A 55,573-nucleotide genomic window follows, 5' to 3' on the forward strand; every position below is an offset into this window, starting at 1 on the left:
CGGTGACATCGGTGAGTTTCAACTCGCCAAGAAGGTTGAGCAGGGCAGACTGGTCTAGAGCCATCGTGTTGTGTCCTTTGCGTGAGATCTTTAGTCGGTTCTCACTGACCATCGCACGATGGCTCTTCACGTCAACGAAGCAACGCTCACGAGCCCGAAATCACACCACTCCCAGGGACGTCACCCACTCCCGACGGGATGCCCATCGTCTGGGGACTAGCTAACCCGAAGATCGGGGAACGCGAAGCCGCCGAAGCGATGCTCCGCCACGACAAACATCTCATTCGCCCAGGGCAGGTCATCATCGGCGACAAGGGATTCGCCGGGCACAGATTCGAGGAGTTCATCACCGATGAACTACAAGCCCACCTGATCCGCCCAGACCGCAAAGACGAGAAGAAACGCTTCGGACAACTCGGCGGCATCCGCCAATGNAAGCGGAGCACTCGATCAGTGCGCTTAATTTACCGGCGCCGGGGAGTATGCAGCGAAGTGTTGGTACACGCTTAGGCAAGCGAGAGAAAGAGTTTCTCGATCTCTTCGGGCTGGGGCGATCCTTCGGCGTCAGGGTCGACTAGGCACTCTTTCATCGCTCCGGAGATGACGAGGAAACCGGCCCGGTCTAGTGCTTTGGATACAGCGGAGAGCTGATAAATAACATCCGCACAGCCTGCACCGCTTTCTACGCTGGCGACGAGCGCCCCCAGTTGCCCTTGTGCGCGGCGCAACCGGTTCACAATCTTTTTTTGCGCTTCGGAGTCGTTGGCCGGCAACGATAGTGAAACCTCGGAGGCCATTGTTGTCTCTTTTCTGTGGCGGGAGTTGACAGTCTGGATACCCCGTGGGGTATAGTCTTAAGCATACCCCCTAGGGTATTTATTCGTATAGTCAGTCGAACGAAAGCAGAGCTATGTGCAGAGCAGTCACGTGCCGCGTATGCGGTAAAACAACGTGGGCCGGATGCGGCGATCACATCCAGACCATCAAACGCAGCGTGCCAGCATCCAACTGGTGCAACGGCAAACACACTCAGTCCGAGACTGACGCAGCCAAATCCGCTCAGGGCGGCTTCTTTGCTCGCCTTTTCGGTCGTTAGGACATCACATGTGTGCACAAGTCACTTGCCAAGACTGCGGTAAGCCCACTTGGGCTGGCTGCGGAGAACATATCGAGGATTCCCTCGTAAACGTCGCCGAGCGCGACCGTTGCCACTGCTAATTCGCAACCGTAGTTAGCCCCCTCCCCCGAACAGACTTCACCCAAAGGAGTAATAATGCTTCTCGAACGCATCTATGACACCGACCTCGCTCAGGCAAGCTATTTCATTGGCTGTCAGGCCAAGGGCGAAGCGATCGTTGTTGACCCGCGTCGCGATCTCGAGCTGTACCTCGACATTGCCGCCAAGAATGGGATGACCATCACGGCCGTCGCCGAGACACACATTCATGCAGACTATCTTTCGGGCACGCGCGAGCTTGCTGCTCGCACGGGCGCGACGATTCTTGTGTCCGACGAAGGTGGCCCAGACTGGACCTACGGAAGCGCTTTCGATGGTGCAGTGCGGATGAAGGACAATCACACCATCACCCTCGGCAACATCACACTGCAGGCTGTACACACTCCAGGGCACACTCCCGAACACCTCTCCTTTCTGATCACAGACGGCGCACAGGCAGACGCCCCCGGCTTCATGCTCAGCGGAGACTTCGTCTTCGTTGGAGATCTCGGGCGACCCGACCTTCTTGACGAAGCAGCAGGAGGAGTCGATACGCGCTTCGCTGGAGCGAAGGACATCTTTGCGAGTCTGCGTGATCGGTTCCTCACCCTTCCCGACTACGTGCAGGTACTTCCAGCTCACGGAGCGGGAAGCGCCTGCGGAAAAGCCCTCGGCGCCATCCCGACAACCACGGTCGGCTACGAACGTGCGTTTGCGTGGTGGAGCCACTACGTCGCGAACAACGACGAGCAGGGCTTTGTCAACGAACTGCTCGACGGCCAACCCGATGCGCATGCCTACTTCGGGCGGATGAAAATCCAGAACCGACAAGGCCCGCCGGTCATGGGCACGGTAACTGCACTGCACGAGTACACGACCGCGGAAGTTGCTTCGGCCCTCGACGCTGACAGCGCCATCCTCATCGACACGCGCAACAACGCCGAAGTTCACCGCGGCACAGTGCCGCGTTCGCTCAACGTGCCCGGCCCCGACAAGGCAGCCAGCTACGGCGCGTGGGTCTACAACCCTGACGCTGAGACGCGGTCCGTCATCCTGTTGGCAACAGATCTGGAGCACGCTGAAGAGTTGCGCGACCACCTCGTCCGAGTCGGCATAGACACGGTGACAGGCTTCGTCCCCACTCTTGATGGCCTTGACCTCGTTGTGCCCGAGTTGGTATCCCCGGCAGAGCTAGACGATCTCGACCGTGTTTTGCTCCTAGACGTTCGGAACAAGACTGAGTTTACCGAAGGCCACATTCCTAGTGCTGAGCAGTTGAGCGGCGGTCGCGTCATGTGGTCGCTCGATCAACTACCCCACGAGGGGACAATCGTGACGTACTGCCAGAGCGGAGTGCGCAACAGCGTCGCCGCAAGCGCGCTCCGTCGAGCCGGTTACGACGTTGTCGAACTCGACGGCTCGTACCTCGGTTGGCTCGCAATGCCCGGTGCAGTACCCGCGGCGTAACGCGCACTTATGGACCCGAACCTAATTATCGCGCTGTTCCTGGCAGTACTCGTGGGAGTGTCCCTCGGGATGCTCGGCGGTGGCGGCTCAATCCTGACGGTGCCGATCCTGACGTACGTCGTGGGGATGGATCCGCAACAAGCAATTTCAGCGTCCCTCTTTGTCGTCGGAGTCACGAGTGCGGTGAGCGTCTTCCATCATGCTCGAGTAGGTCGAGTGCGGTGGAGAGCTGGTCTAATCTTCGGCGTAGCAGGAATGGCAGGAGCGTTCGCTGGCGGAATCGCTGGCGGATTTATTCCTGGCACCATCCTGATGGTCCTTTTCGCAGCAATGATGGTCGCCACCGCTACAGCGATGATCCGCGGCCGAAAGAAAGTACCAGCGGGCTCAGTCCACGAACCCACGGCGCTCCCCGTCGTTCGAATTATCCGTGACGGCTTCTTGGTAGGAATCGCCGCGGGACTCGTCGGCGCAGGAGGCGGATTCCTGATCGTTCCTGCGCTGACACTTCTCGGTGGGTTGCCTGTTGCCGTTGCAGTGGGAACCTCTCTGCTCATCATCGCGATGCAATCGTCTGCAGGATTGGCCGCACACCTTTTCACTGTCGAGCTGCCCTGGCCAACCATTCTCGCCTTCACCGCCATCGCGGTCGCGGGTTCCTTCGTCGGCGCAGCGCTGGCTGGCCGTATTTCAGAAACTGCGCTGCGCCGCGGGTTCGGAATTTTCGTACTCGTCATTGGTGCTTTCGTACTTGTGCAAGAGGTTCCGCAGTTGATACCACTCCTGACTGGTGCGTGATCGGTAGTGATCGCTGGTCACCTACGCTCGCGCTGGGTGACCTGATTGTCAGAAAACAGCAAGCGAAGCGGGTCGGTGCCCTCGCCAAAACTCCACCACAGTACTGCCCCGGCGACACCTGCCGGGTTTCCGAATAACTTCACGTTCTACTAGGAGAAAAAATGTTCCGACGCTTTGCAGCCCTCGCAGGATCCCTCATCGTGCTGGCCTCGATCGCCGGATGCTCGGCTTCGGTCGAGCCCGTCGAGCTCAGCTCCGACACCATCATCATTGACGTTCGCACGCCAGGAGAGTTCACCGCCGGTCACCTTGACGGCGCAAACCTCCTCGACCTCAACAGCGGACAGTTTGCCAAGACGCTTCCCTCGCTCGACCCTGAAGCTGAGTACGCCGTCTACTGCAAATCGGGCAACCGATCGGGGCAGGCTGTCGCAATGATGAACGAGGCCGGCTTCACGAGCGTCATTGATCTTGGTTCGATTGACAACGCAGCCGCGGTCACGCAGATCGAGGTTGTGCAGTAGCGCAAGTCATCTTCTTCCCTCATAGCCGGAGCTCGCTCTCGCGAGAGCCATCGTTTCGCGCTGCGGCTACGAATCGCTATTGTGAACATGACATCGCGCTCAAGCACGCGCTACAGCGCAAGCAATCCGGTTGATCCTGCCACCCAGGGTTACTCCCGCGTTGTCGTTCCCACAGCCTTGGGCGATGTTGTTGTGCACGCCTCCCCTCGAACTGCCGAGCAATCCGAAACAGCAACTTTGCTCATCCACGGTGCGGCCGGCTCGTGGACCACCTGGCTGCCGCTTATCCGCGCCGCCCACAACACGGGAGAACCACTCCACAACGTCGTAGCGCTCGATTTACCTGGCTGGGGTGACAGCGGAAGCCTCCCCCAGGGCACAACTGTCGACGACATGGTGGATGTCGTGGCCCACGTCGCGAGAAAGCTCGGCTTCGTGAAGTGGCACGCCAGCGGCCATTCGCTTGGCGGACACCTTGCACTCACCCTTGCAGCGAGCTATCCAGAGCGTACGCTCAGCGTGACCGCCATCTCTGCAACCGGACCTGGCGCACTGGCTGTGCTTCGGCATCCAATTCGCAGCTTCAGAATTCTGCCATTGCTGGCCGGGATGCTCGGTGCCATGCGACTCCTCGCAGCGATCGGGCCTGCGGGCGAGGCGCTGATTCGAGTCCTTCACCAACTGCGCCTTCTTGGTCCGCTCAGCTCGCCCCTGTTCGCACAGTTGAACAAGCTCGATGTCTCAGTTATTGACTCACTTGCCTCAGAAATTCGACCTCACGCGTTCGTGCGTGCTGCTGAGGCCGCCGCTCGCTACGACGAAGGACAGTGGTCGAACATCCGCTGCCCCGTAACGCTCATTCGTGGCGAACGAGACGCCTTCGTCAGCCCCCACGATGATGCCTGGTTCACTGAAATATTGCCCCAGGTAGAACAGCATGCCTCCGCGCACGCCGGACATTTCGCCCACGTGGAAAGTGCGGGCCTTCACGCTCCCTCACTCGCAGAAACGCCCGTCGTGGCCTAGAGCTCCGCGCCGAGTACGCTACGTACATGGTTGATGCCACCGCCGATGTACTTTCCGAAGCCCATGCACAAGCCAACAGCAGCGAGAACGACGAGAGCAGTGTCGACGACACCACGAAACGCTCCGCAGCAGAACGAGCCGCCGCCGGTTTCACTCGCTGGGACGTCATTCTCGCGGTCGGACTGCTCGCCGGCACGCTGCTCAGCACAGTATTGACCCGCATATCGGGACTCTTCGATGAGCCTGCTGACCCGCTAGTCACGCTTCTGTGGGCCGCCGCGATCACTCTTCCGCTGATCTTTCGACGCCAGCATCCGCTCCTCGTGGCCATGATCATCTCCGTCGTCTTCGTGGTGGGTACGACAATCGACGTGCCCGAAGTGACCTTCAGCAACATCGCGTTGTTCATCGCGATTTATTCGCTGGGCGTGTGGGAGAAGAAGAGGCGCATCGCCACCATTGCGCGAATCGTCATCATCACGGCCATGTTTATCTGGCTTGCGATCTCCATATTTCGCACCACCACCGACCCTGATGCGCTGACCGGATTCTCCCGGGCTGGGGCCTTCTCTCCCCTGCTCGCGTACCTCCTCATCCAGTTCATGATGAACGTGCTGTATTTCGGCGCCGCTTACTACTTTGGCGAGCGGGCCTACACATCTCGACTCGAGCAAACGGCGTTGCGCGAGCGTTCCGTCGAACTCGTACGTGAACGCGAACTTCTCGCCGCCCAAGCCGTGACGATTGAACGGCTCCGGATTGCACGCGAACTGCATGACGTTGTAGCCCACCACGTCTCGATCATGGGCGTGCAGGCAGCGGCCGCGCGCACCGTGCTCGCCAGCGATCCGGATGCCGCAGCAGAGTCGCTGAAGGCGGTCGAAAACGGATCCCGGCATGCCATCGATGAAATGCACCGACTGCTTGGTGCACTTCGCGATGCGGACTCCCGAGAAACTGACAGCGCTGCGGCCTCGACGTTGGGCATTCACAGTCTTAAAGATCTCGTTGAGTCGAGTCAAGCTGCCGGTCTCCCGACTCGCTTTGAGGAGATTGGCGAGGCCCGACCGGTCAGCGCTTCGACCTCCGTCACGCTCTACCGCATAGCCCAAGAAGCCTTGACGAATGCACGCAAACACGCCGGGCCAACGGGGGCCGCCGACGTGCGGTTGCGTTGGGGTCACAAGAGTGTCGAAATTGAGGTCGGCAATTCGGGCCGCACCCCCAGCAAACGACCAACCACGGGGCTAGGCCTGATCGGGATGACAGAACGTGTGAACGCAGTAGGAGGAACGTTGGAGCTTCGACCTAGGTCTCGGGGCGGCTACCTCGTGCGCGCGGAGCTTCCCGTTCGAACGGAGCTGTTCGCGCAAGCAGAGTCGCCTGGGCAAGCAGAGACTGCGGACTCCCGCGCATGAGCAACGCCCCCATCCGCATCCTGCTCGCTGATGACCACGAACTGGTGCGCACCGGTTTTAGCATTATTTTGGGCGCCCAGTCTGACTTTGAGGTCGTTGGAGAAGCCCGCAACGGTCGCGAAGCGGTAGAGCGTGCCGCCGAACTTCGGCCTGATGTGATCTGCATGGACATCCAAATGCCTGAGGTCGACGGTATTGAAGCAACGCGGATGATCGTGGCTGAGCCAGACAGCACCGCAGCCATTCTTATCCTCACGACCTTCGACAACGAAGAACAACTCTTTGATGCGTTGGATGCCGGTGCGAGCGGCTTCCTCCTCAAAAATTCATCGCCGGATGAGCTCGCCGATGCGGTGCGAACCCTTGCCAGTGGCGACGCGCTATTGTCGCCCGCGGTGACCCGCCGAGTGCTCCAGCGGCTCGCGCGTGACAAGAACGAGCTCCCCCTTCAGACGGAGGCGACAGTTCCGACGGAGCTAACGCCCCGCGAGCACGAAGTGCTGGTACTCGTGTCCGAAGGGCTCTCCAACGCCGAAATTGCTGGTGCGCTCTTTCTGGGCGAAGCGACCGTAAAGACGCACGTGTCTAAGGTTCTGCAGAAGCTGAACTTGCGTGACCGCATCCAAGCCATCGTCTACGCCTATGAGCACGGCGTTGTAGTGCCAAAAGCCCGCACCGACCGCCCGGCCTAGATCTCAGCAACGCCCCAGCAGCGCAGCAGCTCAGCGCAGCACGCTAACGCCCCCATCCCCCGCGCGGTGGATGGCACAACCAACCCCGAGGCTGATCCCGAATGTCTTCGGAGTGCCTAGCGTTGTTCGTAGCTAGTTTTTCGACGAACAAAGGCGGTACTGGTGCTCCAACTCGACAACATCTCCAAGGCGTTCGGTGGGCGAATTGCTCTCGACGGCGTGAGCTTCGATGTGCGTGACGGTCGAATGACCGGATTCGTCGGAGGTAACGGAGCCGGCAAGACCACCACGATGCGCATTCTGCTCGGTGTCCTTGAGGGCGACGCCGGTGAGATCTTTCTCGATGGCGATCCTTTGGGAGCTCAGCAGCGTCGGCACTTTGGATACATGCCCGAGGAACGTGGCTTGTATCCCAAGATGAAGGTGCGGGAGCAACTCGTCTACCTCGCACGGTTGCACGGTCTTTCGAGTGCCGATGCTGGCCGAAGTGCAGACAGTTTGGTCGAAGAATTGGGGTTGGGTGAACGTCGAGACTCCACCCTCGAAAGCCTGTCGCTCGGCAACCAGCAGCGCGCACAAATCGCGGCGGCTCTGGTGCACGACCCGCAGATTCTCGTCCTCGATGAACCGTTCTCCGGTCTCGACCCTCTCGCTGTCGACACCGTCGTTGAGGTGCTCAAGCAGAGGGCGGCATCCGGAGCATCCGTGTTGTTCTCTTCTCATCAGCTCGAGATCGTTGAGCGACTCTGTGACGATCTCGTCATCATTGCCGAGGGCAGCATCCGCGTATCCGGAGAGCGTGAGGCGCTGAGAACCGCCCATTCGTCCCCGCGCTACACGATCACCGCTGGCAGCGACCTCGGTTGGCTTCGTGCTGAACCCGACATTACGGTGGTGGAGTTTGACGGCGGTCACGCCACCTTCGACACCACCGAGTCCGCAGCAGCGCAGCGGGTGTTGAGCCGCGCAGTTCTCGACGGAGACGTCACCACTTTCGCCCCTCAGCGCGCATCCCTTTCCCAGATTTTCCGAGAGGTCATCTAATGAAAACCACTACTGCTCGTCGCCACTCGCCGAGCTTCACACAATCTGTTGTGCTCGTAGCCGAACGCGAAATCACGGCGCGACTTCGCTCGAAGACCTTTCTTGTTACCACCGGGATCCTGCTCGTGCTTGTGCTTGGCGGCGTTATCGCAGGCGGCATCATATCGAACACCTCGTCTACCGTCCCTGTGGCCGTTGTCAGTTCGATGTCGTCTGAGTTGTCGAACGTCAATGGACTGGATCTCACCGTCGTTGACGACCGGGCCGAAGCGGAGGCCCTAGTGAGCGAGGGAACCGTGGATGCAGCAGTCGTGCCCTCTGCGGAGGGTTCTGCCAATCGTGTGACGATTATCGCTGAGAGCGAGGCACCATCCTCACTTGTACGAGCGCTGAGCGTAGCCCCCGAGGTTGAACTACTCAATCCAAGCCAGACGGATGAGACCCTTCGTTATCTGGCGGCGATCGGCTTTGGCCTCATTTTCTTCTTCTCTGGTATGACCTTTGGCCCGATGATTTCGCAAAGTGTTGTTGAGGAGAAGCAAACTCGCATCGTCGAGATTCTGATGTCAGCAGTGCCCGTGTCGGCTTTGATGGCAGGAAAAGTGATCGGCAATTCGTTGCTGGCATTCGCTCAAATCATAGCGATCGCGGTGCTCGCAATCGTGGGGCTGTCAGTGACCGGCCAGGCCGAACTTCTGTCTCTGCTTGGCGCCCCGCTGCTCTGGTTTGTCGGGTTCTTTATCATTGGCTTCGTGCTGCTTGCTGCGCTGTTCGCTGCCGTTGGTGCGATGGTTTCGCGTCAAGAAGATCTCGGTTCGGCGATGGCCCCGGTGACGATGCTCATCATGCTGCCGTACTTCGCCATCGTCTTCCTCAACGATAACCCCGTGGCCCTCACGGTGATGTCGTACATCCCGTTCTCTGCCCCCGTCGGTATGCCGATGCGACTATTCCTGGGCACCGCCGCCTGGTGGGAGCCGCTAGTCGCACTCGCGTTGCTCGTCGTCACCGCTGGGCTGGCTATCCTTCTGGGTGCGCGCATCTACAACAACTCGCTGCTCAAGATCGGCAGCCGGGTGAGCTGGGCTCAAGCTATTAAGGGCTAACCGTTCGTTGAGTCGAATAACGGCGTCGACACTGCATTCGCGGTGTCGACGCCGCTTCAACGTCTAGTCCTCAACGATGGGCTGCGGCGGCAGCTTGCGCACCTTCGCCCGCCGGCGACGTCGTGCGGGAATCATGTCGCGCATCTCTTCAAGCTTGCCGAAGCACAGCAAGCGGTCGTTGGCTTCGAGCACGGTGCGGCGGTTCGGGTTAGGCACAACGCTGGAGCCGCGGTGCAAGGTCAGCACCGTGATGTCTTTCTCCCCGAGGCCAGATTCGCCAAGCTGCTTGCCCACAAATTCCGCATCGCTGTGCACAACGATTTCGGCGACGCCATACCCGGTCGACACGCTGAGGCGCTGGCGAACATCGATCTCGGGGAACGCCACCTGGTTGGCAATGTAGTCAATGATCGCGCCCGCGACATCCAACCCCGTAGCCCGCTCGATACCTTCAAGCCCAGGCGACGAGTTGACCTCCATCACGAGCGGGCCGTCGTTGCCTTCAAGCATGTCGACACCGGCAACCCGCAAACCCATGATCTGAGCGGCGCGAACAGCGGCACGGTGATATTCGGGCGTGAGCTCAACCGCTTCAACGTTGCCACCACGGTGCACGTTCGACCGGAACTCATCCCCCACCGCCACGCGACGCATCGCCGCAACCACACGGTCGCCAACAACGAGGGCCCGGATGTCGCGGCCCTTGCTCTCAGAAATGAAGCTCTGAATGAGCACATTCTGTTTCGTCGAATGCAGCGTCTCGATGATCGCCTTGGCCACTTGCGTATCCGGCGCCAAAATAACGCCGATGCCCTGAGTTCCTTCGAGAAGCTTGATCACCACCGGCGCCCCGCCGACGCGCTCGATAGCCATCTCGACATCCGCCCGGTTGTGCACGAACGTCGTGGCGGGCATGGCGATGTCGTGACGAGAAAGAATTTGGGTTGCGCGCAACTTGTCACGAGAGTTCGTGATTCCGCTCGAGGTGTTCGGCGTGTAGACATCCATTTGTTCAAACTGGCGCACAACAGCCGTACCAAAGTAGGTGATGGAGTTGCCGATGCGGGGCAGGATGGCGTCATAATCTGAGAGCAATTTGCCGCGATACTGCAGGTCAGGTTCGTCGCCCGTGAGATCAATCGCGAAGCGCAGCGTGTTCAGAATTCTGACCTGATGCCCCCGTTCTTGGGCTGCTGCCTGAAGTCGCACAGTGGAATACGCCTGAGGGGCACGCGAGAGAATAGCAAGTTTCATCGGTCGTCCTGCCAAGATAGAGGGGTGATAGAACCTACCCATTCAAACACTATTGTGGGCTGGCGAGAATGGGTCGCGCTCCCCTGCATTGGCGTGCCGTGGATTAAGGCCAAGATCGACAGCGGCGCGCAAAGTTCTGCCCTGCACGCAGATCACATCGAAGAATTCGTTGGGGCTGACGGAAACGAGTGGGTTCGTTTTCAGGTCAAGCCCTGGCAGAACTCTGACGCGGATGCCGCCGTTGTTGAGTGTGCTGTTCACGACCGTCGTGCCGTTCGCAGTTCGTCAGGCCACAGCGAAGACCGCATTGTTGTGCTCATCGATGTAGAGCTGGGCGGCCACACTGTCGCCGCCGAAACGACTCTCACGAACCGTGACGAGATGGGATTCCGGATGCTCGTGGGCCGCGAAGCGCTCAGCCAAGGGTTCCTCGTTGACTCCGCCAAGTCGTTCCTCGGCGGGCGCGCGCCGCGAGACGTTCGCCGGCGCAATCAGGGGCGCGCGTAGGAGGAAACAGTAAAGCCTCACAATTGCCTGATAGCGCTCCCAGAACGGCTGAGTATCGTACGGCCATGAGCATCGACATCCCTGCTAGGGAAGATTTCGTAGAACTGTCCCAGCAACGCAGCGCTGGCAGTGTGAGTCTGTACTTGGGTTCTGGATCGGGCAACGCCAGTCCGCCGATCGGTCGCGACGCGGAGGCTGCTCGGCTCGCGCTTCGGTCTTCAGCCTCCGAGGCAATGGCGGAACTGGACGCAAACGGCATCGAGAAAGTCCAGCGCGATTCCATCAGTGAGTCGTTGGATGCGCTAGAAAACGACCATAGTTTTTGGGGGAACCCCGCACACACGATCGCCGTTTTTGTCTCCCCAGAGTTCACACGCGCATTTCGGTTGAGGAATGAATTGCCGTCGCTCACCGCAGTTGGTGACCGATTCGACCTTGGTCCGCTCTTGCGTGCGACCACGTTCGGTCACAGCGGTTATGTCTTGGCGGTTACAGAAGGGGATGTGCGTCTGCTCGCTCTAAGATCAGACGCGTCAAGCGAGCAATTGGAGCTTCCGACCCTCCCCGACGATGTCGAGGAAACGCTCGAAACAGCAGACAACGGAGGAAAGGCTGATATTCCTCGTGCAGACGGCGCGCTCGGCCCCAAAATCGAGCAACGCCGATACTGCTCAAAGGTGCAGGATGCCGTGCTCGACGTGATTGGCAAGTCCGGTCTTCCCCTAATTTTGGCGGCCGCTTCAGATTTGGAGCCTGCCTACCGCGAGATAAACACCTACGGTGACCTACTTGCGCAGGGCATCGATGCAAACCCCAGTTCATTCGCTTTGGATGAGCTCGAGAAGCGTGGTCGTGCAGTATTGGAGCAACACTCTTTTGGCGAACTTGCGTCGTGGCGGGAGAACTTCGGCACTATGCGCGCCAACGGACTGGCGAGCTCCCAACTGAGTGATATAGCCAAGGCTGCCACCGCTGGACTCGTCGACACGCTTTTGTTCGATCTCGCCTCCACCGAAGAGGGCAGCATCGATGAAAGTGGAGCGATTACAATCGCGGATGAACCCGGGCCTGCCACGTACGGGCTCGTTGACGAGATCGCAGTTCGTGTTCTGCGAACGGGCGGCACAGTAAAGGCCGTCCGCCGTGAGGACCTTCCTGACGATAAAGCGGTTGCCGCCACTTTCCGCGGAGTGCACTAGACGGTTGCCAGGACGGCTCTGACATTCGCTGAAGCCTCAGCGACCTGATCCGGGCCCGTCGGTGACGTTCATGATGACTTCTTCGAGCGTATTAGTGAGGGCGACGAGCGATCTTACCGTGACCCACTCTTCGGCCGCGTGAGCTCCGCCACCATCTACGCCGAACAGCACGGTGGGAATCCCGGCGTCAGAAAGTAGAGCGCAGTCCGTCCAGAACGGCTCCCCCCGCACGCTCGGTGTCGCGCCAAGATTGTTGGTAGCAGCGGCAATAAGCGAGGCTACGACGGGCTCGTTGCTCTCGACGCTGAACGGGTTGCGCTCCAGACCAGCGCTCACGCTGTACTTGAAATCGGCGTCGCCCGAAGCGATCATGTCGAGGATGCCCCGCAGTTCCGCCTCAACGGTGACCGAGTTCTCGCCGGGCAGTGTGCGGCGTTCTAGTGCGATTGTGCACGACGCCGGGTAGCTCGATTGTTCTTCACCTCCGGTGATAACGGAGGCGTGGATGTTGCCGGTGCCGAGCATCGGATGCGAGGTGCGTTGCGAGAGCTCAACATCGTGCTGGCCGAGGGCGGTGAGAAATGCACCCGCTTTCACAATTGCGTCGCTTCCAAGGTCGCGACGCGATCCGTGTGCCGCGCGCCCGTGGATGGTGACCTCGAACCACGCAAATCCACGGTGCGCTGTGACGACATCCAGGCCGCTGGGCTCCACGACGATGGCGCAGTCCGTCGTGTAGTGACGAAGTACTTCTTCGGTGCCAGCGCTGGCAAACTCTTCATCGGCGACAAGGGCGAGCACGAGATCGCCAGCGTGAGGCTGAGCGGTTGCGGCTTCTGCAGCAACCATGATGGCGGCGATGCCGGACTTCATGTCGTACGCGCCACGGCCGTACACGTTGCCATCCCGATGTTCGGGCAAAAGCCCGTCGGTCTCAAAGCTGCCCAGTGACACCGTGTCGAGGTGACCGTTGAGCATAATGCTGCGACCACCACCAGTTCCCCTGCTTATCGCGACTATCGAGGGCCGGCCCGGAGTTTTTTCGAGCCGATGGCAGTCAAAGCCTCGCTCAGACAGCCATGAGGTTACGTAGTCAGCGATCGCCGACTCTCCCGGCGCGCCCGGAACGAGATCAGGGTTCGATGAATCGATGCGGATGAGGTCCTCGAGCAGAGTGACCACGGGATGCTGGGTGGCGGGCATCCGGCTAGAAGCCTTTCGGGTTTGCGGCACGGCCTTCGGTGCTCAGCAGCACAACGACGGCGTCAGCGCTGATGCCGAGAGCTGCACGGCGCGCCGGGTCACTGAGTACGGCACGGGCCCCCGCGAGGGTCGAAGCACCGCACGGCCCAGAATCGACATCCTGGGTTGCTAGGTCGCGCACAGCCCCCAGCGCCTCGGAGTCAGTCACAGTGACGGATGCGTCGAGCCCGGCCTGCAGCACCGGCCAAGCAATTCCTGAGACTGAACCACAATTCAGCCCTGTCATCACAGTGTCTGCGGTCGGCACAGATGAGATCCGGCCGGCCAGCAGCGAGGTTGTTACGGAAGGTGCGGTGTCGGGTTCAACGGCGAGCACGGCGGGCTGATGTTCGGTGGAGCGGTAGTGCGCAACGACTGCTTGGGCGAACGACCCGACCCCGGCGGGAGCGATGACAAGGTCCAGATGCTCGACACCGGCGTCACGAAGTTGCTCATCTATTTCAGCAAACATGGTGTCATAGCCATCCACAATCCACTGGGGAATATCTTCATACCCGCTCCAGGACGTGTCTTGGATGAGCACAACGTTTTCGCCGGTCGCATTTTTGGCATGCCGTACGACGTCGTCGTAGGGCACGCTGAGTTCGACTAGCGTCGCGCCTTCCGCACGAATCGCGTCCATCGCCGCCTGAGATACCTCGGCGGGCACGTAAATCGTGGCCCCCAGCCCCAATAGCTTTGCGACGTGTGCCACGGCACGCCCATGATTTCCGTCTGTTGCCGCGGCCAGAGATAGCTTGCTGTCGACGCCGAGGCGAGACCGGAGCTCGTCGAGCGTGAGGGCAGCGTGCGGCGAGCCTAACCAGGCCGATAACGCGCGCGAGATGGCGTAGGATGCACCAAGAATCTTGAACGCCGGCAACCCCAAACGTTGCGACTCATCCTTGACGAATACCGCCCCGATCTTCAATGATGCGGCTGTCTCCGGTACAGATATGAGTGGAGTTGGGGTGTACCCCTCGAGAGAGTGATGAAACTCGCGAACTGTCGAGCCCACTGGCTCGGTGCGCCACGAGCGTGCGGCCGAGTTCGAGTACCAGCCTGCTGTGGCGTCGGGTGTATTCGTTGTCATCATCTGTCCCTACTTCGGCGCACGTGAAGTTCATTCGCCTGGCGCGAGCCCAGACGCTAACTTCATCGTCTCGTATCCTCACGACAAAGCAAAGACTCTGTTTGCGGGCAACTCCTCACCGGAACCGCCGAAGCCCCCGGTCACCGCTCACCGCTTCCCGCTCACCGCTCAACACTCTCGGCTCACCAGCCAGAGGTACCGGGCCCGCCCTTGAACGGCCCGACAATCTGCGACGTGATCCAGCCGCCGTAGAAGTCGCCTGCTTGGGTGCTCACGTGCTCGCCGCCGATTTCGCAGGAGTCCATTTGGCTCGGGTAGAGGGCGACGCGCGTGCCCAACGCTTCGAAGCCGCGGGTCGGCTCCGGGTAGGTCCACGCGGCACGAGCAGCCACGACTCCCCCGGCAACCACGTCAAAGTAGTGCGCTTCCCCCTTGAACTCACAAAAACTCGTACCGCCTACGGAAACAAGTACTCCGGTTGCGAACGCATCCATTGGCAGGTAGTAAACGGGCGGATGACTCGTCTCAAGCACTCGCACAGCGTCAGTGGTGTCAACGATCACTTCGCCACCGAGCTTCACGACAATACGTTCGGGCCGCTGCTCTACCCGCGGTGGCCGAGGGTAGTCCCATACTGATTCCTGCCCCGCTTGAGGCGTGATCGGCTTAGGGCGTCGAAGCGAACGAGGAAAACGGGGCGCGGGTGTCATGGTCCCATCCTTCTACCGCCCGCTGAGATGCCGCTGCGAACGCTAAAAAATGTTCTGTCATTCGGCGCTACGGAGCTGATGCTTACTCGGGCACACTCCTGTGCGCTCCGGGAATGACACGCGCTGTCCGGTACGTGTCAACGGCGATCACGGTGCCGACGATGACGAGAGAGAGCGCCATTGAGGCCAAGACGTCGGAAGCCCAGTGATAGCCAAGATAGAGACGACTCAGGGCGGTGCCGACCACGAACACCACAGCCACAACGTAGGAGACCGCAGCCCATCCTGCGTTGTTTCGGCGTGAGAACACCAGAAAGGTGAGGATGATAAAGAAATCAGCGACGCCGAGCACATGCCCGGACGGGAATGAGAACGTCCCATCGATGCCGTACAACATCAGGTCCTCTGGTGGGCGGCTTCGCCCAACAACGCGGGTGATGATCTGCACGATGATCACTCCGCTGAGAGTGCCAGCGGCTAGCAGGAATGGCCGCCATGCGTGCTTGGACCGCACACCCCAGGTCACGGTGACCGCCAACACGATGATCGGAAGCGCAATCGGGCCAAAGATCTCCGTGAAGATGATCATGAGTAGGGTCGCCGTTTCTGACTGGTTGCCCTCTAGCCATGTTTGAACAGCGGTGTCCATTGCGGTGAGAATTTCTGGTTGAAGTACCGACCACCAGAGCGTCAGCAGGCTGACAAGTCCGAGGAGGATCAGGCATCCTGCGACTACGTAAAGTCTCACCTTCGTCGCGGCCGGAACAATTCGGTCGTCGACGAAGAGCCGTGAGTAGAGCTTCGAGCGACGAGTGTCGTTCGAAGGTGATGCTGGGTTGCTCATACTCGTATTCATGCGCCGGCGACCCGCTTACGTTCTTTTTTCAGGTCGAATTCCGGTTGTGGCCAGCCCAATTCCAGCTCACGCAGTTTGGTGAGAACAATCTGCTGCACCGCCAGTCGGGCGTACCACTTGTGGTCGGCAGGAACGACATACCAGGGCGCTTCGCTCGTGGATGTTCGTTCCAGAGCAATTTGGTAGGCCTCCTGCAGCCCGCGCCACCGTTCGCGGTCATCGACGTCGCTCGGGTTGTACTTCCACAACTTCGAGTTGCGGTGGAGCCGCGCTACTAACCGCTTCTTTTGTTGTTTCTCGCTGATCTGAAGCATCACCTTGATGATCGTTGTTCCGTTATCCATAGCCTTCTGTTCGAAGGAGTTAATTCTGCCGTACCGTCCTTCGATCGTCGCCGGGTCTGCAAGATTTTGCACCCGGGCCGCGAGCACGTCTTCATAGTGGGATCGATCGAAGATGCTGACCATTCCTGGTTCCGGGAGGCGTTTGCGCACCCGCCACAGGAACCCGTGACGCTTCTCTTCGTCGGTGGGGGCTTTGAAACCGTGCACGACGACGCCGGAAGCGTTCATCCCTGCGAGGGCGTGCTTGACGATCCCTCCTTTGCCGGAGCTGTCCATTCCCTGCAACACGATCAGCATCGAGGCTTTTCCTCCGACCGTACTATCGGCGAAGAGCTTCCCCTGCAGTCTGCGGAGGGTGCGAGCTTGCTTCCGAAGCATCGCCTTGCCCTCTTTTTTCGAGATATCGGTTCCGGGAGTCGCGTTCGGATCGACGTCCGCTAGCTGGAAACCTGAGTCCACGCGGAGGAGCACGCTTGGATCTTTTGACCACAGTGATTTTGGCATAGGAGATAGTAACTCGTTGGGCGGCCCGCGTACACTATCCGTCATGAATGATGCCTCAGTGTCGGGCGCGGCCCGCAGCGCAAAGAACAGCACCCCTCTTCGCGGCTTGGCCCGGTTGGGCTTTGCCGTCAACGGTTTACTACATATCCTCATCGGAATGCTGGCTATCGGCATCGCGACGGATGGTGGAAGCACGGACGCCGATCAATCTGGCGCGTTCACACAATTGGCCTCCACTCCGGGCGGAGTATTCCTCCTGTGGACGGTAGTCATCGGCATGTTTGCCCTCGGTCTGTGGCTACTGATTTCGGGTTTCCTCATGAAGGGCGGGGACTCCAAACGCAAATGGGCGCGGCGCGGCGCCGAAGTCGCCAAGGGCCTCACCTACTTCGCATTGGGCGCAAGCGCGGTCCCGTTTGCGCTGGGCGGCTCGTCAGATTCGACGAGCAGTACCAGCAGTCTCAGCGGCAAGCTAATCTCGGCGCCCGGTGGGGTCTTCGTGTTGATTCTCGTGGGAATCATAGTTCTTGCCGTCGGTGCGTATTTCGTGCATAAGGGCGTGACTCAGAAGTTCACCAAAGACATTTCTCTCCCCTCCGAGCCGATGAGAAAATTCATACTTGGCCTCGGAGTTGCCGGCTACGTCGCGAAAGGAATCGCGATAGGAATTGTGGGCATCCTCGTCGTCGCGGCCGCTCTCACGCAAGACCCGAGCAAATCCACCGGGCTGGATGGGGCGTTGACAGAGTTGGTCGGCCTCCCCTTCGGTGCTGTCATTCTGTTCGTGGTCGCAGCCGGCCTTATTGGCTACGGCCTATATTGCTTCGTCAGGGCTTGGCGCGCTCGCCTCTGAACGTCGTCGACCTCGAGCTGTCGGCCTGCCCTCGATTCGGCGCTCTCCGTCAATTTTCGCGGCCAACGGTGCCGCTACGACGATGGCGATGCCGACAGCGAGCAGCACCGCACCGAATGTATCGCTCAGCCAGTGGGCTCCCAGATACGTGCGGCTGATCATCATCAGCACGGTATAAGCCGCTCCAGCAATCCATACCCACACCCGGGGAAATAGTATGGCGAGCACGAAAGCCATGACCGCCGCATTGGCGACGTGTCCCGACGGGAACGAACCGAAGTCCACGTTCACGATAATGGTGTCAGGCCGCGCACGCCCGAACAGGTGCTTGAGAAGCTGCACTGTGCCACCAGTGACCACAGTGGCAATCAAGAAGTAGAGGGCAGCCCACGGACGCTTGATCAGGAGCAATGCGATGATGATCGTGCCGGGCACGATAAAGCTGGCGACGACGCCTGCGCCCAGAAAGTTCAACACGAGCGCCACAGATTGCCAGACCGGCGTGCGATTCTCACCCAATATCGCCATCCACAGTGTGTCGATGGCGAGTGGCATCCCGTGATCGCGCACAACGATCAATGTTCCCAACCCGAAGACCAGGGCCAGCGCCACCAGTCCGCTTACCAAGGGCCACACTCGTCGGACGCGTTTCGCGCGCGGGGTGGCTGCAACTTCCGGATGCTTGTTCACCATGACGCAATGCTAGAACTTTTTGCAGATGAAGAGAAAACAATCAGAACCCTTGCGTGTTTCAAGAGCTATAGTCATTTCACCGTCGGCTCAGGTCGACGGTGCCCCTGGCAATCGCACTGCCATCCGATGCACAATGCCCAGAAAGTTTGAGGTGGACTGGTGACTGCACCGACCCGCGAGAACACGTCGTCGCCGCAGACCGCGGCCGTGATCTACAACCCGATTAAGGTTGATCTTGATGCGATCAGGTCCGCAGTAGCTGCGGCGGAAGAAGTCGCCGGCTGGAACCCAACGCAGTATTTTTCCACCACTGAAGACGACCCAGGACAGGGTGCTACGCGCGAAGCTTTGGATGCCGGGGCGAATATGATCATCGTCGCGGGTGGCGACGGAACAGTGCGGGCAGTCGCGGAAGTCGTGCATGACAGCGACGCAACGCTGGCTCTGATGCCTTCCGGAACAGGCAATCTTTTCGCGCGCAATCTGGACCTCGCGTTGGACGACATCGAAGATTCGGTGCGTACGGCCTTCACTGGGGTCGATCGGCCCGTCGACATTGGTCTCATCGAGATTCGCGACCAGAACGAAAAACTGACCAAGCACGCCTTCGTGGTGATGGCCGGGCTCGGACTTGACGCGAAAATGTTGGTCAACACCGATGAGGACCTCAAGAAGAAGATCGGGTGGCTGGCCTACGTCAGCGCCATCGCGAAGTCGCTCGCTGATAAGAGTGAGCTGCGCGTCAAATACCGACTCGACTCAGGGCGGGCGCACGCCGCTCGCGCCCACACCATCATCATCGGAAATTGCGGATTCCTTACGGCCAACGTTATTCTGCTTCCCGATGCGGCTCCGGATGACGGCTTCTTTGATGTCGCGGTCATGCGCCCGGAGGGGGTCCTCGGGTGGATGCAGATCATGGGGAAAGTCTTTTGGGAAAATGGTGTTCTTCGCCGCGTCAAGGGCGGCGAGGCGCTAACCACCAAGGATGTGCGCGCCTTGAACTACGTGAAATCGAAGCAAATGACCATGCGCCTACAGACCGCCGAGGAGATCGAACTCGACGGCGACAGCTTCGGAAAAGCCATCGCGCTCAAGGCCCGTATCAAACCGGCCGGACTGCGGATGCGTGTGCCCCAGCCCGAATCAGAGAAAGCCAAAAAATCTAGCGCGAGTTAGTCAGGCCGCTCGGGCTGCTCTGGGTGTTGGGGCAGTTAGGGCTGCTCGGACTGTTCGACCCGGGAGCTCAGCGCGGCCAGGATGCGGGCGATATCCATGGAGATAGCAGCCGAAGCACCCATCGCCGTCGCCGTCGCGGTATCTTTTCTCGCATCAAGCTCGGCAGTCAACGATGCGAGAGCGTCGGTAGCAGCGGCGAGGGGATCCTCTCGTTTTTCAGCTGAGCCCCATTCGCTGAGTACCGTAGACACCGCGGCCAGCGCCTGGCTCAACGTCGGTCGCAACTCGGGGCGCAGTTCAACTTTGATTGGGGTCCCCCACACTGCTCCGGTGAGCACGTCAGTGATGTCGCGCACGTGAAAAGTGACATTCTCGAGGGCGGCAAGGTCTTCATAGTCAGCGCGCAAATCGCGGCGATAGCGGCGTGCTCGCGGATTGGCTTTGCGGCTCTCATCGGCGAGCAGCACAGCTTCGCGAACCTCTCCAGAGACGCTCACGAGAGTGTCTTTCGCCGTGGCCCAACCGTCACGTTCGGGCGGCCAGCTATCGGCCAATGCCTCAGAAATTTCCGCCAGATGGTCAGAGAGCACCCGACGGAAATTCGCAAGTTGTTGATCCACAGCATTCTGGCTCAGCGCGGGAAAGATCAACACGTTGACCAGTAGTCCGACCACAATGCCGAGGCTGACTTGCTCAAGGTATCCAATCGAATACGAGTCGGCATCGGGGCCGCCAATGATGAGCACGAACAGCACGGTGACCGGGATGTATTCACGGTTCGCACCGAACCAGCCAGTGGCGGCGATGAGCGCCCCGGCGCCGACCGCGAGGGACATCGTGAGCACGCTCGGCGAACTGAAGATGATTACTGCTCCGGCGAGCACAATGGCGACGACAAGACTGCCGAGGGTTTGGAGGGCATTCTTCATCGAACCCATGAGCGTCGGGTACATGCTGACGATGGCGCCGAGCGGCGCATAGTACGGATAGTTGTCGGCCACCCCAGGGAGGTAGGGCGCTATAGTCCACGCAATGCCCACAGCGAGGGCTAGTTTGGCTGCCTGCAGAACGCGCGCCCGAGTAATTTCGGACTTTATCCGCCACGCAGTCTTCTTTACCGGTTCAAGCGGATTGCTCGTCAATGCTCGTTTTTTCATGCACGCGCCGCGACTTTTACGCCGCCGGGGGCAGGTTCGGGGTGTTCGATTCTAATGCGGTCCGGACGAAACCCGTGTTCGATGCCCCAGAGCACAGCGTTAGTCCTACTGTTTGCGCCGATGCTTCGATAGCAGGTGCGGATGTACGTCTTGATCGAGTTGATCGAGAGGTGCGTTCGCTCGGCAATCTCCGCATTGGAGAGCCCTTGAGTAATGAGCGCTAAGACTTCGGCTTCGCGCTCCGTGAGGCCCTCCTCGCGGCCGGGCCAGTCGCCCACGACAGCCATCGAGGTGCCCGAGCCTCCGGTGTGGATTCGCTCACCACCGGCGTGGATCGCCTCTAACGCGGCCACCAGCATGGAAGCCGATAACCCCTTAGAGATGTACCCGCCCGCTCCGTTCGCGAGCACCGCTTCGATGTGTGCCGGATCGAGGATCCAGGAGTAAACAACTACTACTACGACCAGTGGGTTCGCGGCAAGATCCCGCACCACAGCACGGTCGCCCTGAGTGGCAGCAAATGTGTCGTACAGGGCGACATCCACATATTCGCTGACTTGCTTATTCAGATCGAGCTCTACCACTCGCACCCTGTTTTGATACGAGCGCAACATACCAACTACACCGCGAGCAACGACTTCATAATCGTTGACCAACGCAACACGGACTGAATTCATGCCTCAACGATATTCCGTCAAACCGGTTCGTGGTGAAAGTTCACCCCTAGGGGTGAGGCAGACAGGAGCTGTCAAGAATATTCTCAGGCTGTGCGTATGGCCATCAGGCTTTGCGCATGTTTCTCCTAGCAACAGTTGTCATCCCTCCCCCACACAAGAAGGAGCTCAATCATGAGTGCATCAGACAAGATCGAGAACGCATCCGAAGACCTCAAGGGCAAGACCAAAGAGGCCACCGGAAAGGCCACCGACAACGAAGAACTCGAAGCCGAAGGCAAAACTGACCAAGCCAAGGCCGACCTGAAAAAGGCTGGCGAGAACGTCAAAGACGCGTTCAAGGAATAGCCCCTATGCAACTAGCTACAGCTCCACAACTTCTCTCGAAAGGCATATCTCTATGAACACTCTGTTAATCGTCGTTGCGGTCATCGCAGTCATCCTTCTGCTCACCGGCGGACTCGTGCAGTCCCTTAACTTCCTGCTCTGGGTTGGAGTTGTGCTGGCCATCCTCGCCGTCATCGCCTTCCTCGTGCGGAAGCTCACTGGCCGCCGCGCCTAACCTCTCGACAACGCTGTGTGGGGGCACCCCCGTTTCTCCCCCTGCCCCCACACATCCGTATCTCAAAACACCCCATCCCCGGCGACCCCGCCAGTAGAAAAGAGCTGAGATGACTATCGACCATAACGGTAGCAATGCGCGTGCCGTAGATTTTGGCGGCATCGAATTGCCACCAACCCAGCCGATCGACATGACGACGTTGCTCACCGGCGAGGTGCCGACTGCAGACGCTCATGGGATGCCTCATCCTGTGGCTGCCAGTTCCCACGCCAACCGCAATTCGGGTGACAACCCCATCGCCGAATGGCTCGGTGCCCTCTCGCCTCAGGCTGATAATCAGCTGCCCGATAGGCCGAACCGCCAATATCGCAATCCAACTCACGACTGATCCTCTCGATCAGCCTGACCGGGATGGACCCGCAGCGGGATGATGCATTCTCACGGCCACCGCTTCAGCTGCAGCGGCCGCCGCTCGCGTCGAACGCTACGCTCCCCGAGTCGCGACATACACCGTATTGGATGACACCCCACCGGTGAGTGCATTGTCGAAATCGACGGCGTGCGCGATCGGGTTCTCGAAGACCTGACCTAGGCGCTCCATGAATTCGTCGTCGGCCGGGTCATCCGACCAGAGCGCGAACACGCCGCCTTCGGCAAGATGAGCACGCACCCGCCCCAAACCGGCAACGGTATAGAGGTCGGCATGGCTGGGGTCGAGTTGGTGTCGCGGCGAGTGGTCGACATCCAGAAGGATCGCATCGAATTGCTGGGTGGGTTCGGCCCGCATCACGGCAAAGAAGTCGGCATGCGTGAGCGTAGTGCGGCTGTCTCCGGTCAGCTCAGCAGATACCGGAAGCAGGCCGCGCTGGTGCCAGTCGATCACGGCCGGAAGGGCGTCGATGACTTCGAGTGAGCCAACACGGGAATCGGCGAGAGCGGCAACGGCGGTGTAGCCGAGCCCTAGTCCCCCATTGACGACCCGAAGGTTGTCGCCGCTGACCGCAGCCAAGCCTAGGTCGGAGAGTGCGATTTCGGCGACGGTGAAGAGGCTCGACATGAGGTACTCGTCGCCGAGCTTCACCTCGTACACGTCAATGCCGAGCGTCGGTTCGCGTCGGCGCCGCAGGTTCAGCTCTCCCATCGGAGTCTCTTGAAAGTCGAGCTCTTCAAAGCGGGAGATAACCATGGGTTGAGCCTACGTGCAGTGGAGGCCGCGCCGGTTTTGTTCAGCGTCCAGCGGAAGGCCGTCGTGCGATCTGCACATTGACGCCATTCTCGCGGAGCCTGGTCACGTGGCGCTGGTCGATCCCCGCATCCACGATGACAACGTCGAAATCAGAGAGCGGAAGCATGGCATGCAAGGCTCGCTTCTCGAACTTTGTGGAGTCGGCGAGGAGCACCCTCACGCTGGCGGCCTCAAACATTGCGCGTTTGACGTCGACGGTTTCTAGGGTCTGATGAAAACAGATGTCATCGACGATGGCCGAGGTGGACATGACGAAAAGGTCCGCACGCAGCTCGGCAATCTCACGCACGGTCATCCGCCCCATGAAGGCGCTGCACCAGTTGTAGTATTCCCCGCCGAGACCGATCATCTCGATGCCGCGCGTGCCGCGAAGCTCGTTCATAATGGTGAGCGTGTTGGTGATGACTTTAAGTGGCGTTGTCGTGCTCAGGTGGGGAATGAGATGCATTGCAGAGGTCGAGTCATCGAGCATAATCGCCTGGTTCGGCTCGATGTACTCCATAGCTGCGAGTGCCATCGCTTCTTTCTCGGCATGCTGACGACCGACACGGTAGGCGTCACTTGATTCCACTAGAGCAGTGGATGTCGCGGTGGCTACACCTCTACTCTTGCGCAACAGTCCTTGGTCTTCGAGCTCGTCGAGGTCGCGGTGAATGGTCATCGCGCTGATGCCGAATTGCTCAGCAAGCTGCTCGATCCGCACTGACCCTTCTGCCATGACAACTTCGCTGATCGCGAGTTGCCGCGAATGTTGCCGGCCAGCTCGCGAGGGCAGATTGGAAGACATACTCGCCATCTAAAGCCTCCTGATTTTCACTACCGTAGCCCAGCGGCTTCGTCGATGATGCTCGCAAATGCTGCGGGATCGTGGGCGAACCTACCCAGGAAGAGCCCGTCGACTCTATTCCCGAGGGCGCTGAGCAGACCGGGCTTCGCGCTGCCACCATAGACTACCGCGGCATCGACAAGACCGATTTCGTCGATATGCTGCCGCAATTTTCGTATCACAGACACCACATGGGCCGACGGCGCTGGCTCGGCTTGGCCTATCGCCCACTCTGGTTCGTAGGCAACGACGAGGTCTCGCAGTCCCGTCGTATTCGCCATGGCGGAATCGAGCTGCGCGATACACAATTGGGCCGCGCTCTCGGCGTCAATCTGCTCAGCCTCGCCGACGCACAGCACCGGAGTTAGCCCGTTGCGAAGGGCAGCGGCAAACTTGAGACGGATCGTGAGGTCGTCTTCGTTAAAGATGCGCCGCCGCTCAACATGCCCGACCTCTACATAGGTGCAGCCCAGACGGGCGAGATCCGCTCCGCTCACTCCTCCGGTGTAGGCACCACGATCTTCCCAAAAAAGGTCCTGCGCTCCGACGGCGATGGGTGAGTCTGCAAGAACGTCAATGACGGCGCTGAGTGCGGGAAGCGAGGGAAGTACGAATAGACGCACGTGCCCTGAGATGACTAAGGGATGCACACGTGCCGTCTCCTTGAGCGCTTCGGCCCATTCGACGCTGGCGTCGACATCCAGATAGAGCTTGAGGCTTGCACCCAACGTCACGGGCGTTTGATGATCAGCCACAGGATCCGGTGCTCTCGTATCTTTCGATCTCCGCGACCTTCTCTGCGGAGGCGGATGATTCATCGAACTCGTAACTCAGCCACTCTCTGGCAAGTCGCCGTGCGAGCTCCACGCCGACGACGCGCTGACCAAACGTCAAGATTTGGGCGTTATTGCTGAGAACACTTCGTTCGACACTAAAGCTGTCGTGCGCGGTTACTGCGCGGATGCCGGGCACCTTGTTAGCGGCAATGGCGACACCGAGCCCAGTTCCGCAGACCAGGAGCGCTCGGTCGGCGCCGCCGTCACGAACGATCTCTGCGGCGGCGATGGCGATGGCGGGATACGCGGTGGAACCTGCGGCGTCAACACCGACATCGATGACCTCTGAAACTCGGGGGTCCTTCTCTAGGTCAGCTTTGAGCGCTTCTTTGTATTGGAATCCTGCTTCGTCTGAACCGACGACTACACGCCATGTGGGGGCCATAATGCTGCTCCTTAGTTTTTGGTGGTTATTGCGAGCACGTGGCCCGCTACGGTCATCGCCCTTGCGAGAGAAATCGCGCCGGGGTCGGGAGTTCCGAGGCTTTTCTCCATGTGCGGGCGGGCTCGTCCCATTCGAGGGAGCATGTCAGTGGTGGCGTCGGCAGCACGCGTCGCTTCACTCGCTGCAACCGTCCAGGCGGCAGAAAGCGATTCTCCCGCTGTGACCTGCGAGACAAGGGTTTCGGCGAATGGCACCAGCGCATCCACCATCGTCTTGTCGCCGACTTCGGCTTTGCCGTAGCTCTTGATGGAGGCGCAAGCTGCGGTGACTGCGTCCGAAACGTCTGATGCGGAGGGGGCACGTTCGTCGCCGATCCGTTCGCCAGCCGCTCGAAGCGCAGCACCCCACAGTGCTCCTGACGTTCCCCCGGCTTTGTCGGCCCAGGCGTCTCCCGCACGGATCAACACGGTTCCGGTGCCTGCGCCGCCGGCGACAGCCAAATCTGCTGCGGCAGCGGCTGCTCGAGTCCCCCGCTGCATGCCGATGCCGTGATCTCCGTCTCCGGCGATCGCATCTAGGCGACCAAGTTCGTCGGCGTCGCGCTCGATCATGTCTCGGATTGCTGCAATCACCGCTTGGGCGATCGGCCCTGCGGCGGCCGACTCTGCAGAGGCTGCCGGAATAGCCTCCGGAAGCTCACTACTGGTCGATTCACGAATGGATTCGGGGGTCTTGCTCGTTGGTGCAACGACGCCCTTGCGGTAGGCGGGCGTGTAACTGGGTGATGACCAAGCTTCTTCGAACTGGTCGTCGAGCCAGAACAGAGTCAATGAGATTCCGGCCATTTCGAAGCTGGTGGCGTATTCGCCGACCTCTGGCTCGACCACGGTGATGCCAGCGTCCGTGAGAAGTTTCTCGACCCCGGCGTAAATGATGAACAGTTCTTCGGACTTGACTGCGCCAAGGCCGTTCACGATGACTGCTGCACGAGCGCCGGCGGGAGAAATGTCGTGGGGAACTTCTTCGAGCAATCCAGCGACGAGACGAGCGGCGATCTCGTTTGCGGTGGGCAGCGGCACAACGTCAATGCCGGGTTCGCCATGAATTCCCATACCGACGGCCATCTGGCCTGCCGGAACAGTGAAGAGCGGTCCGCTCGCGCCCGGGAGCGTGCATCCGGAGAATGCCACACCGAGTGATCGGACTCTCGAGTTAGCACGGCTCGTGAACTCAACGACTTCGTCAAGACTCATCCCTTGTTCTGCAGCCCACGCGGCCGCTCGGAATACCGCTAGGTCTCCGGCGATTCCGCGACGCTTGGTGTGTTCTGCGGGTGACGCGCTGTAAATGTCGTCAGTAACGCGCACTGTGTGGCAAGGAATTCCCTCGTCGTTCAGTCGCTTCTCAGCCTGATCGAAGTTCAGAACGTCACCGGCATAGTTGCCGTAGGTAAAGAGAACTCCGGCGTCGGTGGCGACCGATTTGGCGGCCGAGTAGATCTGCTGGGCACTCGGTGACGCGAACACGTTGCCCATGGCCGCGGCGTGGGCAAGCCCGGCGCCGACCAGGCCGGCAAAAGCGGGGTAGTGTCCCGAGCCGCCGCCGATGACAACGGCGACCTGTCCAGCTGGTGTTGCTGTTGCTCGTGCGACTCCTCCAGTGACACGGCGCACGAGAGTTCTATGGGCGGCGACGAATCCGGCAGCGGACTCATCGGCGAAATCTGCCGGATCGTTCAGAACGTAGCTCATGGTGTCTCTCGTGACTAAAAGTGAGTGGTGTGGATGTGTTGCTGCGAGGTGGGGCGGATGCTCGTGCGAACGCGCATCCGCCCCCTCTGGTCGCCGCGGGGTGACCAAATTGTCAAACGGGATTAGCCGCTGTAGGTGAACGGATCCGTCATCTTGTCGACGTTATCTACGGTGATGAGGATGCAGTCAAACGACTGCTTCTCGGTCTCCGGAGCGTTGCCTGTCTTGATGAATTCGTCGGCCAGCATGACGGCTTCCTTCGCGAAGACTGCTACCGGCTGCAGCACTGTGTAGGCGAGTTCACCGGCGGTGACTGCGTCAACTGCGTCGGGCGAGCCGTCGAAGCCTCCAACAACAACTCCGTCAAGCTTTCCTGCTTCTTTCAGCGCAGCAATCGCACCGAGTGCCATCTCATCGTTACCCGAGATCACTCCGGCAAGACCGGGGTTCGACTGGAGCAATGACTGCATCTTGTCGTGGCCCTTGGTGCGGTCCCAGTCGGCTACCTCGGTGCCTACTTGAACGAGATCGGGGTACTGGCCGATAACCGTCGTGAACCCGTTGGAGCGTGTCTGAGCGTTGTTATCGGAGGGTGCACCGAACAGTTCAACGTAGTCTCCGACCTCACCCATCTGGGCGACCCATTCTTGGGCGCCGATAGCGGCTCCCTGGGCGTTGTTTGAAACGAGTTGTGCTTTCGCAAGCCCCGTTTCGTTGATCTCTGCGTTCACGAGGAACACGGGGATCCCGGCAGCATCAGCCTTCTGCACGGCCGCCACTGACCCGTCGGCGTTGGCCGGGTCAAGGATGATCGCGACTGACTTGTTCGAGATTGCGGTGTCAATCAGGGTGTTTTCTGTGTTGGTGTCGCCCTTATGGGCTCCAACGGTTGCCTCATAGCCGAGCTCCTCTGCTGCGGCTTTTGCGACATCCCCTTCGGTCTTCCAGTAAGGGTTAGCAGGATCGTTAACGATGATCGTGATCAGACCGCCGCTTTCTCCGCCTGCCGTACCGGATGAATCAGGTTCTGCCGCAGAGCATCCTGCGATTGTCAATACGACTGCACCCACGGTGATGAGGGCGGTAATTGCCTTCTTGCGCATCATGAGATGCGTCCTTTCTGTTGGTTATCCCTTGGTGATTCTTCTATTTGTGCAGCGCAGTGAATCCTGTGCTGCACGGCAAATCAGTTCTTGCCGACGGGGGTCGGAGGTTCCTGATTCGACGTCGAGGTGGCTGCCTTGGTTGCGCTCTTGGCCCGGGCTGCGGGGCGACGACGGCGGCCGTACTGCACGCTGTTGAGGAGCACTGCGATGACGATTACTGCGCCGATGAAGACCATCTGCCAGTAGGCGGAGACTCCGACGATCACGAGGCCGTCTGAGAGGAATCCAATGACAAACGCGCCGAGTAGTGTGCCTTTAACACTGCCGCGGCCTCCCATGAGCGACGCTCCTCCGATAACTACTGCCGCAATGGCGGTGAGCTCGTAGGTGTTTCCTGCCGTCGGGCTGGCGCTTGTCAGCGTTGAGGCGAGGATGAGTCCGGCAATTGATGCGCAGATTCCTGAGACGACGTAGACCCAAATTTTCACTCCGCGCACCGGAACTCCGGAGAGTTCAGCTGCACGTTCGTTTCCACCGGAGGCGTAGAGCCAGCGACCGAAGACAGAACGGCTGAGAATCAGGCCGAGCACAATCGCGATGATGCCCATGATGAGTACACCGATGGGGATGTTGAAGATGCGGTTGAAGCCGAGCCACGCGAATCCGGTGTTGCCTAGTTCTGAGTCACCAGACAGCTTGTTAATGGTGAGACCGTTGGTCATCAGCAAAGCGAAACCGCGGACAACGTAGAGCATTCCTAGGGTGGCAACGAACGGCGCAACGTTGAATCGGGAGATAAGGAAGCCGTTAACAAATCCGATCGCAGCGCCGACCCCGCACGAGATAATGACCACGACGGGCACGCTGGGGTAAAGAACTACGCCGAAGATGTTGAGCGGCACTCCTTGCATCAAGAAGCCGGCGATCACCGCGGAGAATCCCAGGGTTGACCCGACCGAGAGGTCGATTCCGCCATTGAGCACCACAAGCAACATCCCCATGCCGAGGATCGCGTAGATCGCCACGTGGGAGGCCATGATCAGCAGGTTTCCCGTGGTCAGATAATTTGGCGAGAGCATCGAGAAGACGATGATGATGAGGATCAGCGCAAGAAACGCTCGCCCCTCAATCAGCAGCTTCGTGATGGATAACTTTTTCTTGTTCTCTGTGATGGTCGTTATTGTCGTCGTCATTGTCGATCCGTCCTGGGGTGCGCTACGCGGCCACGGCTTCGCCCGAGGCGGCCATGATCATCTCTTTGGTTGCATCGGGGCCGAACTCGGCGGAGATCTGTCCGCGGCGGAGCACAATGATGCGATGGGCAATGCTGAGGCACTCGCCGACCTCGGAGGTGGAGTAGACCACCGCGAGGCCTTCGCGAGCTCGCTCGGCGAGCAGGGTAAATACTTCGGCTTTGGCACCGATATCGATTCCGCGGCTGGGTTCGTCAAGCAGCATCACTCGTGGCTCGGTAGCGACCACTTTGCCGATGACGACCTTCTGCTGATTGCCGCCCGACAGCGAACCGATGGGCAGTTCTGGCCCGGGAGTTTTGACTGTCACCGTGCCGATGAGGTCCTCTGCTCGACTCTTTTCGACTCGATGCGAGAGGAGCCCGTTGACGACTGAGTCGCGCAGGCTGGCAAGGGTGAGGTTGGATCCGACGTCGAAGGTCTGCACGAGACCGTCACGCTGGCGGTCCTCAGGGACCAGGCCGACGCCGAGCGCGATACGTTCAGCGATCGACTCTTTACCCAGCGGTCGGCCATCCAACACAATTGCGCCGCTTTCGACTGGTTCGCGGCCAGCAATGGCTTCGAGAAGTTCGGTTCGTCCAGCACCCATCAGCCCGTAGAGGCAGACGATCTCGCCGGCGCGAACATCAAGGTCAAGGTCATTGACCACGACGCGTTCGGCATTTTCCCGGTCCAGAACGCGTAAGCCTTGAACGCTCAGCACGGTGTCGCCGAATTCGTAGCCTGTGGGTGGTGAACCGAGGTCGAAGTTTTCGCCAACCATGTTGCGCACGATCCACTCAAGATCGATATTTGCGCGCTCGTCCTTGGCAGTCATTGCACCATCTCGCAGCACAACGGCGTGGTCGGTAACTTCCAACGCTTCCTCGAGATGGTGGGAGATGTAGACGATGGCAACGCCGCGGGCGGTGAGGTCGTGGATGATTGTGAAGAGGATCTCGACTTCGGCTGCAGCCAGCGCCGAGGTCGGTTCATCCATGATGAGGATTCTGGAGTTGACCGAGAGCGCACGGGCGATCTCGATGATCTGTTGCTGCCCGACTCTGAGGTCAGAAACTAGGGTGTCTGGCTCGATCCGAAACTGCATCTCCTCAAGGAGCACGAGAGTCTGTCGAGTTTCCTCGGCATAGTCCACCCCAAATGGCCCTCTGATTTCCCGACCCATGAAGATGTTGTCGCGCACAGAAAGGTTCGGGGCAAGGCTGAGTTCTTGGTGAATGATCGAGATTCCCCGATCGCGGGCATCCGTCGTGGAAGTGAACACGACTGGCTGGCCGTCGAGAATGATGTTTCCCGAGGTCGGCTGTTCGACACCAGACAGGATCTTCATCAGCGTCGACTTACCTGCACCGTTTTCACCGAACAGGGTGGTGACAGTGCCGGACCGAATCTCGAAGTTAACGCCTTTGAGCGCGTGGGTTCCGCCGTACTGTTTCACGATGTCACGTGCCTCGAGCACGACGTCGTCGAGTACGTCACTCATTGGATCGTCATCTCTACCGGTGTGACCAGCCAGGAGCTGGGGTTGATCAGCGTAAAGGCGCCGGTGATCTCGACCGTTGCGCCGGTGAGGTTAGTCGTGTCCACGTTTGCGAGCACTTGCGTTTTGAGCTCTTCGTTGAGAGCAGCGGCGGCGTTTTGGTAGTCGATCTGGTTAACGAACTGCCCGAATTCGATCTCACCGGTCGCGTCTCGCAGTTCGGTGCCGTTGATTGCCGGGCCGGTCTGGATGCGGATCAAGAGGTCACCAGCGATGCCGTCGACAGCAACCTCGTAGATCCCTGACTTTCCTTCTCCGACTATGCCGGTAAAGGTGGTGCTGTAGACGGCGCCGCCAGAGCTCTGCACGGAGTACTCGGTGGCAGCAGCAGCGGGATCCTCGGCGATTGCGGCAGCGAGAGTTTCGGCGTCGGTTGCTTGATCAGCGATAGCTGATTGCACGCCGGGGAACGTCTCTCCCCCATAGCTTGCGGCATCGAACTTTTGCGTTCCTTGGGCGAGCGGGTCGTCTGCTGGCACGATCTTGGTACCAAGAATCATCCCGATGAGAACAACGACGATTGCTCCTATCCCGATGTACCGTTTGGTCGCCCGAGAGAGCGGGCTCCGTACTGCCTTCGTGGCCGTCGCTGGCGTGGTGGAGGTGCTCACGGAATCAGTACTCTGGATTCGGCGTCGTTGGGGCGAATCTGGAGCTTGCGCCCGGTGCCCGCGCGGAACAGGTCGAGCGCTTGCTGATAGTCATCAAGCGTGAAGGAGTGACTGATCATTGCTGTGGCGTTGACCGCTCCGGCCTCGAACATTTCGACGGCACGACCGAAGGAGTTGAGCACGGCCATGGTGCCGACGATAGAAATCTCATCGCGGTAGATACGGAATGGTGAAAACTTTGCGGTGCCGTCCGCTGGCGCGACGCCGAAGTCCTGGAAGAAGCCGGCCGGTTTCACTCGCGTGAGTCCGTCTTCGATGGCGCGGAGGTTGCCGGTGCAGTCGATGACGACATCCCACTTCTCGCGGTCGGCGTCATCAGCTGAGGTGTAGCGCAGGTCGATTCCGCACTCTTCTGCGACGCCAAGGCGGTCAGGGTTTAAGTCAATGATGGTGACGGATGCCGCACCGGTGCGGGTGGCGAGTTGCGCCATGAGCAGCCCCATGGTTCCAGCACCGTAGACGAGCACGTGGTCGCCGAGCCGGCGAGGCAGAACGTCCCAGCCTCGGATCGCGCAGGCGAGGGGCTCGATGAGGGCGGCCTCGTAGATGTCCGTTTCGGGCTTGAGCTTGTACACATTACTGGCCGGCGCAACGAAGTATTCCTGAGAGGCGCCATCAGAGGCGACAACACCGAGTCCGTTCCAGAAGCGGCACAGATTCTGATGCCCGTTGATGCAAAACTCGCACTCACCACAGGTGGTGCTGGGGTTGATGGCCACGTTGTCGCCGACGGCGAAGTCGAACACCTTGTCGTTGACGGCCTCGCCGAGGGCGACGATCGTTCCGGTGGCCTCGTGCCCCGGGACTAGTGGGAAAATTGTGCCTTCGAACTCCCCATCGAACACGTGGGTGTCGGTTCCGCAGATGCCGACCGCGGCGGTCTTAATCAGAATTTCTTTGTAGCCGGGTGTAGGTCTCGGCCGTTCTTCTAGAGCGAGCTCTCCTTGAGACGTGAAAACTACTGCGCGCATCTTTGCTCCCGATTTACATTTCCCTCGGCGCATTTACCTTCGCGTCGTTGGGAGGTTGTGAGGTTCCACGAAAGAGAATATTTCGTGTGGCATTCGCGCATTCATCTAACATGAACGCGTTAGAAACACCATAAATGGCGATAGGAGCCGTGTCAAGTTACCAACGAGACTGGCGCTATGAACCGCGTCGCCGCCATTGTTTTCACGCTGGCAATCACATCTTCGGCCGACGAATTCACGCCATGTCAGGCGTTGTGCAATTCTCAGACCGGAGCCATCGGCGCTCAGTATGCTGAGGCGATGAATGACCTCTCGTGGGATGGCTGCATCAATGCTCGAGATTCAGGCAGGTTGCCCACATCTCTTTCTCGCACCGGCGAGACCGTGTCGGGCAGAATCGCTCGCGGCCCACGGCGAGAACGGCTTATTGTGGCTGGCTGGGATGCGGCCCGCGCGTGGGGACTAACGTCAATCGTCGATCTTCGCTGCGCCGACGAGGTGGGTGTCGGCGAGGGCGACCCGCACATTCCGGCAGCAACTCTCGCCGGGATCTCGATCGTGAATGCGCCACCTGAGAATCAAGACGACCCCGAATTTGTGAAGTTCTGTTTTCCCATTCTCGACTCCCCCGAATACTGGACTCACAACTGGCGCCTCCAACCCCACCTGGTGCGCAGCCCTCTCGAAGCGATCGCCGCCTCGCAACCCGGCACCCTCGTGCACTGCAGCGCAGGTCGGGACCGCACCGCACCGGCATGATCAGTGCTCTGCTCCTCGGCAACGCTGGAGTCGCGCCAGACGCGGTGGCCGCCGACTACACCGCCTCCGTTCATACCATGGCCGCCGTCGCGCAACTTGCCCCCGGAGTTGCACCCCAGTCAGTACGCTCCCGAGACGACGTTGACGAGTGGATGCTCGACAAACTTCCCATCGTGAGGCACGCAGCTTCGCACACTACCGAGATCTTCGATCTGCTCGACGTCTCGAATGACACTCGCGCAGCGTTGCGTGCACTGCTCATTGCGCACTACAACTAGCCACCACGGCGGGCTCGGGTTCTGAAACGAAACTGTCTGCGCCACTGTTAGCCTCAATTCAGGTCTGAACAGGCTCCGCCAAACTGGTATTCCGACCCGTTTGACCGCCATGAAATCCGATATTGGGATGGCATCCAGTGGACCCACCATGTCTCGTCACAGGGGCGCCAGTCACTCGATCCTCCCGTCGAGAGCGCGCCAGTTCACGCCATCAAGCAAGCCAATAAGAAAGTTCAGCAGCAGGTCCGGCAAGCGGGTGTCGCAACTCGCGCTCAGGTCGGCGGCGGAACGCTCTTCACAGAACCAGTACTGGTGGTAAGCCAGAAGGCCAAGCTTTTTGAGGTCAACGCTGAATACGCTGTCTACGACCAGCATGGCCAGCAGATTGGCGCCGTGCAAGAGCTCGGCCAAAGCATTCTCAAGAAGGCTATGGCTGGTCGAGCTGATGGGTCAAGAACGGTGAGGCTGCAGGTCGTTGATCTGAATGGACGCGTGCTGATCGCGCTCACCCGGTCAGCGAAGATTTTGCGTTCCAAGGTTATAGTGCGCGACGCCAACGGCGCAGAACTGGGCCAAATCGTGCAGAAAGATTTCGGCATTATCGGCAAGAGCCGGTTCCTTTTCGAGTCTGGCGGCAAGACTCTGGGTTCTATCAACGGTGAAGATTTCAGCGCCTGGGACTTCAACATTCAGGACGCGACTGGAGATGAGGTCGCCCGGATCACCAAGACATTGGCGGGGCTAACCAAGGAGTGATTTACGAAGGGTGACAACTACGTTGTGCAAGTCCACCGGCCAGTAGAAGAGCCACTCCGCTCGCTCGTTATCGCTTCAGCTCTCGCCGTGGACACAGTGCTCCGTCAGGGCAATTCCCGCTGAGCGCACTCCCCCGGTTGATGTTCAGCCACCTCACGAAGCGGAGCTGGGGCGCCCAATCACGCCAGCTCGAACGAGCAACACGTAAAGCTGGCAGCCGAGGCAGTAGTCGAACACCGCGTTGAGGAATGCGGCGACAAACGCCATGGCTGCAAAGATTACGAGCGCGTAGGGCACGGCAGCAAGATGCAGCACGATACCGATCACGGTGATGACGAATCCGACACCCTGTGAGAATGTCGGCGGACGTGGATCTTCGAGGTGGCTAGGAGCACTGAACCAACGACGAACGGTGCTCTTGAAGAGCAAGCCATACGGGTGACGCTTAATCCCTGCGAACGCTCCCCAGGCGAAAAGTAGAGCGATGATGCTGAACAGGATGAAGGCCGGTTGAGTGGCCCTCTCCGCAATCGCGGCGGGTAGGGATCCAGCAGCATCCAGCCCTAGTCCGATCACGGTGAGGAGCAGTATCGCTGTGATTCCGGCACCGAACCGGGGTCCGCGCGGGTCAATCCCGTCCTTTCCCGGCTTCGCTGCCAAGGCCGCCTTCGAATCAGAAAGTTGCGTCGGCTCCGGGCTGAGTGGTTGATTCACGGTCGTTGTCATCGCTATCTTGTTTGCTGAAAGTGGTCGTTAGACAAGAACCGGGCTAAGCATCCGGTCTAGTTCGGCTCTCACGTCGTTTATCTTAGGAGCACCGCCGATGCGGGCCTGCAGCACGCCATTGCCATCGAGAATGAACGTAGTAGGCGACTGCAGCAGGTTGAATTTGTTCGCAATCTCAGGCCGTGAAGTCACGTCAATGTTGACGTGGACTACCGCCCCTGTTCCGTCATCAAGATCTGTGGCGAGACCACTCAGAAGCGTGTGGGTCGTTTTGCAGGGGGTGCACACCTCGGTAGAGAACTGGAGCAGTGTCACGCGGGTGCCCAACTCGGGCGCACCGGGAATCGAGATTCGATTCTCATTGGCTGCCGAAGTGGTTCGGGCTCGCTGGATGCGGCCGGTTCGGGCACGCCAGACGAATCCCAGCACGGTGGCCAGAGCCACCAGGCCGAGAAGCACAGTCAGGGTTTCCAAGGTATTCACCTTTCCAGAGTATTAGGGGTTCACCCGCGTCGACGTTGTGTGACGCGAGGTTACTCAAGGTAAGTCTCGTGCTGCTTCGGATATTCCGAGGAGCGCCAGAAAAGTGGCATTCCTCGGAACGGTGGCGCCTAGATGCTGACGTGGTCCTTCACCGCAGCTTCCATGTCCGCGAGTCCGGGAGCCATGGCGGCATCAACGGCGAGCGGGTCGGCAGCGTTTAATTGCTGCAATCCGCGGCCGTCCGGTGCCGAGGCATTGATCTCGTGCTCGCCTGCGACAAGTCCGGTCATCACCTGAGTGACAACATCGGCTACGGGGCGACGTTCCCAGTCAGCGTTCTGAGTGCTCATCATCGCGGTGTCGGTGGCGCCCGGGTAAACAGTTGCTACGTGCACGCCGGTGCCATGGAGTTCGCGGCGCATTGCTTCGCCAAAGGCTGCGAGGCCTGACTTGGTGGCAGCGTAGACGGCGTAGAACGGCATGGCGACGAGAGCAATCTCGCTTGAGATGTTCAGGATGAGGCTACCGTTGGCTGCTCCGCTGGTGCGAAGTTGTGGCAACAGTGCCTGGGTGAGAAGTACTGGTGCGGTGAGGTTGAGGTCGATCATCGCGGTGACTTCTGCTGCGGTGGATTCTTCGAGTCGACCGGCCCGCACGTTGCCAGCGTTGTTGACGAGGAGGTCGATGGTGTCCCACGACTTCACGGCTTCGGCTACACGGTCTGCGGCATCCGTCTTACCTAAGTCTTGGACGAGAATTTCGGAGGTGCCGCCCGCAGCCTGCACGAGGTCGGCAGTCTGCTGCAGTGTTTCGTCCTTGCGGCCAACGAGCAGCAAGTGTGCGCCTTTGGCGGCGAAATCGAGGGCGAGTGCCTGCCCGATTCCCTGACCTGCTCCGGTGACAATTCCGCGACGGTTGTTGAGATCCATTTTGGGGATCCTTCCTATTGTGGGGACGGGTCGGGGTGGCGACCCAGAAAACAAACTCTCGTTATGTACCGAACGGTACCATAGTGATCTGCAATTTGTTACCGAAAGGTTCCAAACTCGCAAGAAGCGCCGTAGGATGAATCAATGAGCACCATTGCGAACGCGCCAACCGGCCGCCCCCGGCTCTTTGACGAAGAAGAGGTCCTGGCCGCATTGACGTCAATGTTCTGGTGCCAGGGCTACAGCAAGACCTCGATGGCAGACATCGTTGAGGCCAGCGGCATGCACAAGCCCAGCCTCTACCGCACCTTTGGCAGCAAAGAAGAGCTCTTCGCAATTGTGCTGCGGCGCTACCTCTCTGAGCGGATCGCCATGTTCACGAGCATGATTGAGCAGGCGGGCCCCGGCATCGAGGGCGTGCACAACTTCCTCAGCCTGTTCGAGGCGGATGCGGTCACAGAACGCGGCCGCGACGGCTGCCTGATGGTGATGGCTTCAAACGAACTCCGTGGCGCTCTGCCCGGCTACGAATTCTCCGCCGACTACAGGCAACAAATGGGCGACTGCCTCCACATCCTTGTCGCGCGCGCGGTACCCGACGCTGAGGACGCGCTCACTCAGGCGCGCACAGACCTATTAACGACGTACCTGCTGGGGCTGCAGGTGGTCATGCGTGCCGGAGCCGACGCTGACGAAATCCATCAGCAGCTCAACGCCATGCACGTCACCGTCGACACCTGGTGAACCGGGCCACCCAAGGCGGGCGTTGGCGCCGAGCAGGAGCGGGAGCTACAGCGAGGCACCTGCAGCAGTGGCTTCGGGCACTTCACTAAGCCGCCCCGTCGCGACGTCATAGATGTAGCCATAAACCGGGATTTCGTTCGGGACCAGAGGGTGCGCCTTGATCCGCGTAACGTCTTCGAGCACGCTCTCCGCTTGGTCGGCAATGGTCAGCCAGTCGATGTATTTCGCCTCGGCGGAGCCCGGACCGGTACCGAAGTCTTCGAATCCGGCTTCGCCCAAAGCAGCTGTCTCCAAGCTGTTGGCCAATAGCCCACGCATGACGCCGTCGGTGAAGAACTCCATCCCGCAGTTGGTGTGGTGAATAACGAACCACTCCTTTGTTCCTAGGAGCTTGTACGAGATGACGAGCGACCGTATCGCATCGTCGGATGCTCGTCCTCCCGCATTGCGGATGACGTGCGCGTCGCCTTCGCTCAAGCCTGCATACTTTGCCGGGTCGAGGCGCGCATCCATGCAGGTCAAGATCGCAAAGCCTCGAGCTGGCGGCAGCGGCAACTCGGACTTGTCACCGAAACTCTCGGCATAGGCGGCATTGGCGGAGAGCACTTCGTCGAGCACTGGCATGGCGGACTCCTTCTGGGTTCGGGGTCAGCGGCTTGTGTCGCTGACACGGGAAAAGCCTAACCATTGATCCTGAGTCAGAACCATTTGTTTCGCCTGATGTCGACCGCACAATCGCACACTCGCTCAGTATGCTGAGGCGATGGATGACCTTACCTGGGATGGCTACATCAACGCCCGAGATTTGGGCGGCCTGCCAACCCCGTTGTCCGGCACTGGGCTGACTGTCGCCGGTCGGGTCGCACGCGATCCGCGCCGAGAACGCCTCACCGCAGCCGGCTGGCAAGCAGCACATGCGTGGGGTCTCACCTCAGTCGTAGATCTCCGCTGCGCTTACGAGATCGGTCCCGGCGAAGACGACCCCGAAGTTCCGGCAGAAGCTCTCGCTGGAATCGCCATCGTCAATGCACCCACCGAAGATCAAGACGACGCCGAGTTCATGCGGGTCTGCGTTCCCATTCTTGACTCCCGCGAATATTGGGCCCACAACTGGCGGCTCCAACCCCACCTAGTGCGCGGCGCTCTCGAAGCAATCGCATCTTCACGACCGGGCACGCTCGTGCACTGAAGCGCAGGGCGTGACCGCACCGGGATGATCAGCGCCCTCCTCCTCGGCAACGCTGGAGTCTCCCCCGATGCTGTCGCAGCCGACTACGCCGCCTCCGTTCACGCGATGGCGAGCATCGCGAATCTCGCACCTGGGGTGGATCCGCAGCGGACACGGTCAGCAGCCGAGACCGATGAGTGGATGCTCGACAAACTCCCTATCGTTCGCGATGCAGCCGCGCGGACTATTGAGATCTTCGACCAGCTCGGCGTATCAGCCGCGACGAGAACGACTTTGCGCGCGCTGCTCCTCGAACACTAGCCGCGAGCGTCCTGCTGGCGACCTTCAGTCCGGTTTTTCCTGGCTGAAGGCCACGAGGCGAGCTTGCATATCCCAGTACGGAGTAGCAGCGGGCACGTGTTTTCCGTCGCGCAGGACGGTGACGCTGCGGATGTCGTCCGCGGCCGCTAATCCGGGCACAAAGATCCCATCGGCCCCGGCGTCGGCATACCCACCAGCGCGGAGTAAGACAGCGTCAACAGTGGCTTGTTCGCCAAACCAGAGGTTGTCGACCCGGGCATTGATGAACACATCGGGGTTACGTTGCTTGACGGCAGCGATCTTCGCAGCAAAAACGGCTGAATCAACCAAGTGTCCGTCCTTGCTGTCTTCTAGGTTGACTCCGACTACTCCCATGGCCGCCAGTTCGGCCACGAAATCCGCAACCTCGGCGGGGTCGTCAGAGTAGCCGTCCTCGATGTCCGCAGTGACGTGAACAGGTAGTCGGCACATCTGCGCCACCAACGCTGCGGTTGCCGCCTTGGTAACGCCACCACCATCGGGCAGACTCGCACTGGCCGCAACGCCAAAGCTGGTGGTGCCGACGGCAGCAAAGCCAGCCGTCGGCAACGCTAAGGCTGAACCGACATCCCAAGCATTGGGCAGCGGGAGAGGCGCATCCTCGAAGTGGAGATCTCGAAAAGTGGCCACCGTCATTCTCCTCCCGCGCGAACGGCTAGATCTCGGGATCGCCTAGCGGCGTCTGTTCGGCCCTCACCGCAGTGTCTCTTGCTGGCGGGGCCGGTGCCGGCTGTTCCACGGAGTGGCGACCAGGCTGCGGTTTCTGGTGCCCCATTTCACCACCCCGTCGACCGCCGTAAGGTCGCCCGTGATCGGCGTACTCTTCACGGAAGAATCCGATTCGCCATTGCCCCATCTCCATCCGGGCACCCGTGCGCAGCACCCGCCCACCCGCGTGCTCGTCTGGTAGCGGCAGTGAGCCTCCGCCGACTTCGCCCAGTGAATACAGCACGTACTCGTCATCTGATTCATGGTGGATTTGGGCGTGGAAAGGCTCCAAACCCGCAAGCTGCAGGTCTGCCGCAGGCGACGAACCAATCGTGGTGATACCCGGCGAAAGTTCAACCTCTCGGGGCATTTGGCCATTCCACGTCTCGGAACCGACAATGAAGAAGAGTCGGGGCCGGCCTGCCCCAAACGAATAGTGCGTTGTGGTGATCTTCCGACGAATCAGGCGATCGAAAGTCGGTACAAGGGGCCACGGGGTTGCTGGTGGGAGTAGCGCCGCCGGAGAATTCGAGGATCCAGTACTGCGGCGCCGAAGCAACGGCGCTAGCGCCTTGCGACTGCCGAGCCCGATATGGGCGGAGCCGGTGAGCACACGCTGCGTGACTGATGCCTGCACAGCACCAAGCTTCACGATCACACCGTCGGGGCCCGAGAGGGAGACGGTGAGTCCACGCTCGGCGAGTGCAGTGGCGAGAACGCGAAGATCCTTGAGCCTGATCGTTCTGGACTGCACGAAGAGTTCGGGCTTGCTCGAATACACCTCAATGTCGAGACCGCTGGCCGTAATGGTGCCGGTCATTTGCTCCGACTCAACTGCGGCGGTGTCTGGTGACGCAGTTGAAGTTTCGGTCGGCTCGACGATTGGCTCCTCGAGAGAGAATGCCAGATCGATGTCGAGTCGAGTTGTGGCGCTCATCGCTACGGGGCGATCGGTTCGGTGCCGGAACCCTCGCTCGTGGTGATTTTCAGGGTGCCGTTCAGCTTCCAGACGGCCCGTGGAGCATCCGGTCCAACGTCACGCGGAACTTCGACGACCATGTCGACGAAGCTGTAGTTGATGACTGCGCTCTTACCGGTGAGGTACGACCACATCTCTTTGCCAAGATCGGTCCAGTCCTGGATGTTGTGCACATCGGGGCCGGCGGTGTTCGAAGCGGCTGTGGGGTTCTCGATGTCGGACATGATTTCTTCCTTTTCGCTTACGTTCAGGAATCAGGCAGCCATCGTGTTTGACTCCGCCCACTGTAAAGCAAAGATATCTGAGGCCGTCCTCGCGGGGAAGTCCCTTAAGCGAGATCTAGGCGATTCTCAGCGGGGGTCATCTTGGCCAGCCGCTGCTCGTTGGCACCGCGGTAATGTTCAGGGCGTTGCGAAGATGGTTGGAATCCAAGCGCGGTCGACGATGGTGGCATAGATTGGATGAGCGGCTGCCGCACGGCCGCCTGCGGCAATCGCATGCTGAAGCTCAAGAGCGGAACATCTGTGAACGATACGTCTACCTCAGTCGAGTTCTCCCTTGTGCAGGACCCACCTCCGGAGATTTCCGAGGAGGATGCCGCGGCTCTCGCCGACACGCTATTTGGGATTGACGCTACGGCCCGTTCGCTCGGCAGCCATCAGGACCGCAATTTCCTTCTGGACGGCTCGCATGAGCGTACGCTCCTGAAAATCTCTAATCCCGCCACCACGAAAGCTGAGCTCGAGGCACAATCGCTCGCCGCCGCCCACCTCGCCGCACGAGATCCCAGCATCCGGGTGCCCCTCACCCGCACCGGACGTGACGGCACAGTCGTACAGCAACTCTCGGTCGACGGCCAGCAACTGCACGCGCGCCTGCTCGACTTCGTCGACGGCACACCCCTTTCTGGCGGGCGCTACCTCTCCCCCCACGCTGTGCGTGCGATCGGAGCGCTCGCAGCTCGTGTCGCGGTAGCTTTCGCGGACTTCGATGCCCCCGGCATTGAGCGCACCAACCAGTGGGATCTCCGCCGCGCTTCGGCCGTGCTCGACGCGCTCCTACCTCACGTCGATGACGAAGCGCTCCGCGCGCGCCTTCGAGAAGCAAGCGACGCCGCTTGGGAACAGGTGTCATCCTTATCCGCTGGGCTTCCCATCCAAACAATCCACGGCGACCTCACCGACGACAATGTCGTCTCGAACGACGCCCTCACGGGAATTCCGGACGGGATCATCGATTTCGGTGACATCAACCACAGTTGGGCTGTCGGCGAGATCGCCATCACGGTTTCCTCCCTTTTGCACCACGCCGGAGCCACGCTGCCGTCCGTCCTGCGTGCCGTAACCACGTACCACTCGATCCGCCCACTCTCACTAGCGGAGGCGGAAGCTCTCTGGCCTCTCGTGGTGCTCCGCAGTACAATCCTCGTCGCGAGCGGCCACCACGTGCAATCGGCCGACCCCGACAATGAGTATGCGAGCGAGAATTTGCTGCACGAGCTGCGCATCTTCGAGCAGGCCACTTCGGTTCCGCTGGCCGTCGCGAACGAACTCGTTCGCAGTTCGGTCGGACACGATGTGCGGCTCGCCAGCCTGCCATCGGGCGGAACGCTGTTCCCGGCGCTGAATCCACGCACGGTCGCAGTGCTGGATTTTTCGGCAACGAGTGCGGCACTCGATAACGGGCGCTGGCTCGAAGACGGCGCCGAAGCGGAGATTGCCGCCGAAGCGATCAGCCCTGGCGCCTCCGTCGCGATGACCCGTTTCGCCGAGCCCCGGCTCACCCGCGCGCGCGTTCCGATCGATCCAGAGCCCCTGAATACTCCGCTCAGTATCGAGCTCACTGTGGCCAAGCCGCTCGACGTGACCGCTCCTTGGCCGGGCATTGTCACGCACAGCGCTGACGGTGTTGAGTTCCGCGGCAACGGCGTGGTTCTCACCCTTGACGGTGTTGAAGCACTGGTTCCCATCGGCTCTGAGCTGGAGGCTGGCGCGCAAATCGCCCGCGTTCAGACGCGGCTCTGCGTGCGAGCGTCGCTCGGCGATGTCGAGGTGCCCCGGTTTGTCAGCCCAGAACTCGCCGCCGCCTGGCGCACTCTTGCCTGCGATCCAACACCGCTCGTGCTCGGCCAGACGCTTCCCAGCACCGACCGCGATTCGGCCGCCCTTATTGCTCGCCGACGTGGCACCGTCGCCGATGCCCAGGAGTTCTACTACGACGAGCCTCCGATGATGGTGCGCGGCTGGAAGGAATACCTCGTCGATGCCGATGCGCGGGTCTACCTTGACGTACTCAACAACGTCACCTCGATCGGCCACGCGCACCCGCGCCTCGTCGATGCCGTCACTCGGCAGTGGAGTCTCCTGAATACCAATTCTCGCTTCAACTATCTGGAGGTCGTGGATTTTTCGGAGCGTTTGAGCGCGTTGCTCCCGGATGCTCTCAGCTCAGTTTTTCTCGTCAATAGTGGCTCGGAGGCGGTCGACCTCGCGCTGCGCATTGCCCGGGCCTGGAAAGGACGCCCTGATGTGCTTGCCGTTCGCGAGGCGTACCACGGCTGGACTTATCTTTCGGATGCCGTATCTACGTCGATTGCCGACAACCCTGACGCCCTCAGCACACGCCCGCACTGGGTGCACACCGTCGACGCCCCGAACACTTACCGCGGTAAATACCGCGGCACCGAGTCCAGCCGCTACGCCGACGAGGCGGTGGCCGAGGTCGAACGCTTGGCCGCCGCCGAAACCCCGGCCGGCGCCTTCATTGCGGAGACCTTCTACGGCAACGCGGGTGGGATCGCCCTGCCCGACGGCTACCTCGATGCGGTCTATAACGCAGTGCGCAAACACGGCGGCCTCGCGGTCGCCGACGAAGTTCAAGTCGGCTACGGCCGCCTCGGCGAGTGGTTTTGGGGCTTCGAGCAGCAGGGAGTTGTGCCGGATATCGTCGCGGTCGCCAAGGCGATGGGCAATGGGCATCCGCTCGGTGCAGTGATCACTACTCCGGAGATCGCCGCCCACTACCGCTCGCAGGGCTACTTCTTCTCTTCAGCGGGTGGCAGTCCGGTGTCGAGCGTTGTCGGTCTCACCGTGCTCGATGTGATCCGAGATGAGAAGCTGCAGGAGAATGCGGTCGAAACCGGCAGCTACCTCAAGAAGCGGCTTGCCGCGCTTGGCGAACGCCACCCGCTCGTGGGAACCGTGCACGGCAGCGGTTTCTATCTCGGTCTTGAGTTCGTGCGAGACCGAGAAACGCTGGAACCTGCCACTGAGGAAACCGAGGCTATTTGCGAGCGCCTGCGTGAGGTGGGCATCATCGTTCAACCCACGTCGGACCACCAGTGCGTGCTGAAGATCAAACCGCCGATGTGTCTTACGCGCGCGAGTGCCGACGCCTTCGTGGATGCCCTTGATCAGGTACTGACGACCGGGTGGTGAGACTGACAGGCTAGGTAGCTATTCTGTTGCCCACACAATGTCGTGCAACGGAAAAGAGGAACTCATGCCTTACTTCACCGTAAATAATCATGCCCAGGCTGGCACTGGCGACCATGAAGTTCATGACTTGGCGTCGACACGAGGCTGTCTGCCTAGCGCCGAGAACCGTACCGATCTTGGCGTGCACGCAACATGCAGCGATGCTGTGGATGCCGCGAAGACCCAATTCCCCAAGGTCAACGGTTGCTTCTGGTGCGCGATAACCTGTCACACGACCTAACGCCGCGTACGCCGGTAATGTTTGACCATGCCGAACCACATCCTCATCTCTGGCCCAGTGTCGTGGAACAGCATCGTCTATCTCGATCACCTGCCCGAACCTCGCCCTCACATGCAGTTCGCGCTGGAAGACTTTGAGACGGTTGGCGGCACCTCCGCCGGAAAGGCGCTGCACCTTACCGGGCTGGGACGAAACGTCACCTGCCTTACAGTGATGGGCGACGACGAGGCTTCTAGAAGGCTGCGCCCGGTGCTCGAATCCGCTGGCATAGAGCTGGCTGCGGCAACCATTCCTGGCCCCAGTGAACGGCATGTGAATCTGATGACGCGGGCAGGCGAGCGAGTGTCGCTCTACCTGTCGACTCCAGTATTCCAAGAGCCGGATGTCGTGCAGTTTCGCACGCTGGCCGAAGGCGCAGAGGCGCTTGTCATGGACCTTTCGGAGAGCTCTCGAGCACTTCTTTCGCCGGCAGCGGCATCGAGCATCCCGATCTGGACCGATATCCACGATTACGACGGCAAGTCTGACTTTCATGAGCCATTCATTCACGCAGCGTCCTATATATTCATGAACGCCGACGGGATGCCCGACCCTCTGCCTTTCATGCGCGCTCGGGTAGATGCGGGTGCCGCGGTGGTGGTGTGCACTCTAGGGGCGGAAGGAGCCATGGCGCTCGACGCTGTTGGCCTCCATCGGGTGGATGCGGTGCCTGCCGATATCCGCGACACGAACGGCGCCGGTGATGCATTTTTCGCTGGTTTTCTGCACGCTACGCTCTCAGGCGGTTCTACGGATGGGGCACTCGCCGCGGCCGCCGCGCAGGCAGTGGTTGCCCTCGAGGCAAAGCACCTTCACCCCAGTGTTGAGGGCGCTCACGTAGCCGGCGATGTTGAACGCGGAGAAATACCCACGAAAACCTAGACTCTGAAGTTCGAACTCCGCAGGACTGACTCGAGCAGTACTACCGCGGCGTGCGTGAGCGCTTCAGCGCCAACATTGCTGAGCGGTCGAATCCGAAGGTGCGTCGTGCAACGAATCCTCCGATTGTTGTTCCGGCGGCGAGCCCGAGGCCGGTTGCGAGTGCCATGACCATTGACGGCAGCGCTTCGGTGACTCCGTATTCGGAATCCATGAGGGCGTAGATGCCTCGATACAGTGCGAGTCCGGGCAGCAGAGCGATGATACCCACCATGTTTGTGGCGCCTTCTGGCACTTTCAGCCAGCGATAGAGAAGGTAGCTGATGACGCCGGCGGCGGTGCCGGCGATTGCGGGGGCTAGCCCTGGCGAGGATGCCAATGGCAGCACGAACCAGTACACGGCGAACACGAGGCTTGCCCCGATTGCCATGATCGGCAGCAGCCGCATCCGCACGTAGGAGGCGAGGGCGAAGCCGACGGCGATGATCGCAGCCCCAACCATCCCAGAGATAACACTTCGATTGTCTCCGAGTGAGTCGCCCACTGCCACCGGTATTCCGAGGCGCAGTGAAAGGCTCAGAACGATCGAGATGCCGACCGCGAGGCCGAGCGTCATCATGACGACTTCCATTCCGCGGGCAGTCGCTGTGACGTAGTAGCCGCCGATCGCGTCACTGGCTGCGGCGGTGAGCCCGACACCGGAAAGAAGCATGATGATGCCAGCGATCACGATGACGGTGGGGCTGTTCGATCCGGGGATCTCGATGCCGACTGAGCGTAGCCAGAACATGAACACCGCGATGACAGTGGTCACTGCCGCGGCAGCCATTTGTGCAAAGAATGCGGGAACCGACCAGCGCTCTAAGCGACGAGTCATGATGTCCGAGATAGCGGCGGATGCTGCAGCAACGAGCACGAGCACGAAGCTCACGTCGAACATCACGACGACACCTGCCGCCAGAATTGCTTTACCCGCGGTCACCACCCAGCGTCGGTACGGGTGGGGTGTTGTCAGGATCGCGCTGAGTTGCTCGCGCGTCTCATCCACATCTCCTGGACCATCCGGCCCTGTGATCACGTCAATAAGCCAGTACACGTTCTGCAGCCGCGTGTAGTCGATGGTGCGCACCTTCACGATGCGCATGATCGACATGGGGTCTTCGTTCATCCCTCGGTGCACGGAGACGGTGAGCGAGGTGAAGGTGATGTCGACGTGCATCCCACTGACGCCATAGGCGGTACTGATGCGAAGCACGGTGGCAACCACGTCAGCTGCGGATGCTCCGGTCGCCAGCATCGCCTCGCCGGCGCGCAAACACAGGTCGATGACCGACCGTGCGTGTCGTTGGGATAGCTGCTGCTCGCTCCCCGGGATCGACAGAAGCTGAGTTGGCGCATTGGTGGAGCGCAGGGCTCCCCCAGCCATAGTGATGAGGTATCGCCCCACCCGTTGCTGAAGTTCCCGTACCCGGTAGTTGATGCCCTTGCTCACCCCTCTAGGCTACGGGAATCCGAAGCGCAAGCCGTCACCCGAGTGCGCGAGACGGCATATGAACAGTAGGTTGCGCTTACTCCGCTACCAGTGTGACGAGCGGCACGTTGGGTGCGTCGCGGGGAGTGCCGGCCGACGCTGTCATTTGGCGCGCAACGGCATCGAGGGTGATCGTTGCCAACGTTGCCCAGCGATCCCCCAACAGCGCCCCAGGCTGTGGAACACAGCACAGTTCCGCGGCATCCCCCGGTTGAGAAACTAGGTAGGGAACCAGTTCGCTCGCCAGCATCGGGAGGGGTGCAGCTGCCACCCGATCAACCAAAACACCGTAGCGAAGCTGCGAGTCCGGGTCGTAAAGCCCCGGCTTTTCGCCACGACCGAGTTGCGCATCAAGGAAGTGGTTGGTGTGCAGCAGCACGTCGTCGTTCGGCGTGAGCATGACTGCCCCGTGCGGACTCAACTCCACGATGACGGCAGCGTCTGGGCTCACGACCGTGATCGCGCTGGAGGTACTCACCGGCGCTGATTGAAGAATACCCACTGCTTCGTCGAGTGTTGACGCCTCGGCCAGAACCCGCGCCGCGACCAAGTGCACAGGTACGCCGTCGGGACGGTCATCCTGATGTCCCAGAATATTGAGCATGATGCCGACGCCGGCATCGTTGATCCCAATCTTGCTCAGGATGCCGTGCTCGGTGAGACCAACAAAGTTGCGGATGTTGCCGCGAACGTCCTGCAGGTGCCAGTGGTCGGATAGCTCTTCGTGCCAGTCCCATGTCTGTGCACTAACGGGGGCGCCACGGGTGTTTACGATCGTCGAACATTCTCCGGGCCGCGCACCGGCAGCAGAAGACAAAATCTCTGTGCGTGCATTGAGCGCTGCGATCTGCCAGAGTTCGAGGCCAGCACCGTGGGCTGTCCCACTCATCTCCTCGACCAGGTTGGGGCACCAGTGACGGGTGCTCTCGATCGACTGTTCTGCGTTGCTACGAACCGCGTCTTCGTGAATGCCTGCCTGCGCGAAGAGCGTCAAATAAACACGCACTCCCTCAGCGAGAGTGCCGCGCAGCGCAGATCCCCGTTGGAGTCCTCGCTCGTGAGCATCGGTCGAATCGATTCGGATGATCTCGGGGCGGGAGTCGATCATGAAGCGATCTTCTCCCGGAAGGCGCGAATGAGACCCCGTTGCGGTTTCCACCCGGGCCGGGGGACGCACGCGAGCAAAAGCTGGGTGTAAGCATGGCGCGGGTTGCCGAGCACTTCGGCTGTCGCTCCCCGCTCCACGATCGCGCCGCGGTGCATGACCACGATCTGGTCGGCCACCATTTGCACAACCGAAAGGTCGTGGGTAATGAAGACGTAGCTCAAGTTTTTGGCGGCGCGCAGCTCGGCGAGAAGTTTGAGAATCTGCCCCTGAACCGTGACGTCGAGAGCGGCAACCGATTCGTCGAGCACAATGACCGACGGGTCGGCCGCAAGCGCACGCGCGATCGCCACGCGCTGGCGCTGTCCACCAGAAAGTTCCCCAGGTAGCGCATCGAGCTGACGGGATTCAAGGCCGACCAGCTCAAAAAGTTCAACGCAACGGTCGCGTCTCTCACGGGCATCCAGCGAGGTATGGGCTCGCAGAACCTCATCAACGGCGGTACTCACTCGTAGCCGTCTGTTGAACGAACTCTGTGGATCTTGAAAGACCATCTGGATCTCGCGCGCACGTCGATGTAACTCGCGCCGACTCGCACGCTCAGCGACCGGATTTCCATTGAGCATCACCGTTCCCGAATCGGCGGTTTCGAGCCCCACGATGATACGCGCCAGCGTTGTTTTTCCTGAGCCCGATTCGCCGACCACCGCGAGACAGGAGCCACGCTCCACCGTCAAGGAGATGTTGTCAAGCGCAGTTACTTTATGACGTCCGTGGCCGCTGAAAGTCTTCGTCAGCCCATCCACGACGATTGCCGGTGTGCTCATTTGGGCTCTCCTTCGTTTGCGTCGGGCTCTGAAAAGGCGGTCTGCGACGGCGTTCGTTCTGACGGCGCGGTCTCTTGCGGAACGATTCCGGCGGGCCTTGAGTCCATCAGTTGCTGCGTGTAGGGATGCTGAGGATTGTCGCGCAGTTGTTCCGGCACTCCGGTTTCAACGATCTGTCCGTCTTTCATCACACTGATGCGGTCGCAGACTGCAGCGGCCAGATCAAGGTCGTGCGTCACGTAGAGCATTGACATGCCAAGGTCGCGGCGGAACTCATCGAGAATCGCCATCACCTCAGCCTGCGTGGTGACGTCGAGCGCTGTGGTGGGTTCGTCGGCGAGCATGAGTTTCGGCTTGCCGGCGATCGCTCCCGCAATAACGACGCGTTGCAACATCCCGCCCGAAAGCTGATGAGGGTAGGAGCTAAGCACCCGGTCGACACCGTCGATGCCCACTTGCTCGAGTAGCTCACCGGCACGCAACCGAGCTGCACCCTTAGCCATCCCCTGCGCATCGTGCATGCCTTCGATCAGGTAGTTGACGATGGGAAGAACCGGGTTCAGCACCGCGTGCGGGTTTTGGGCGATCATCGATACGTCGGTGGAGCGCATCTGCCGCAAAGCTTCGCCCTCTAACGACAGCACATCGGTACCGGCGAAAGTAATGTTGCCGGTGACCGTAGCGTTGCTCGGCTCAATCCGAAGAATGGATCGCAGCGTCATCGATTTACCACTGCCTGACTCTCCGACCAGGCCCACGGATTCACCTGCAGCAACGCTCAGCGAAACATTCCTCAGAATGTCGAGCTCTGCCCGTTCGTTGGCAATTGTCATGCACAGATCGCGAATCTCTAACATCAGAACTTCCTCCCTGCTGCAGCACGCCCGCCGAGTCGTTCACCGATATAGCCCAGCGCGGCGACAGTGACCACGATCAGCAATCCTGCGAACATGCTCTCGGCCGGGTAGCCCCGCAGCAACGACTGTTGACCGTCGGCAACCATAAGTCCCCAGTCAGCGTCGGGTGCTTGTACTCCCAGTCCGAGGAATGAGAGTGCCGCCAGTTCGATCATCGCGAAACCAAAGTTGATGGTGGCGCCGGTCACGATCAGTGGGGCTATGTTCGGCACGAGGTGTCGCACGGTGATGACTACCCCCGAGATTCCCTGCAGCTGTGGCGAGCGAATGTACGGAAGATTGCGTTCGCGAAGCGCCATGCTCCGGATGACGCGGGCGGTGTACGGGATGTACGCGATCGACAGCGCGAGGGCTGCGGTCGTCAGGCTCGGCCCAAACACGGCGATGGCGAGCATCGCGAGCAGAAGGTTGGGGAACGCGAACAGCAGGTCGAGCAGGCGACTGATGAATGAGTCAACGATCCCACCCCACCAGACACTGATCAGCGCGAGTCCGGTACCGAACACTGCCGTAATTGTCACGACGATGACGGGGCCGAGCAGCGCTGATCTCGCGCCGAACAGCAGTCGGGAGAAGATGTCTCGACCGGCTTGGTCGGTGCCCAACAGATGATCGAGGCTGAACCCTTGGAAGCGTTCGGTGACAGATCCGATGGTGGGATCGTACGGGGCAATAAGCGGAGCAAATAGTGCTCCGAGTACGACCACGGTGAATAGGGCTGCTGCTACTATGCCGATCGGGCCAAGCAGCGTCGTGATGCGACTCATCCTTCACCTCGTGTTCTTACGCGCGGATCAATCGCCGCATACAGCAGGTCGACGAGAAGATTAATGAGGCCAAAGGCCGCAACGAGGATGATCGCAATTGCCTGCACGACAGCGAAGTCCTTGGTCTGAACGGCACTGATGAGTAGCGTGCCAATACCATCCAGGGTGAAGGCGTATTCGATAACGAAAGCGCCAGCGATGAGTCCGGCGATGTGGACTCCGACGATCGTGCTCACGGGGAGCATCGAGTTGCGGATCACGTGGCGGCGCTGCACAAGCCCTTTGGGCACGCCGCGAGCCATGGCCATGATCGAGTGTTCAGATCCGCGCTCTTCACGAATGGAGGTGCGGGTGATGCGCGCGACGACAGCCATCGAGGGCAGCGCGAGCGCGAGCGCTGGCAGGGTGAGGTGCCACAGCCGGTCGAGAAAGCCGTCACCGGAGCCGAACACGGGAAACCAGCCGAGCCCAACACTGAAGATGCTCATCAGAATCAGGGCGGCGAAAAAGGTAGGAACGGCGAAGCCGAGGTTTGACCCGAGGAGGATAACCTTATCGAGCGGGCCGTCTCGGGTGCCGGCGACAATGCCCAGCCCTACTCCGAGAACCATAATCAGGATGGCGGCCATCACGACGAGAGTAATTGTGGTCGGCAGTCGGGTGGCGAGCAGATCCCCCACATCTTGACGGTTGACGAGCGATTGGCCAAAGTTTCCTTGCAGTACCCCGGTGAGCCAGTTCCAGAAGCGCACAAGGAACGGGTCATCGAGCGAGTACTGCTCGCGAATCGCGGCAAGCACTTCGGGCGAGACGGTGCGACCCTGTACAAGAAATTTCTCTGGGCTGCCCGGGGCGGCATACATCCCGGCAAAGACAAGAAAGCTCGACACGATGAGCACGCCGATGAGCGCGAAGAGTCTTCGTATGATGAACATCACTGGAATGGCACCCCCTTTGGTGACAGTAAGTTGTGGTGACAGAACGTTGTGGCAGCAGCAGTGAGGGTGCCGTTTAGTGCACCCTCACTGCTGCTGGTCAATTAGTTTCCGGAGGCGCCCAAGTCAGCGGCCCACGGGTAATAGAGGTAAACGAAGGATGCTGGCACGCCAGTCACTCGCTCGTTCATGAACAGTCGAACAGCTGAGTCGACGATCGGGATCCACGGCAGATCTTCCATGACAATCGTTTGGATCTCGTTGACGAGTCCTGCGCGTTCGTCGTCGTCGGCTGTTGCTTCCGCTTCGCTGATCAGCGCGTTGACTTCGGAGTTGTCATAGCCGTTGAAGTTCTGCGAACCCTCCGGGCCAACGATGCCGCGAAGGAAGGCGAGTGGATCAGGAACGTCCATGTAGTTCGCCGTTACGAAGGCATCGCTTCCTGCACGAGCTTCGGGGTCGGAGAAGAAGGCACCGAACTGGGCGCTCGGAACTCCGACTGGCTCAACCGTGAGGCCGATCTCGCGGCCGCCGTTGGCGATCTCAGAGATGATGTCGGCGTAGTAGCCACGCTCGGCGGGGTACACGATGCTGATGGTCTGATCGAGGTCGACCGTTGCATCCTCAAGCATCTTCTTAGCACCCTCGATGTCTACGTCGGTCGATCGCAGGTCGTCGCGTCCACTCGTGAACACGTCATCGCCGTACGACCAGCCGTTGTTGGGAACGAGTGACTTCGACGGTTGCGCAGTACCTTCGTATACCGTGTCGGCGATTGCCTGGCGGTCGGTCGCCATCATGAGTGCTTGGCGTACTGCTGGATCAGCAAATGCGCCGTTGCCGGTACCGATGATGGCCATGACCTGCAGTGAACTACCGAGGTAGAGGGTGCCGTTGCTGGCGCTCTCTAGGGTAGGCACTGAGCCAAGCGGCACGTCATAAGAACCATCGATAGCACCGGTGGTCAACGCGCTCGAAATGGCTGCTGAGTCGACGATGAAGTTGATGTCGACCTGAGCGGTCTTGGCCATCTTGTCGCCGTTCCAGTAGTTGTCGTTGCGCATGAGCGAAATCGACTGACCCTGGTTCCAGTCTCCGATCGAGAACGGGCCGGTGCACATGACGAGCCCGGTTGGGTTGCCGTAATCTTCGCCGGCGGCCTCGCGGTGAGACTTCTGAACGATGTTGCCGATCGGCGACACCAGGTAGGAGTTGAACGTGACGTCAGGCTCGGTGAGCTTGACGGTAACTTCACGGTCTCCGGTCTTCTCAATCGACGCAATGTTGCCCACGACGTCACCGGCCCAGTAGCTTCCCTCTTCAGGATCCATGTGTCGGCTCAGGCTGTAAACAACGTCTTCTGCAGTGAGTGGATCGCCGTTCCAGAACTCGACGCCATCGCGGATCGTGTATATGTAGGTGGTCGAGTCGGGAGTTTCGACGCTCTCGGCCAGGTTGGGCTTGATGGTGTAGTCGGGCTGCAACTGCATGAGCCCTTCACACAGGTTGGCCACTACCGTGTTCTCGGGGTAGTTGAAGGCCTTGATCGGGTCCAGAGATGCTGGTTCACCGAACGGAAGGTTCCACGTTGCGAGATCTAGTTCGCCGACGGCGGGTGGCGTGGTGAACACCAACTCGTCAGAACCTGATCTATCTTGCGGTGTATCCGTGTCGGTCGCTACGCAGCCGGTGAGGGCAAGCGCGAGAACGACGGCGGAAGCTAGTGCGCTCTTCTTCATTGAAATGCTCCTATTGGTCATTTGGTCGAGGTGCGTGCACCATGACTTTGTTGCGACTGTAGTGAGCCAAAACGTTTTGGACAAGCGCGTTTCATAAATCTCGAAACACGTTACCAAGGGGTAACATTCGGGCATGCCCCGACCGAGTCGACACAGAGTCACAATTCATGACGTTGCCAGGCACGCCGGCGTCTCCATTACGACGGTCTCCCACTCCCTCAATGGGAAGGGGGTTGTTGCCGACGCGACGCGGCAGCGTGTCATCGACACCGCCAAAGAGATTGGTTACAGCGCCAACGCAATCGCGCGGGGATTGCGCGGCAATCCGCTGGGCGTGCTCGGCCTCGTCATCCGCCCACTTGAGGATCTCGACTCCTACCAGCCGGAGGGTGTCGACTACTTCATGCGTTTTGCTGGCGCCGCGGCAGTCGAAGCGCTCGACCACGGATTCGGTCTGATGCTTGTGCGCGATCCCACAGCCGGTGCTTTGCCCGGCATCGCACTCGCGGTCGACGGGTTCATCATTTCTGACCCGGTCGCCAACGATCCGGTGATCGCCCTGCTGATTCGCAACGACATCCCAATAGTTACCGTGGGGCGCGATACCGAGCGACCAGAATTCAGAGACTGGGTAGAAACGGGCACGACAACCGACAGGCGCGCAGTTGTGAACGCTCTCGTTGACAGAGGTGCGAAGCGTATCGCGCTTGTTACCGGCACCGACTCTAATGCGTGGAATGCCGACAGCGATTTGTCCTACCGTCAGTGGGCGGCAGAGCTGGGGCACGATGAGTTGGTTTACCACCAAGACGAACGCTCGGGTGAGGCTGGTGGCCGCGCTGTGGCTGAACTGATGCTGGCCGCAGCACTGGCGGGTGAGCAGGAGTTGCCCGACGCGATTTACTGCCTTACGGGGCGCCATGCCGCTGGACTGCAGCAGCGACTTCAGGAGGCGGGCTATCGCATCCCTTCAGACATCATGATTGCGGCGGGCTCAGATTCTGAGCAAACCAGAAACAGTACTCCCCCGATCACTTCTGTCGACTTAGTGCCGGAGGCCACCGCAAAAGCTGCCGTCGATTTTCTTCTCCGCAGGCTCGAGGGCGACACGGAAAGTAGTTCGCCATTTGTGCAGAACGTGTTGCGGTTTCGCGAATCGACGAACCGGCCATTGCTCTGAACGATCAACCTTGCGATCAGCCGCCGCCTAAGCTAGAAAGACCGACCTGCACGGTGTTGAGAAACTCCACCTCTCAGCGGGACGTGGTCCAAGACTGAGGTATGGGTCGACGGCACTAACGACCACAGCAAGCACTAAAGACCAACGACATGAAAACGAGTACGTAATGCCCCGAGTGCACCCCGTCATACGCACCGTCGGTGATGCCGTCCGTGGCACCCTTATCGGCTTCGCCGAGATTGTTCCCGGAGTCAGTGGCGGCACCATTGCGCTGCTCGTCGGCATCTACGACACCCTTATTGACGGAGCCGGGCACCTCGCACGCGGTGTGGCCCTCACGATCGGCGACGGCATCCGTGGCCGCGGGCTCTCCCGCGCTGCCGCACACTTTCGTTCAGTGCGCTGGAACGTCGTATTGCCCATCGGTATCGGCATGCTCCTGGCCATCGTCGTCGGGGCAGCTGTGCTCGCACCACTGCTCGAGGCGTTCCCGACGGGCACCCGCGCGGTCTCGGCCGGCCTCATTGCCGCGTCGCTGATCGTGCCCGCGCGCATGGTGGGTGGCCGGTGGACGCTACGAGAGATCATTGTCGGCTTGTTGGCAGCCGGTGTTGCCGTTGCGCTCACGAGCTTGCCGCGTGGCGGGGACGTCGAGCCGACGCTACTCATCGTGGCCTTCGCAGCAGCACTTGCGGTGTGCGCCCTCATCCTGCCCGGAGTTTCGGGCTCCTACCTTCTACTGATCCTGGGGATGTACGCCCCCACCCTCGCGGCCGTCAACGACCGCAACTTCTCCTACCTCGGAGCATTCATTATCGGCGCCATCGTCGGCCTGGGACTCTTCGTTTCAGGCTTGCAGTGGCTGCTCAAGAACCGCCGCCGCATCACCCTCGTCATCATGACCGGCCTCATGCTCGGCTCGCTTCGCGCGTTGTGGCCCTGGCAGACCGAGTCGGGCGAGGTTCTGGCTCCCGAAGGCGACCTCGGGATCGTGCTGCTGCTCATCGCCGTAGGCGCGATCGTCGTGCTGGGCATCTTGGCCGCAGAGGCTGCCCTAGTGAGGCGCCGGATGCTCTCCCCCGAGATCGTCGCCGATCCCAAGCCGCACAATCCTGAGTAACTCCCGACGCGCCTGCGTCTGCGTCTGCTAGTTCTGCGTCTGACGGTTCTGCGCAGTCAGACGCCAGGTCGATCGATGCCTGAGAGTAAATACTGACGCTTACCGAGCGTCTTCCGGGTTTGCTCCGCGTTTGCAAAGCGTCTCACCGCGCGGCGGCTGCCGGCCCGCGTCGACGTGGTTGCGCCGACTCGCGTAAACTAGGCCTCTTGATTAACGAGCCA

The 55,573-nt window shown here is 60.3% G+C and carries 57 protein-coding genes and 3 pseudogenes; 26 read left to right on the forward strand and 34 right to left on the reverse strand.

All coding sequences use genetic code 11. From position 1 onward, the window contains the following. Positions 1 to 186 precede the first annotated feature (186 nt). Positions 187 to 510 (forward strand): annotated as a pseudogene (locus ABD112_RS02485) (transposase); the annotation flags it as partial. Here the strand turns inward: ABD112_RS02485 and ABD112_RS02490 are convergent. After that, complete coding sequence (locus ABD112_RS02490; RefSeq protein ID WP_343922868.1) at positions 507 to 797, reverse strand: metal-sensitive transcriptional regulator; 291 nt, start codon at positions 795 to 797, stop codon at positions 507 to 509. The pseudogene ABD112_RS02485 and the gene ABD112_RS02490 sit on opposite strands and share 4 nt — an antisense overlap. Before the next feature lie 476 nt (positions 798 to 1,273). Between ABD112_RS02490 and ABD112_RS02495 the strand changes: the two genes are divergently transcribed. The 8 genes from ABD112_RS02495 to ABD112_RS02530 all read left to right on the forward strand — a co-directional run bounded on the left by ABD112_RS02495 (position 1,274) and on the right by ABD112_RS02530 (position 9,291). Next, on the forward strand, positions 1,274 to 2,683 hold the full coding sequence (locus ABD112_RS02495; protein ID WP_343922870.1) for an MBL fold metallo-hydrolase: 1,410 nt from the start codon (positions 1,274 to 1,276) through the stop codon (positions 2,681 to 2,683). A 9-nt stretch (positions 2,684 to 2,692) separates the two neighbouring features. After that, complete coding sequence (locus ABD112_RS02500) at positions 2,693 to 3,481, forward strand: sulfite exporter TauE/SafE family protein (RefSeq protein WP_343922871.1); 789 nt, start codon at positions 2,693 to 2,695, stop codon at positions 3,479 to 3,481. 161 nt (positions 3,482 to 3,642) lie between these two features. Then, positions 3,643 to 4,005: a rhodanese-like domain-containing protein gene (locus tag ABD112_RS02505; protein WP_343922873.1), complete on the forward strand. Its 363-nt coding sequence runs from the start codon at positions 3,643 to 3,645 to the stop codon at positions 4,003 to 4,005. Positions 4,006 to 4,092: 87 nt separating this feature from the next. Next, complete coding sequence (locus ABD112_RS02510) at positions 4,093 to 5,031, forward strand: alpha/beta fold hydrolase (RefSeq protein WP_343922875.1); 939 nt, start codon at positions 4,093 to 4,095, stop codon at positions 5,029 to 5,031. A gap of 26 nt (positions 5,032 to 5,057) precedes the next feature. Then, on the forward strand, positions 5,058 to 6,449 hold the full coding sequence (locus tag ABD112_RS02515) for a sensor histidine kinase (RefSeq protein ID WP_343922876.1): 1,392 nt from the start codon (positions 5,058 to 5,060) through the stop codon (positions 6,447 to 6,449). Then, positions 6,446 to 7,141, forward strand: a complete 696-nt coding sequence (locus ABD112_RS02520) for a response regulator (RefSeq protein WP_343922878.1) — start codon at positions 6,446 to 6,448, stop codon at positions 7,139 to 7,141. The genes ABD112_RS02515 and ABD112_RS02520 overlap by 4 nt, the downstream gene beginning before the upstream one ends. A gap of 162 nt (positions 7,142 to 7,303) precedes the next feature. Beyond that, a complete protein-coding gene (locus tag ABD112_RS02525) occupies positions 7,304 to 8,185 on the forward strand; it encodes an ABC transporter ATP-binding protein (RefSeq protein ID WP_343922880.1) in 882 nt (293 codons plus the stop codon). Further along, on the forward strand, positions 8,185 to 9,291 hold the full coding sequence (locus tag ABD112_RS02530) for an ABC transporter permease (RefSeq protein WP_343922882.1): 1,107 nt from the start codon (positions 8,185 to 8,187) through the stop codon (positions 9,289 to 9,291). Before ABD112_RS02525 ends, ABD112_RS02530 begins: the two co-directional genes overlap by 1 nt. A 63-nt stretch (positions 9,292 to 9,354) precedes the next feature. Here the strand turns inward: ABD112_RS02530 and ABD112_RS02535 are convergent, their stop codons facing one another. Further along, positions 9,355 to 10,545, reverse strand: a complete 1,191-nt coding sequence (locus tag ABD112_RS02535; RefSeq protein WP_343922884.1) for a RimK family alpha-L-glutamate ligase — start codon at positions 10,543 to 10,545, stop codon at positions 9,355 to 9,357. A gap of 24 nt (positions 10,546 to 10,569) precedes the next feature. On the opposite strand from ABD112_RS02535, the gene ABD112_RS02540 reads away from it, so the two are divergent. Beyond that, the gene (locus ABD112_RS02540; RefSeq protein ID WP_343922886.1) at positions 10,570 to 11,052 is read left to right on the forward strand and encodes an ATP-dependent zinc protease family protein; all 483 of its coding nucleotides are present in this window, start codon (positions 10,570 to 10,572) and stop codon (positions 11,050 to 11,052) included. A 65-nt stretch (positions 11,053 to 11,117) separates the two neighbouring features. Continuing rightward, entirely contained in the window at positions 11,118 to 12,251 is a 1,134-nt protein-coding gene (locus tag ABD112_RS02545; protein WP_343922888.1) for a baeRF11 domain-containing protein, read from the forward strand. Between the two features lie 36 nt (positions 12,252 to 12,287). Here the strand turns inward: ABD112_RS02545 and ABD112_RS02550 are convergent, their stop codons facing one another. The 5 genes from ABD112_RS02550 to ABD112_RS02570 form a co-directional block, all read right to left on the reverse strand. Then, complete coding sequence (locus ABD112_RS02550) at positions 12,288 to 13,454, reverse strand: ArgE/DapE family deacylase (RefSeq protein ID WP_343922890.1); 1,167 nt, start codon at positions 13,452 to 13,454, stop codon at positions 12,288 to 12,290. Positions 13,455 to 13,458: 4 nt separating this feature from the next. Then, positions 13,459 to 14,589 carry a diaminopropionate ammonia-lyase gene (locus ABD112_RS02555; protein WP_343922892.1) on the reverse strand — a complete coding sequence of 377 codons (1,131 nt, stop codon included), beginning with the start codon at positions 14,587 to 14,589 and terminating at the stop codon, positions 13,459 to 13,461. Between the two features lie 179 nt (positions 14,590 to 14,768). Beyond that, positions 14,769 to 15,296, reverse strand: a complete 528-nt coding sequence (locus tag ABD112_RS02560) for a DUF427 domain-containing protein (protein WP_343922894.1) — start codon at positions 15,294 to 15,296, stop codon at positions 14,769 to 14,771. A gap of 82 nt (positions 15,297 to 15,378) precedes the next feature. Continuing rightward, positions 15,379 to 16,140 carry a phosphatase PAP2 family protein gene (locus ABD112_RS02565; RefSeq protein WP_343922896.1) on the reverse strand — a complete coding sequence of 254 codons (762 nt, stop codon included), beginning with the start codon at positions 16,138 to 16,140 and terminating at the stop codon, positions 15,379 to 15,381. Between the two features lie 8 nt (positions 16,141 to 16,148). Continuing rightward, a complete protein-coding gene (locus ABD112_RS02570; RefSeq protein ID WP_343922898.1) occupies positions 16,149 to 17,093 on the reverse strand; it encodes a PPK2 family polyphosphate kinase in 945 nt (314 codons plus the stop codon). Here ABD112_RS02570 and ABD112_RS02575 point away from each other — a divergent pair. Next, positions 17,044 to 17,853: a DUF1206 domain-containing protein gene (locus ABD112_RS02575; RefSeq protein WP_343922900.1), complete on the forward strand. Its 810-nt coding sequence runs from the start codon at positions 17,044 to 17,046 to the stop codon at positions 17,851 to 17,853. The two genes, ABD112_RS02570 and ABD112_RS02575, sit on opposite strands and share 50 nt — an antisense overlap. On the opposite strand, the gene ABD112_RS02580 is transcribed toward ABD112_RS02575, so the two are convergent. Continuing rightward, complete coding sequence (locus ABD112_RS02580; protein ID WP_343922901.1) at positions 17,815 to 18,546, reverse strand: phosphatase PAP2 family protein; 732 nt, start codon at positions 18,544 to 18,546, stop codon at positions 17,815 to 17,817. The two genes, ABD112_RS02575 and ABD112_RS02580, sit on opposite strands and share 39 nt — an antisense overlap. Positions 18,547 to 18,705: 159 nt before the next feature. On the opposite strand from ABD112_RS02580, the gene ABD112_RS02585 reads away from it, so the two are divergent. Beyond that, the gene (locus ABD112_RS02585) at positions 18,706 to 19,725 is read left to right on the forward strand and encodes a diacylglycerol/lipid kinase family protein (protein ID WP_343922903.1); all 1,020 of its coding nucleotides are present in this window, start codon (positions 18,706 to 18,708) and stop codon (positions 19,723 to 19,725) included. 35 nt (positions 19,726 to 19,760) lie between these two features. On the opposite strand, the gene ABD112_RS02590 is transcribed toward ABD112_RS02585, so the two are convergent. Both ABD112_RS02590 and ABD112_RS02595 read right to left on the reverse strand, forming a co-directional pair. Further along, positions 19,761 to 20,882 (reverse strand): FUSC family protein, encoded by a 1,122-nt coding sequence (locus ABD112_RS02590; protein WP_343922905.1) that lies wholly within the window; start codon positions 20,880 to 20,882, stop codon positions 19,761 to 19,763. Further along, positions 20,879 to 21,559 (reverse strand): response regulator transcription factor, encoded by a 681-nt coding sequence (locus ABD112_RS02595; RefSeq protein WP_343922906.1) that lies wholly within the window; start codon positions 21,557 to 21,559, stop codon positions 20,879 to 20,881. Before ABD112_RS02595 ends, ABD112_RS02590 begins: the two co-directional genes overlap by 4 nt. Before the next feature lie 171 nt (positions 21,560 to 21,730). On the opposite strand from ABD112_RS02595, the gene ABD112_RS02600 reads away from it, so the two are divergent. From ABD112_RS02600 to ABD112_RS02610, 3 genes are all read left to right on the forward strand, one after another. After that, entirely contained in the window at positions 21,731 to 21,904 is a 174-nt protein-coding gene (locus ABD112_RS02600) for a CsbD family protein (protein WP_343922908.1), read from the forward strand. A 52-nt stretch (positions 21,905 to 21,956) separates the two neighbouring features. Further along, on the forward strand, positions 21,957 to 22,118 hold the full coding sequence (locus tag ABD112_RS02605; protein ID WP_343922910.1) for a hypothetical protein: 162 nt from the start codon (positions 21,957 to 21,959) through the stop codon (positions 22,116 to 22,118). A gap of 109 nt (positions 22,119 to 22,227) precedes the next feature. Then, positions 22,228 to 22,506 carry a hypothetical protein gene (locus ABD112_RS02610; RefSeq protein ID WP_343922912.1) on the forward strand — a complete coding sequence of 93 codons (279 nt, stop codon included), beginning with the start codon at positions 22,228 to 22,230 and terminating at the stop codon, positions 22,504 to 22,506. Between the two features lie 96 nt (positions 22,507 to 22,602). On the opposite strand, the gene ABD112_RS02615 is transcribed toward ABD112_RS02610, so the two are convergent. The 10 genes from ABD112_RS02615 to ABD112_RS02660 form a co-directional block, all read right to left on the reverse strand. Then, positions 22,603 to 23,304, reverse strand: a complete 702-nt coding sequence (locus ABD112_RS02615; protein ID WP_343922914.1) for a polyamine aminopropyltransferase — start codon at positions 23,302 to 23,304, stop codon at positions 22,603 to 22,605. 40 nt (positions 23,305 to 23,344) lie between these two features. Then, positions 23,345 to 24,151: a DeoR/GlpR family DNA-binding transcription regulator gene (locus tag ABD112_RS02620; RefSeq protein WP_343922916.1), complete on the reverse strand. Its 807-nt coding sequence runs from the start codon at positions 24,149 to 24,151 to the stop codon at positions 23,345 to 23,347. 29 nt (positions 24,152 to 24,180) lie between these two features. Next, positions 24,181 to 24,945: a triose-phosphate isomerase family protein gene (locus tag ABD112_RS02625; protein ID WP_343922918.1), complete on the reverse strand. Its 765-nt coding sequence runs from the start codon at positions 24,943 to 24,945 to the stop codon at positions 24,181 to 24,183. After that, entirely contained in the window at positions 24,938 to 25,411 is a 474-nt protein-coding gene (locus tag ABD112_RS02630; protein WP_343922920.1) for a ribose-5-phosphate isomerase, read from the reverse strand. The genes ABD112_RS02625 and ABD112_RS02630 overlap by 8 nt, the downstream gene beginning before the upstream one ends. A gap of 11 nt (positions 25,412 to 25,422) precedes the next feature. Continuing rightward, positions 25,423 to 27,162 (reverse strand): dihydroxyacetone kinase family protein, encoded by a 1,740-nt coding sequence (locus tag ABD112_RS02635; protein ID WP_343922922.1) that lies wholly within the window; start codon positions 27,160 to 27,162, stop codon positions 25,423 to 25,425. 122 nt (positions 27,163 to 27,284) lie between these two features. Next, positions 27,285 to 28,268: a D-ribose ABC transporter substrate-binding protein gene (locus ABD112_RS02640; protein ID WP_343922924.1), complete on the reverse strand. Its 984-nt coding sequence runs from the start codon at positions 28,266 to 28,268 to the stop codon at positions 27,285 to 27,287. Positions 28,269 to 28,348: 80 nt separating this feature from the next. Continuing rightward, positions 28,349 to 29,461: an ABC transporter permease gene (locus tag ABD112_RS02645; protein ID WP_343922926.1), complete on the reverse strand. Its 1,113-nt coding sequence runs from the start codon at positions 29,459 to 29,461 to the stop codon at positions 28,349 to 28,351. Positions 29,462 to 29,483: 22 nt separating this feature from the next. Further along, positions 29,484 to 31,007: a sugar ABC transporter ATP-binding protein gene (locus ABD112_RS02650; RefSeq protein WP_343922928.1), complete on the reverse strand. Its 1,524-nt coding sequence runs from the start codon at positions 31,005 to 31,007 to the stop codon at positions 29,484 to 29,486. After that, positions 31,004 to 31,675: a DUF2291 family protein gene (locus tag ABD112_RS02655; protein WP_343922930.1), complete on the reverse strand. Its 672-nt coding sequence runs from the start codon at positions 31,673 to 31,675 to the stop codon at positions 31,004 to 31,006. Before ABD112_RS02655 ends, ABD112_RS02650 begins: the two co-directional genes overlap by 4 nt. Then, a complete protein-coding gene (locus tag ABD112_RS02660; protein ID WP_343922931.1) occupies positions 31,672 to 32,706 on the reverse strand; it encodes a zinc-dependent alcohol dehydrogenase family protein in 1,035 nt (344 codons plus the stop codon). The genes ABD112_RS02655 and ABD112_RS02660 overlap by 4 nt, the downstream gene beginning before the upstream one ends. A gap of 177 nt (positions 32,707 to 32,883) precedes the next feature. On the opposite strand from ABD112_RS02660, the gene ABD112_RS02665 reads away from it, so the two are divergent. From ABD112_RS02665 to ABD112_RS02680, 4 genes and pseudogenes are all read left to right on the forward strand, one after another. Then, on the forward strand, positions 32,884 to 33,465 hold the full coding sequence (locus ABD112_RS02665) for a tyrosine-protein phosphatase (RefSeq protein ID WP_343922933.1): 582 nt from the start codon (positions 32,884 to 32,886) through the stop codon (positions 33,463 to 33,465). Next, positions 33,462 to 33,743: a hypothetical protein gene (locus tag ABD112_RS02670; protein WP_343922935.1), complete on the forward strand. Its 282-nt coding sequence runs from the start codon at positions 33,462 to 33,464 to the stop codon at positions 33,741 to 33,743. Before ABD112_RS02665 ends, ABD112_RS02670 begins: the two co-directional genes overlap by 4 nt. A 90-nt stretch (positions 33,744 to 33,833) precedes the next feature. Then, positions 33,834 to 33,896, forward strand: a pseudogene (locus tag ABD112_RS14560) (DUF2510 domain-containing protein); the annotation flags it as partial. Positions 33,897 to 33,953: 57 nt separating this feature from the next. Continuing rightward, positions 33,954 to 34,499 carry a phospholipid scramblase-related protein gene (locus tag ABD112_RS02680; RefSeq protein WP_425563790.1) on the forward strand — a complete coding sequence of 182 codons (546 nt, stop codon included), beginning with the start codon at positions 33,954 to 33,956 and terminating at the stop codon, positions 34,497 to 34,499. Positions 34,500 to 34,652: 153 nt separating this feature from the next. Here the strand turns inward: ABD112_RS02680 and ABD112_RS02685 are convergent, their stop codons facing one another. The 3 genes from ABD112_RS02685 to ABD112_RS02695 form a co-directional block, all read right to left on the reverse strand. After that, a complete protein-coding gene (locus ABD112_RS02685; RefSeq protein WP_343922939.1) occupies positions 34,653 to 35,225 on the reverse strand; it encodes a DUF4395 domain-containing protein in 573 nt (190 codons plus the stop codon). 27 nt (positions 35,226 to 35,252) lie between these two features. Next, positions 35,253 to 35,708: a TlpA family protein disulfide reductase gene (locus tag ABD112_RS02690; protein WP_343922941.1), complete on the reverse strand. Its 456-nt coding sequence runs from the start codon at positions 35,706 to 35,708 to the stop codon at positions 35,253 to 35,255. A 128-nt stretch (positions 35,709 to 35,836) separates the two neighbouring features. Then, entirely contained in the window at positions 35,837 to 36,637 is an 801-nt protein-coding gene (locus ABD112_RS02695; protein WP_343922943.1) for an SDR family NAD(P)-dependent oxidoreductase, read from the reverse strand. Positions 36,638 to 36,781: 144 nt separating this feature from the next. Here ABD112_RS02695 and ABD112_RS02700 point away from each other — a divergent pair, with 144 nt between their 5' ends. Next, a complete protein-coding gene (locus ABD112_RS02700; protein WP_343922945.1) occupies positions 36,782 to 37,381 on the forward strand; it encodes a TetR/AcrR family transcriptional regulator in 600 nt (199 codons plus the stop codon). Positions 37,382 to 37,426: 45 nt separating this feature from the next. Here the strand turns inward: ABD112_RS02700 and ABD112_RS02705 are convergent, their stop codons facing one another. Next, positions 37,427 to 38,005 carry a beta-class carbonic anhydrase gene (locus tag ABD112_RS02705; protein WP_343922947.1) on the reverse strand — a complete coding sequence of 193 codons (579 nt, stop codon included), beginning with the start codon at positions 38,003 to 38,005 and terminating at the stop codon, positions 37,427 to 37,429. 139 nt (positions 38,006 to 38,144) lie between these two features. Here ABD112_RS02705 and ABD112_RS14565 point away from each other — a divergent pair. Continuing rightward, positions 38,145 to 38,870: pseudogene (locus tag ABD112_RS14565) on the forward strand (tyrosine-protein phosphatase). A gap of 24 nt (positions 38,871 to 38,894) precedes the next feature. Here the strand turns inward: ABD112_RS14565 and ABD112_RS02720 are convergent. Genes ABD112_RS02720 through ABD112_RS02730 form a run of 3 tightly spaced genes read right to left on the reverse strand, consistent with a single transcriptional unit; the run spans position 38,895 to position 40,820 of the window. After that, positions 38,895 to 39,539 carry an isocitrate lyase/PEP mutase family protein gene (locus ABD112_RS02720; RefSeq protein ID WP_343922951.1) on the reverse strand — a complete coding sequence of 215 codons (645 nt, stop codon included), beginning with the start codon at positions 39,537 to 39,539 and terminating at the stop codon, positions 38,895 to 38,897. A gap of 25 nt (positions 39,540 to 39,564) precedes the next feature. After that, a complete protein-coding gene (locus tag ABD112_RS02725; protein WP_343922953.1) occupies positions 39,565 to 40,554 on the reverse strand; it encodes an FHA domain-containing protein in 990 nt (329 codons plus the stop codon). 2 nt (positions 40,555 to 40,556) lie between these two features. Further along, positions 40,557 to 40,820: a hypothetical protein gene (locus ABD112_RS02730; RefSeq protein WP_343922955.1), complete on the reverse strand. Its 264-nt coding sequence runs from the start codon at positions 40,818 to 40,820 to the stop codon at positions 40,557 to 40,559. Between the two features lie 300 nt (positions 40,821 to 41,120). Here ABD112_RS02730 and ABD112_RS02735 point away from each other — a divergent pair, with 300 nt between their 5' ends. Both ABD112_RS02735 and ABD112_RS02740 read left to right on the forward strand, forming a co-directional pair. Then, a complete protein-coding gene (locus tag ABD112_RS02735; protein WP_343922957.1) occupies positions 41,121 to 44,033 on the forward strand; it encodes an aminotransferase in 2,913 nt (970 codons plus the stop codon). Between the two features lie 307 nt (positions 44,034 to 44,340). Next, positions 44,341 to 45,234, forward strand: a complete 894-nt coding sequence (locus tag ABD112_RS02740; protein WP_343922959.1) for a carbohydrate kinase family protein — start codon at positions 44,341 to 44,343, stop codon at positions 45,232 to 45,234. 40 nt (positions 45,235 to 45,274) lie between these two features. Here ABD112_RS02740 and ABD112_RS02745 read toward each other — a convergent pair whose 3' ends face one another. The 7 genes from ABD112_RS02745 to ABD112_RS02775 form a co-directional block, all read right to left on the reverse strand. Beyond that, positions 45,275 to 46,723 carry a threonine/serine exporter family protein gene (locus ABD112_RS02745; protein ID WP_343922961.1) on the reverse strand — a complete coding sequence of 483 codons (1,449 nt, stop codon included), beginning with the start codon at positions 46,721 to 46,723 and terminating at the stop codon, positions 45,275 to 45,277. Between the two features lie 76 nt (positions 46,724 to 46,799). Beyond that, the gene (locus tag ABD112_RS02750; protein WP_343922963.1) at positions 46,800 to 47,870 is read right to left on the reverse strand and encodes a C45 family autoproteolytic acyltransferase/hydrolase; all 1,071 of its coding nucleotides are present in this window, start codon (positions 47,868 to 47,870) and stop codon (positions 46,800 to 46,802) included. Beyond that, on the reverse strand, positions 47,867 to 48,694 hold the full coding sequence (locus tag ABD112_RS02755) for an ABC transporter ATP-binding protein (RefSeq protein ID WP_343922965.1): 828 nt from the start codon (positions 48,692 to 48,694) through the stop codon (positions 47,867 to 47,869). The genes ABD112_RS02750 and ABD112_RS02755 overlap by 4 nt, the downstream gene beginning before the upstream one ends. Then, the gene (locus ABD112_RS02760) at positions 48,691 to 49,551 is read right to left on the reverse strand and encodes an ABC transporter ATP-binding protein (protein ID WP_343922967.1); all 861 of its coding nucleotides are present in this window, start codon (positions 49,549 to 49,551) and stop codon (positions 48,691 to 48,693) included. The genes ABD112_RS02755 and ABD112_RS02760 overlap by 4 nt, the downstream gene beginning before the upstream one ends. Beyond that, complete coding sequence (locus ABD112_RS02765; protein WP_343922968.1) at positions 49,551 to 50,378, reverse strand: ABC transporter permease; 828 nt, start codon at positions 50,376 to 50,378, stop codon at positions 49,551 to 49,553. Before ABD112_RS02765 ends, ABD112_RS02760 begins: the two co-directional genes overlap by 1 nt. Further along, positions 50,375 to 51,313, reverse strand: coding sequence for an ABC transporter permease (locus tag ABD112_RS02770; protein ID WP_343922986.1), 939 nt, complete (start codon positions 51,311 to 51,313; stop codon positions 50,375 to 50,377). Before ABD112_RS02770 ends, ABD112_RS02765 begins: the two co-directional genes overlap by 4 nt. Positions 51,314 to 51,417: 104 nt before the next feature. After that, positions 51,418 to 53,052, reverse strand: coding sequence for an ABC transporter substrate-binding protein (locus ABD112_RS02775; RefSeq protein ID WP_343922970.1), 1,635 nt, complete (start codon positions 53,050 to 53,052; stop codon positions 51,418 to 51,420). A 133-nt stretch (positions 53,053 to 53,185) separates the two neighbouring features. Here ABD112_RS02775 and ABD112_RS02780 point away from each other — a divergent pair, with 133 nt between their 5' ends. Together ABD112_RS02780 and ABD112_RS02785 are read left to right on the forward strand one after the other, a co-directional pair. Then, positions 53,186 to 54,232 (forward strand): LacI family DNA-binding transcriptional regulator, encoded by a 1,047-nt coding sequence (locus ABD112_RS02780; RefSeq protein WP_343922972.1) that lies wholly within the window; start codon positions 53,186 to 53,188, stop codon positions 54,230 to 54,232. 166 nt (positions 54,233 to 54,398) lie between these two features. After that, positions 54,399 to 55,352 carry a DUF368 domain-containing protein gene (locus ABD112_RS02785; protein WP_343922974.1) on the forward strand — a complete coding sequence of 318 codons (954 nt, stop codon included), beginning with the start codon at positions 54,399 to 54,401 and terminating at the stop codon, positions 55,350 to 55,352. Positions 55,353 to 55,573: the final 221 nt, after the last annotated feature.

The organism is Rhodoglobus aureus, from assembly GCF_039527955.1.
GTDB classification, from domain to species: domain Bacteria; phylum Actinomycetota; class Actinomycetes; order Actinomycetales; family Microbacteriaceae; genus Rhodoglobus; species Rhodoglobus aureus.

Coding starts and splice junctions, on each gene's coding strand:
- ABD112_RS02550 (WP_343922890.1), bottom strand. CDS start 13,454: ATGCCCGCCACCCAGCATCCCGTGGTCACTCTGCTCGAGGACCTCATC.
- ABD112_RS02765 (WP_343922968.1), bottom strand. CDS start 50,378: ATGAGTCGCATCACGACGCTGCTTGGCCCGATCGGCATAGTAGCAGCA.
- ABD112_RS02505 (WP_343922873.1), top strand. CDS start 3,643: ATGTTCCGACGCTTTGCAGCCCTCGCAGGATCCCTCATCGTGCTGGCC.
- ABD112_RS02750 (WP_343922963.1), bottom strand. CDS start 47,870: ATGATCGACTCCCGCCCCGAGATCATCCGAATCGATTCGACCGATGCT.
- ABD112_RS02515 (WP_343922876.1), top strand. CDS start 5,058: ATGGTTGATGCCACCGCCGATGTACTTTCCGAAGCCCATGCACAAGCC.
- ABD112_RS02760 (WP_343922967.1), bottom strand. CDS start 49,551: ATGTTAGAGATTCGCGATCTGTGCATGACAATTGCCAACGAACGGGCA.
- ABD112_RS02615 (WP_343922914.1), bottom strand. CDS start 23,304: ATGGTTATCTCCCGCTTTGAAGAGCTCGACTTTCAAGAGACTCCGATG.
- ABD112_RS02685 (WP_343922939.1), bottom strand. CDS start 35,225: ATGACAACGACCGTGAATCAACCACTCAGCCCGGAGCCGACGCAACTT.
- ABD112_RS02640 (WP_343922924.1), bottom strand. CDS start 28,268: ATGATGCGCAAGAAGGCAATTACCGCCCTCATCACCGTGGGTGCAGTC.
- ABD112_RS02535 (WP_343922884.1), bottom strand. CDS start 10,545: ATGAAACTTGCTATTCTCTCGCGTGCCCCTCAGGCGTATTCCACTGTG.
- ABD112_RS02660 (WP_343922931.1), bottom strand. CDS start 32,706: ATGCGCGCAGTAGTTTTCACGTCTCAAGGAGAGCTCGCTCTAGAAGAA.
- ABD112_RS02545 (WP_343922888.1), top strand. CDS start 11,118: ATGAGCATCGACATCCCTGCTAGGGAAGATTTCGTAGAACTGTCCCAG.
- ABD112_RS02780 (WP_343922972.1), top strand. CDS start 53,186: ATGCCCCGACCGAGTCGACACAGAGTCACAATTCATGACGTTGCCAGG.
- ABD112_RS02630 (WP_343922920.1), bottom strand. CDS start 25,411: ATGGCCCCCACATGGCGTGTAGTCGTCGGTTCAGACGAAGCAGGATTC.
- ABD112_RS02565 (WP_343922896.1), bottom strand. CDS start 16,140: ATGAGCAACCCAGCATCACCTTCGAACGACACTCGTCGCTCGAAGCTC.
- ABD112_RS02650 (WP_343922928.1), bottom strand. CDS start 31,007: ATGAGTGACGTACTCGACGACGTCGTGCTCGAGGCACGTGACATCGTG.
- ABD112_RS02580 (WP_343922901.1), bottom strand. CDS start 18,546: ATGGTGAACAAGCATCCGGAAGTTGCAGCCACCCCGCGCGCGAAACGC.
- ABD112_RS02705 (WP_343922947.1), bottom strand. CDS start 38,005: ATGCCAGTGCTCGACGAAGTGCTCTCCGCCAATGCCGCCTATGCCGAG.
- ABD112_RS02495 (WP_343922870.1), top strand. CDS start 1,274: ATGCTTCTCGAACGCATCTATGACACCGACCTCGCTCAGGCAAGCTAT.
- ABD112_RS02785 (WP_343922974.1), top strand. CDS start 54,399: ATGCCCCGAGTGCACCCCGTCATACGCACCGTCGGTGATGCCGTCCGT.
- ABD112_RS02725 (WP_343922953.1), bottom strand. CDS start 40,554: ATGAGCGCCACAACTCGACTCGACATCGATCTGGCATTCTCTCTCGAG.
- ABD112_RS02595 (WP_343922906.1), bottom strand. CDS start 21,559: ATGAATTCAGTCCGTGTTGCGTTGGTCAACGATTATGAAGTCGTTGCT.
- ABD112_RS02605 (WP_343922910.1), top strand. CDS start 21,957: ATGAACACTCTGTTAATCGTCGTTGCGGTCATCGCAGTCATCCTTCTG.
- ABD112_RS02510 (WP_343922875.1), top strand. CDS start 4,093: ATGACATCGCGCTCAAGCACGCGCTACAGCGCAAGCAATCCGGTTGAT.
- ABD112_RS02700 (WP_343922945.1), top strand. CDS start 36,782: ATGAGCACCATTGCGAACGCGCCAACCGGCCGCCCCCGGCTCTTTGAC.
- ABD112_RS02530 (WP_343922882.1), top strand. CDS start 8,185: ATGAAAACCACTACTGCTCGTCGCCACTCGCCGAGCTTCACACAATCT.
- ABD112_RS02665 (WP_343922933.1), top strand. CDS start 32,884: ATGAACCGCGTCGCCGCCATTGTTTTCACGCTGGCAATCACATCTTCG.
- ABD112_RS02490 (WP_343922868.1), bottom strand. CDS start 797: ATGGCCTCCGAGGTTTCACTATCGTTGCCGGCCAACGACTCCGAAGCG.
- ABD112_RS02730 (WP_343922955.1), bottom strand. CDS start 40,820: ATGTCCGACATCGAGAACCCCACAGCCGCTTCGAACACCGCCGGCCCC.
- ABD112_RS02775 (WP_343922970.1), bottom strand. CDS start 53,052: ATGAAGAAGAGCGCACTAGCTTCCGCCGTCGTTCTCGCGCTTGCCCTC.
- ABD112_RS02600 (WP_343922908.1), top strand. CDS start 21,731: ATGAGTGCATCAGACAAGATCGAGAACGCATCCGAAGACCTCAAGGGC.
- ABD112_RS02620 (WP_343922916.1), bottom strand. CDS start 24,151: ATGTCTTCCAATCTGCCCTCGCGAGCTGGCCGGCAACATTCGCGGCAA.
- ABD112_RS02610 (WP_343922912.1), top strand. CDS start 22,228: ATGACTATCGACCATAACGGTAGCAATGCGCGTGCCGTAGATTTTGGC.
- ABD112_RS02560 (WP_343922894.1), bottom strand. CDS start 15,296: ATGACACCCGCGCCCCGTTTTCCTCGTTCGCTTCGACGCCCTAAGCCG.
- ABD112_RS02520 (WP_343922878.1), top strand. CDS start 6,446: ATGAGCAACGCCCCCATCCGCATCCTGCTCGCTGATGACCACGAACTG.
- ABD112_RS02755 (WP_343922965.1), bottom strand. CDS start 48,694: ATGAGCACACCGGCAATCGTCGTGGATGGGCTGACGAAGACTTTCAGC.
- ABD112_RS02555 (WP_343922892.1), bottom strand. CDS start 14,589: ATGATGACAACGAATACACCCGACGCCACAGCAGGCTGGTACTCGAAC.
- ABD112_RS02670 (WP_343922935.1), top strand. CDS start 33,462: ATGATCAGTGCTCTGCTCCTCGGCAACGCTGGAGTCGCGCCAGACGCG.
- ABD112_RS02500 (WP_343922871.1), top strand. CDS start 2,693: ATGGACCCGAACCTAATTATCGCGCTGTTCCTGGCAGTACTCGTGGGA.
- ABD112_RS02695 (WP_343922943.1), bottom strand. CDS start 36,637: ATGGATCTCAACAACCGTCGCGGAATTGTCACCGGAGCAGGTCAGGGA.
- ABD112_RS02740 (WP_343922959.1), top strand. CDS start 44,341: ATGCCGAACCACATCCTCATCTCTGGCCCAGTGTCGTGGAACAGCATC.
- ABD112_RS02575 (WP_343922900.1), top strand. CDS start 17,044: ATGAATGATGCCTCAGTGTCGGGCGCGGCCCGCAGCGCAAAGAACAGC.
- ABD112_RS02770 (WP_343922986.1), bottom strand. CDS start 51,313: ATGTTCATCATACGAAGACTCTTCGCGCTCATCGGCGTGCTCATCGTG.
- ABD112_RS02645 (WP_343922926.1), bottom strand. CDS start 29,461: ATGACGACGACAATAACGACCATCACAGAGAACAAGAAAAAGTTATCC.
- ABD112_RS02635 (WP_343922922.1), bottom strand. CDS start 27,162: ATGAGCTACGTTCTGAACGATCCGGCAGATTTCGCCGATGAGTCCGCT.
- ABD112_RS02590 (WP_343922905.1), bottom strand. CDS start 20,882: ATGAAAAAACGAGCATTGACGAGCAATCCGCTTGAACCGGTAAAGAAG.